This window comes from Synechocystis sp. PCC 6714 (assembly GCF_000478825.2).
GTDB lineage: Bacteria > Cyanobacteriota > Cyanobacteriia > Cyanobacteriales > Microcystaceae > Synechocystis.
Map to the genome: position 1 here is coordinate 3339273 of NZ_CP007542.1, position 56935 is coordinate 3396207.

Here is a 56935-nt window from a genome sequence, read left to right on the forward strand (position 1 = left end):
TTGGGACGCAACGAAGCGGCCCTGGTGGAAGCAGAAAAAAGTTTGGCCATTGAGGCGGGCATTGTCAACAGTATGACCCCTCTGCTGGAAGAAGGTGCTTTAGCTAGGTTGCAGGTGGAAAAACAGCAACAGTCCCTCAATGACAGAACTCAGCAATTAATCGAACAAAAAGTTAACACGGTGGTGGAAGTTGATCGCCAGAAACAGCAAATTGAGTCCCGCCAAGCGGAAATTCAGCGACTGGAAACGGAACAAACTCGACTCCAATCTCTGATCTCCCAGGCCCAAGCCCGTCTGGCCAATACCAGCGCTGTCACCGACAAAGACATCTACGATCGCCTGGCGGATAACAACAAAAGGTTAGCGGAAATCGATAGCCAGATCACCAAAATCATTGTTGATAACGACAAACGTTTGAATGAATTGAACGGACAAATCGAAAGGGCCAAGGTCAATCTGGGTTATCAAGAAATTACATCGCCGGTGGATGGAGTCGTATTTGATCTCAAAGCTACCCCTGGTTACGTGACCCCCCCCAACCAAACCGAACCGTTAATGAAAATCATCCCCACGGATAACTTAATTGCTGAGGTGGATGTTACCAACAAAGATATTGGCTTTGTCCGCACTGGTATGCCCGTCGATGTACGCATCGACTCTTTCCCCTACAGCGAATTTGGCGGAGTGAATGGGGAAGTGGAATACGTTGGCTCCGATGCCCTACCCCCCGATCAGACCTATCAGTTTTATCGTTTCCCTGTCCGGGTCAAGCTCGATAGCCAGGAATTGGTCAGTCAAGGGCGGGAAATTCCCCTCCAGTCGGGTATGTCCGTCACTGCCAACATCAGAGTGCGGGAAAAACGCACCGTGATGAGTATTTTTACCGAGTTATTCACTAAGAAAATTGAGAGCTTGGAAACCGTTCGTTAGTTTTCCAGTTTTTGCCCCCGTGATATCGGACAGTCCTCCGATGCCACAATAGCGATAATTTGGCTACACTAGGGCTAGTTTTTATCCCTATCCACCATGGTCAAACGACGCAAGTTAATTTCCTACGCCGCTTTTAGCACGGCGATCGCCGTCATCACTGGTTGTTTTGGCGGTAATAGTAGTAATGGCCAGGGGCAAACGGTCAACGTTGGTACTATGGCGGATCTCAAAGCCAAGGGACAACTCAAGGGCAATACCCCCAAAGGTCCCGTGATGGTGGTGCCCAACGGTAATAGCGGTCAGATTAGTGCGGTTAATCCCACCTGTACCCATAATGGCTGTCAGGTGGACTGGAAAAAGGCCAACGGTAAATTTGTCTGTCCCTGCCACGGAGCGGAATTTGCGGCCACGGGTAAGGTGCTGAAAGGCCCGGCCACCAAGGACTTACCCACCTATGCTACCCAGGTTAGCGGCAACAACATTCTGGTCAAAGCCTAGTTTTTTACTTACCCAAATCCATGGCGCGGGAACACCCCCGGATTTATCCGTGGGGAGTGTCAACCAAATATCTAACCTAGCTATCTGTCCCTTCCCCCTCTAATTCCACTAGGTAACTACCCCATTTTTCCTGGTTGGTGCGGGGGTCAATGTCTTTTTTTAACAACCGCCAACTTTTGCCTTCACTCTGCCGTTGCAGGTAAAGCTCAAAGGGGTTTTGCTTTTGGATAACCGTTTGACGGGGCAAAATTAGTTTTAAGTCATATCCCCCAGCGAGGTGATAGGCCGGTAAATTATCCACGGCGATCGCCTCGATTTTTTTTACGTTGATTTTGCTAATTTCAAAATCCGGGGTCGGGGCGTTTAAATGTTGGCTTAGGGCAGTTTGGGTACGATTAAGTTGGAAATTAATTGCCTGCTGTACCACCGCACCGTCAGGGGCAAATTCCAAAGGGGGCGGGGCATTTTGACAGGCATTTAGACAGAAGCAAATTAGGCCAAGGCTCAGTAAACCAAGCAATTGACGTTGACAGGAATTGATTAAGTTAACGCTAAAGTCTTGCCAGGCTGGAAGGATTTGCTTGCCCAAAAGTAATTTTTGCATAAACAATTAATCAGTAATTAATCAGCACCCTTTAATTGTTGTAGTTTCCCCAATACCTTTTCTACATGGCCCTTAACCCGGACATTAGGCCAAATGTGGGCAATATGCCCTTCGGGATTGATTAAAAAAGTGGAGCGAATAATGCCTTCATACTCTTTGCCCATAAACTTTTTTGGTCCCCAAGCGCCATAGGCTAGAGCTAATTGATGGTCCGGGTCACTGAGTAACTGAATAGTTAATTTATGCTTGTCGATGAATTTGCAATGGCTGGCGGACGAATCGGGACTAACCCCCACAATTACAGCATCCATGGCCGCAAATTCTGGTAACTTTTCGCTGAAATCCACTGCTTCGGTGGTGCAACCGGGGGTATTGTCCTTGGGGTAAAAATAAAGCACTAGCCACTGTCCCAAAAAATCAGCAGAGGAAACTATTTTACCCTCGGCATTGGGGGCGGAGAAAGCTGGGGCCGGTTGATTAATTTCTAAGGCAGTGGCCATGTCTAAAAATATTTCAATGGAAATGGTTTTGCGAATTTTTACGAGGCTGATGATTATTGCTTAAAATTTGACCTTAATGGTCTTAATTTACTTGATATGTAAAGGAATCAAAATCAGGGGCAAAATGGCGATCGCCAGGAGAAGGAAAGAGCCAACCCAGCTGGCCAAGCGATGGGAATCTGGGGTAATGGAAAAACCGAGTAGCTGGTCAATGCGGGCCAGTAAGCGGTCTTGCTGACCGGAGAAGGGCACTGCCAAAGGAATAGGATTAGCAAGCATAGAATTTTGGGCCACTAGGGCCAGGGCTTCCGCCAGCACTAGGGGATCACAGTTTTTTGCTCCATGGCGATCGGCTCGACATTCCCTTTGCCAAAGTAATTCCTGCCATAAGGATTCCGTTTCCGGTAACCAAAAAGTTAGGCGACGTAAACAGCCCAACCAGAAAAATGTCCAGGTATCCCGGTAAAAACGATGGGCATTTTCATGGGCTAAGACCGCATTTACCTGTTCCGGAGACAGTAATTTCAGCAACCCCTGACTTACCACCAGCTCCGGTGACCATAGTCCCACCTGAGCGCTGTAGGGAAAAGGAGTATCCAAAAGACGGATTTTTTGTCCTTGCCAATCGGCCAAGGGATGAATTTTTACCGCCGCTAAAGTTTGCCAAGTTTGCCAGGCAAGGTGGGCAACACACACTGCCGTCCAGAACAAAAATAGCCAAGCCAGAAAGTGACTGCCCATGCTAGCGGGTAAGCCAAACATCCAACCACAGCCCATCCAGGCGATCGCCATGCTAGTGCTAATCAACAGTAGGGGAGGAAGGGCAAAAAAGGCTAACGCTATGGACCAAGATAATCCGCCCGGCCAACAACGGATGGCCCAACGCAAGCCAAAGGCAATTAAAACTGCAATGGCAAATAAAATACTGTGCATTATTTCTCCTCCTGTCGCTGTTGCCGGGCCGCTCGCAAACGATCGGCGATCGCCGTTAACTGGTCAATGCTGGCGGTATCTAAACTATCAGCGAAAGCGGCCACCACATCCGGGTTACTAATGGCCAAAAATTGCTGCAACTGCTCATAGGACTGTACTGCCTTAGCCTGCTCCGCACTCACCCTTGCTGTCCAAATGAAAGCCTTGCCTTGGCGATGGCACACTAACCAACCCTTTTTGGTGAGTCGATTTAGCACTGTTGTCACCGATGAATAGGCTAATTCTCGGTCAGGGTCACTCAAAATGCGATCATGGATATCTTTCACCGTGGCCTGTCCCAATTGCCAAAGGATTTGCAAAATTTCCTGCTCCAGGGGGCCCAGGGACAACTGTTGGGGACGGTAGGGGGGAATCCAGCTCATGGGGAGGGGGAAATACTAATTCTTTTTGGAGGGAGTAACTCCCACCACTAATCCTAACTTCCCTCCGCAAGAAAATAAGCTAATGAAAGCAGAAATATCTCTGGACTTAACTGGTTGTTACGATAGGGGGCGGACTGGACGGAATAAATGGCTATGGTCGGGATGATAAAGCCGCGATCGCCGGGGTAAATCAGTCTTTAAAGCTGGGCTAATCAGGTACAGGGTGGTGCGGATTAAATTTTCCCGCAAACTTAAGGCCGCCATTTCTGCCAGGGGCACTAACCAAATCTTTTCATCGGGCCAACCCACTCGAAAGCAAACGGCTACGGGAGTATCGGCGGGATAATGCTCTAACAATTGGTTCTGAGCTTTTTCCACATGGCGAGCAGCTAGGTATAGCCCCAAACTGGCCTGATGGTAGGCCAAACTCGCTAATTCTTCCCTTTCTGGCACCGCCGAAGCAGCCCCACTAATGCGGGTCAACACAATGGTTTGCACTACATCAGGCACCGTAAGTTCACAGTTTAAAATCGCCGCCGCCGCCTGAAATGCACTAATACCCGGCACACAAACAAAGGGAATATCCGCTTCCCCCAGGGCTTGCATTTGCTCGTGGATGGCGCTGTAGAGGGTCAGATCACCGGAATGGAGCCGCACCACAATTTTTCCTTGGCGCACCGCTGTGATCATCAAGGGCAGAATGGTTTCCAATGTCTTACTCCCGGTAGCAATACATTCCGCCTGGGGTCTGACATCCGCTAACATTTGCTTGGGCACCAGGGAATCGGCATAGAGGACTAAGTCCGCCGCCTGGAGGAGCTTTTGTCCCTTGATGGTCAATAAATCCGGATCACCGGGGCCCGCCCCAACAAAATAAACCGCTGGAGAAAAAGAAGAGTTTTGTGAATCCATGAAGACGTTCTTATAAAAATTATCTGGGAGGTATAAGAAAAACAAATTGTATTTATCGATAACTATAAATTGCGTAAAATTTTCACAATTAAGACCATTTTAAATATTTAGTTTAAATACCTAAATTGTCATTTTCGCTTTTATTATCATAGAAAATTTTATTATTGGTCTTTGTTGAATTCCTAATGAACATTTTTTGCCCATTTAAACTTTTGTTATTTCGCTCTGATTTAATATGAGTAAAATGCCGGAAGCGTATTATTTTTTTTGCCACTTTTTGAATCTGGGATTCTGTAACTTCTACCGTGTCATTCGGAATTAATCCCTCAATGCTGTAACCATCTTCTTGACCATTTAAACCCGAATAATGCTCAACCACAACACCAGTTTGATACCGGGTCAAACCATACTCAGGAATATCTTCCGTTAACATTACTTTTGAAAAGAGTGGGTAAATCATATTGCTATACGAAGTTATGCGGGTAAGAGAGTGACAAGGCGAGTATCGGTCTCTGTAACAATCCAAATAGTCTTCACATTGAGACACTTACCGTTAGGACCTTTGAGAAAACCAATAATTTCATATTTTTGACCAAATTGGGTTTTCCCAGTGGGGATGGCGTCCAAGGTTAGAATTTGTTGGCGTAGATCCTGCTCCAATTGACGCCAGTTACTTCGAGTATAACCAGCTCTGGCTAAATATTGAGACTTATCGTCCTTTGGCAGTCGCTTCAGCAAATAATCAGTTAACTTTTCCTGGGTGATAATCGAATCTTGAGCCAGTTTCACTCAAACAATTCCTTTGGCATTTCCATGAATAAATTCCACATTTAGATCAAACCCATTTCCTGCAGGTTTTTCCTAAGCCTTTCTGCTTCCGGGGACTGTCGTTGTTCGTAAAGAGCGATCGCCTGTTGAAAAGCATCGACACTTTCTTGGATTAGGCCAGCTTTAAAACTAGTGACAGCTAAGTTTTGATAGGCTTCTGCATAATCTGGTTGCAGACCAATGGCCTGTTGATAACCCTTGATCGCTTCAATTAAGTTTCCTTGGGCTTTGTAAATCATGGCCAAGTTGAAAAAGGCGATCGCCTGGGACGGATCGATGTGAATTACTGTTTGATAAATTTTCACTGCTTCTGCTAACTCGCCCAAGTCTTGTAAAAAAGCGCCATAGTTAATTAAAGCGCCCAATTTTAAAGGTAATAAAATTTCCTCATCGAGGGCCTTTTCGTAATGCTTGCGGGCCAGTTCCCACTTTTGTTGACGGCGGTAAGCGTTGGCCAAATGGTAATGCAATTCAAACCTAACGGGGGCAGAAGCGGTATTGCGTTTTAATCCCTGTTTGAGTAGTTTCACTCCCTCTTTTTCGTCCCCAAGACTGCAATATAAAGCTCCTAGCTTACTAGAGAGGTAAGGATCCTGGGGATTGTCCTCCATGGCCTTTTCCAGCAAGTTTTTAGCCCGCTGGGTTTTACTCCGTTGTTTAAGCAAAGTGGGGCTATAACCCTGGTGCAAAATGGCCACCCCGGGTAGATCGATCACTTGCCAATCCGGTTCCTGGGCTAATAACGCCAACACACTGTCATCAATGGTTTCATGGTAAGCACGGTTAAATCGCACCGCCGGATGGCGACGAAATAGTCGGGATACCAAGGAATAGGGAGATTGATTACTGCCTAGTTCATGGCGCATTAGGTTCACCACTAGGGCATTGTCCATGGCGATCGCCTTTTCGATCCCATCTTTTATCAGAGTGTTTAATCGTTCGTCAGCGTCGAGTACTAATACCCAATCGCCGCTGGTGGCCGCTAGGACTTGATTGCGGGCTAGGGCAAAATCATCTTCCCAGGGAACTGTGATCACTTTGGCCCCCGCCTGGGTGGCGATCGCCACTGTGTTATCCGTTGAGCCCGTATCTGCTATGACTATTTCGTCCACTAAATCCGCCACACTGGCCAGGCAATCCCCCAGGAAAGCGGCTTCGTTTTGAACAATCATGCAGAGGCTAAGGCGAGGCATAGGCACTTGGGCGCAATGGGCAAAAGGTCAGTCAATCATCGTAACCGAATTGTCCGGTAAGATGGGTGTGATTTCCAATCAAAATAGTCCTTTAGAGTTGGACTGGGACTAAACGGGGAACTTTTGGCCCCGGCGCTGGACTGATCAAATTAAATCCAAACAACAAAGACTAAACTTACTAGCAATTAACTGAGGAGGTTGAGGGTGGTGGACTGGAAAGTTCGGGCTATTAGGGGTGCAACAACGGTTTCGGAAAATACCTCTGAGGCAATCCGAGATGCGGTCTGTGAGCTACTGGATGCCATTGAAGCGAATAATGCCTGTCCCCCCGAAGACATTGTCAGCGTGACTTTTTCCGTTACCCCTGACCTCGATGCTATTTTTCCGGCGGCGATCGCCAGGCAGAGGCCCCGCTGGGAAAATGTGCCCCTGTTAGATGTGCAGCAAATGTACGTAAAAGGCAGCTTAGAGCGTTGCATTCGGGTTCTGATCCACGTCAATAGTCAAAGCCCCCAGTCCGAGATGTACCATGCCTATCTACGGCAAGCCCGGAGTTTACGCCCCGACTGGCATCTGGCCCGATTTTAAGGCCTTAATTTTGAGCACTGGATTTGATCAGATTATATTAAATAATGGTACAAAATTAACTGGGGTTAATTGTCCCATGGACTCCAATGTTAACTGACTGGGTTGGGGGAATCTGCTTCGGCGATCATTTCCTGTTTAATCACCTTGTAGTTCCAGAAACCAAAGATTAGCCAAAAAGCTAATAAACCAGAGGTAGAAATTAACATCGGAACTAAGCCAAATTGTCGGATCAAAGTGGGGGCCGCCGCTGTAAATAATCCTCCCCCCACAATGGGTTCAAAAAATAATTGCTTATAGGCAAAACTTTCAAAAGCGCCGGTACGGTTATGGGGATCCACCATTTTGATCAGTAAAATCCCTGTGGCAGTAACTCCCATGGATTGCCCCATGTCACCAATGCCCCTTTCAAACCAGTAGCTGGGCAAAATTCTTGGTGCCAGGTAAACAAATGCCAAAATATTCCAAACAATTCCCACTAAGGATAAACTCAGAAAAACTGGTAAATTGTTGCCTAAAACTTGCAGTTTAATAGAAGCCAAAGCAGTTATCACCACTAAATCTAATGCAACTCCGGCAATTCTTTCCTGTAAATTACGAATAATTAGGGTATCCAAGTCTAGTTTTTTCATGACTAATTGGACAATAATTCCTCCAATTAATGCCATAGGGAATAAAGGAATGGCTCCGGCCAACTCAAAACCCGTTTTTCCCCAGGTGAAAAATTCCAACAATCTGAGTAATTCTAAAATTATCCAGCCAATTAACACGGCTAAAGCCGTAAAACCAAAGTTCAAAGATAGGGGATCAACTAAAAGATTCTGCATTAGCCGGGCCCTTCTGGTTAAAACCCGATCACTCTCCAGATGAGCTGTAGGTTGAAATTGGGCATCCCCTGTGGTCACTTCCATCGGTATTTCTTGGATGTAATTATTTCTTCTGCCCCAATCGGCCAGCACCGTTCCAGCAATTACCCCTGTGACAATGCCCACCGTTGCTAACCCCAGGGCTAAATCTCCCCCATCGGGAAAGTCCAATCGATTAAAGGTTTCGGCCATCCCCGCCGCTGTTCCGTGGCCCCCCTCAAAACTGATTTCCACTAGAGCAGCAATAATGGGATCAACATCAAATAGGGGAATTAAAACCAATAAAGTTAACAGTATGGGCAGAACATATTGGCCCCAGGCAAGGGTCTGGCCAAAGGCTACCTGGGGAGCGGTTTTACGCCAAATTTCCTTCGGTTTGGGAATGGTTTCTCCGAGAAACAAAGCAGCAAAGACTATATTGATAAATACTCCGGGGGACTGGGCCCAGACTGTACGGGTAGTTTCGGGAAATACTCCCCCCGCCCAATAACTATCCGCGGGCACCCCCAAGGCCACGGCAATGGAACCGACAATGCCTGGCCCCAACACTAGGGCGATCGCCCCGGCAATAATCGATTCGGGTAAATACAGTTTTTGAAATAGTCTAATTTTTTGCTTGAGAAGCCTACCTACTAGGATTAAAATCGCTACGGTTATAAAGGCAAATAAAACATTAATTAAATTGAGCATTATCTAGTTTTAATGATGATCTTGAATGATTTTGCTTATTTTGTTTTTGTTGCAATGGCAAGCTCCATGAAAAAAGCATATCTCAAACAGAACTTTGATTTGAGCTGGATTATTGCCACCCCAGACATGGGGATATTAGTCAAACTGGTCTCCAGAATAACTCCCATGCTATCTTTTGCTGATTCGGTTTTTCCGCAAGTTTTCTGCAAGATTAGGTATAAACTTCTCCCTGCTATGACGGCAATTTGGTTTGTTCGGACTTAGTTTGGCGCCTAATTAACAAATCTTGATTTCCGGTTCGTTAGAGGACGTCAGAGAAACGCTCTGGTTCCCCTAATTATGGGGAGAATCCGAGCATAAAGTACCCCAGCATTGTTGGAGCTTTAGTAGGGAGATTTAGGCGGGAGATATGGAATTTTCAGATATTCCCTTGACTCTATCTTCTTTTTGCCCAGGGGATTTTGGACAAATTACTAGGGCAGTCTCCTCCGCAACCCATAGGCAAAAATAGATGACCAGTTCTTATCGTCAATTAACAAATTCAAGACGATGGTGGCACCGGCTCTAATGTTGAAAATAGTTACGGACAATTTCGATGATTTTTTGGCTAGCGCTACCGTCTCCAAAGGGATTGATGGCGTTGGCCATCTGTGCGTAGGCCTGGGGTTCACTCAGCAATTGCCCTGCAGCTTTGGTAACAGTGGCCGGATCAGTTCCCACTAATTTGGCAGTTCCAGCGGCGATCGCCTCTGGCCGTTCCGTTGTTTCCCGCAACACCAACACAGGTTTTCCCAAACTAGGAGCCTCTTCCTGAAGACCACCGGAATCCGTCAACAGTAAGTAACAATGCTGAATTGCCCCCACCAATTGGGCGTAATCCAATGGTTCTGTCAGAAAAACCCGGGGATGATTACCCAAAGCTTTTTGAATCGGTTCCCGGACAGTGGGATTACGGTGCATGGGTAGTAGCAAAGCAGTGTCGGGATACTGAGCCAGAATTTGCGTAAAACTGGTCAAAATATCCTGTAGCGGTTCACCCCAATTTTCCCGGCGATGTACAGTGGCGAGTAAAACCCGATGCTTTTGCCAGTCCAAGCCCGGAATAGGACAGGCCGGCTTTTGCCCTGCCACCGTCAATAAAGCATCAATGACCGTATTACCAGTTAAATGTATTTCTCCGGTCACGTCCGATCGCCGTAAATTCTCCACCGCCAAGGTAGTGGGAGCAAAATGTAACTGGGCTAGCTGGGAAATTAAACGACGGTTGGCTTCCTCTGGGTAGGGGTTAAACAAATTATCGGTGCGTAGGCCGGCTTCCACATGGCCGATGGGAATTTGTTGGTAAAAGGCCGCCAGGGCAGCGGCAAAGGCAGTGGTGGTATCCCCTTGTACAATTACCAATTGGGGCGGTCTTTCTCGCCAAAGTTGTCCCAATCCTCCCAAACAGCCCTGGGTGATGTCCGTCAGGGTTTGCCCTGGTTGCATAATTTCTAGGTCCGTGTCCGCTGATAATGCGAACAAATCCATTACCTGTTGCACCATTTCCCGATGTTGCCCCGTTAGCAACACTTGGGTTTTCATATCGGGCTGGGCTAGAAAAGCACGAATAACCGGAGCCAATTTAATTGCTTCGGGACGGGTACCCAAGGTAATACAAACCGATAGGGGAGATACAGACATAGGCCACCAACACAGATAATCCCAGGTTAACTGAGAGGGGCCCCAGGGAAATCTGCTTTGGGCAAAATTAAGCAAATTTTCTAGCTCACCATAACTTGGTGCTCTCCCAAATTCTGGGTCAAAATGGGAAGAAATTACAATGATTGCCTAGTCCATACCCCTAAACCCATGAAGCCGATGCGGGAATTCTCCCCCCAAATCTGTCCTGTGCCCCTGGAGCAACAGCCCGTCAATGAATACGAAGCGCTCAGATCCGCCTGGCTCTATTCCTGGGGTCAAATGGATCTACTCAGCTACAGCAAAAACCTAACCCGTTTGGCCCTGCTGATTAGTTTCATTGTCAGTCCGATCGCCTCCGCCAGTTTTTCAGTGGAAAAGCAACCCATTCAGTGTGGTTTCCTGATTGTGCTAGGTATTTGCCTGTTATTGTCCCTCTTTGTGTTGAGGTTGATGTTGGGCTGGCGTTACGTTGGCGATCGCCTAGGAGCGGAAACCGTCACCTACGAAGAATCCGGTTGGTACGATGGCCAGGTGTGGCGCAAACCATTGGAAGTACAAACTAGGGACCAACTTATTTTGCGCTATCAAGTTAATCCCGTACTGCAGCGTTGGCAAAACACGCTGAAGCTATTGGGGGCCACCATGGCGATCGATCTTTTACTGTGGACTATTTTCCGATTAATCTACTGAGCAGTCTGGAAGAGCCATCATCCTATGCAAAGTCCCCTAAATGCCTAGAATTGAGGATAGGTTACTTAGTAGAACCTCGCGAAACTTTACCATCATCAGAAATTCCCAACAGCATGAGCAGAGGAAAACGTCCCCACACTACCCCCATCGAAGCCCATTTGCTGAGGGAAGGTATCATTGAGTCCCAACATTGGGCCGAAGCCACCGTGTACGACGACAGGGGCCGGGTTTTAATGCTGGCCGGCGACAGCACCAGTAATGCCTTTATTCGTTCTTCCCTGAAACCCTTTCAAGCCTTGGCTGTCACCGGTACCGGCACCATGGAACGCTATGGTCTTACTGACAAAGACTTAGCCATTATGTGTGGTTCCCACCAGGGCACCATTGAACAAGCTCGCCAGGTATTCAACATCCTTTGGCGGGCAGACATTGAACCACAAGCTCTGCAATGTCCCACTCCCCCAGCAAAAGAAAGCCCCCTACACCACGGTTGCTCCGGTAAACACGCCGGTATGCTAGCCGTTTGCCAGCAACAGGATTGGCCTCTCCACAGTTATTTGCAACAAAGTAGTCCCATCCAAAAACTAATTTTGTCCAAAGTGGCTGACCTTTTGGGGATGCCCGGCGCCGAATTAATCGCCGCCCACGATGATTGTGGTGCCCCCACCTACGCCATGGAGTTGGGGCAAATGGCACACTTGTATGCAATGCTCGCCTCAGGGCAACAATTGGGTCTGGAACGGGTGGCCCGGGCAATGACATATTATCCCTACTTTGTCGCTGGGGAAGGCTGTTTTGATACGGAGCTAATGCAACAGATGGAAGGGGAACTGGTGAGCAAATCCGGCGCCGAAGGGGTGCAATGTGTGGGCAGAGTGGGAGAAGGGCTGGGCCTAGCTATCAAAGTAAAAGACGGTTCCAAACGGGCTAAATACGCCGTAGCCATTCACCTGCTTCAACAAATGGGTTGGATTCCTCCCCAGGTGGCGGAAACCCTGTCGGAAAAATTTGTGCGGCTGGGCAAATATAAACGCCTAGAAGTAATCGGTGAATTGGCTATGCTCTGAAAGTTGGGGGTGAATCAGCCCATTGGAAAGAAAAAAGAAGAAAATGCCAATGTTGGGCCCAGGGCAGTTTGGGGCATAGCTAACAGGGGTTTATAGTCAATCAAAGTAAGATTGAGACGACTAAAGTTTTTCCCAAAGACGCTTTTAGCCCTGGTCAGTGTCTTACTTTCAATTAGATCAACTATAAAAAATCACAAAAAAGATCGTGTCCCCAAAGGAGCACGATCCGGAGGGAAACCGTCACAAAGCAGGGAAGCCAGCGCTTAAAGATATTTTTCTAGGGTGCTGGCGAGGGTGGTTTTGGGCACAGCTCCCACCACCATGTCTACTCTCTGGCCCCCTTTGAAAATCATTAGGGTGGGGATACTGCGGATGCCATACTGACTAGCTGTATTGGGGTTCTCGTCGGTGTTTAATTTAACGACTTTGACCTTGCCTTCGTACTGTTGTGAGATTTCATCAACGACGGGGGCCACCATGCGACAAGGGCCACACCAGGGAGCCCAAAAGTCTACGAGCACGGGCAACTCGCTGTCTAATACGTCCTCTTTGAAACTTGCGTCGGAAACTTGAGGGGTAGCACTCATACTGGAAATCCTTCTAAACCTCGTGATGGGCTGATTAGAATACTACCATAACCAATTGTTGGCCTCTGTATGGAAAAATATCGTGAAACTTAGAATTTATTCATCTTTTGTCACAGTTTGCGCCACAGTTATTTGTCACTGAACCGACAAACACATAAGAAGAAACCGCCCGAACATCATCCAGGCGGAGTGTGGTGTGAGGAGTGAACGGAAACTTTACGTCTCCGCCCTCTTCATTGTACAGGCTGGGGCGGGGGCATTAGGAGTTTCGCCGGTAGGGAGTTCCGCATACATCAAATTCGCCAAATATTAAGGTTAACCAAAATATGCAACGAACTGTAATTGTGGTGGGGGGCGGGGCGGCTGGTTTTTTTGGAGCCATTAATTGTGCTCGACAAATGCCAGATGGACAAGTGATTTTATTGGAAGCGGGGGCCAAATTTTTAGCCAAAGTGCGTATTTCCGGGGGCGGTCGCTGTAATGTTACCCACCATTGTTTTGATCCGGCACAGTTAGTGCAAAACTATCCCCGGGGGGGCAAAGCTCTACGGGGAGCGTTTAGTCGTTTTCAACCTCAACAAACGATCGCCTGGTTTGGGGCGGAAGGGGTGCAACTGAAAACGGAAGCGGACGGGCGGATGTTTCCTGTTACGGATGACTCAGCTACCATTGTGGATTGTTTACTATCAACGGCCCGGCGATCGGGGGTGGAGCTAAAAAATAGATCGCCAGTGCAGGGATTGGATAAAGTAGAGAATCAATTCCGGGTAACGCTTAAATCGGGGGAAATAATTAATGGAGATCGTCTCTTACTGGCCACGGGCAGTAATCCTTTAGGCTATCGCTGGGCAGTACAATTGGGACACACAATTCAATCCCCTGTACCCTCATTATTTACCTTTAATATCGAAGATGCTCGTCTAACCGATTTAGCTGGGGTGAGTGTGGAAAATGCCCTAGTGAGTTTAGACGCAAAATTTAAGGGGACCTATTGTCAGCAAGGCCCCGTGTTGATTACCCATTGGGGATTGAGTGGCCCAGCGGTGTTAAAACTTTCTGCCTGGGGAGCAAGGGTTTTACAGGAATCAGATTACGAATACCCTCTTTGGCTCAATTGGTTGCCCGGAATTAGTGCCCAGGAATCCATGGCCCAATGGCAAGCAACTAAACAAAACCATCCCCGCAAACAAATTGCTAACTTTACCCCCACTGCCCTACCAAAAAGACTTTGGCAGAGGTTGACGGAACAGGCAGCCATTAAACCGGGGCAATGCTGGGCGGATTTTTCCAGAGTTCAGGAACGACAGTTGGCGGAAAATATCCATCGTTATCAATGTCGGATTAAAGGCAAAGGGGTATTCAAAGAAGAATTTGTCACCTGTGGGGGCATTACCCTCAAGGAAGTCGATTTTAAGACCATGGCCAGCCGTTGTTGCCCAGGATTGCATTTTGCTGGGGAAATTCTTGATGTGGATGGCATTACCGGCGGTTTTAACTTCCAAAATGCCTGGACTACGGGGTGGTTGGCGGCCCAAGCCATGGCCAGTCCTTAACATTTTCCTAATTTACCCTCCGGCGAGTTGCAGTAGAATTCCAGTGCCAGCCCAGATTAGCCTCCCGTAAAGTTTATGAGACCCCTAAGCCATCGCACCAAAATTGTGGCCACCATTGGCCCGGCTAGCAGCTCGGTGGAAGTGATACGCCGGATGGTGGATGCAGGTATGAATGTGGCCCGGCTGAACTTTTCCCACGGCAGTTATGAAGACCATGCCACTATGGTCCGCCTACTGCGGTCGGTGGAGCAGGAAATGGACACCCCCATTACCCTTTTGCAGGATTTACAGGGGCCCAAAATTCGGATTGGTCAGTTGCCGGGGGGTGAAAAACAACTGCGAGAAGGGGAAGAGATATGTTTGGTGCCAGTGGAAATTGGCGATCGCCATGCTGGGGCAGTGGGTATTGACTATCCCCATTTGGCGACAGAAGCAAAGGTGGGGGAGAGGATCCTATTGGACGATGGTTTGCTGGAGATGAAAGTGATAGCTATCAAAGATCCCCAAGTGATTTGTGAAGTGGTGACGGGGGGCATACTTAAAAGCCGCAAAGGGGTTAACCTGCCGGGATTAGTGCTCGCCCTACCCTCCATGACTGCCAAGGACAAGCAAGACCTCGAATTTGGACTGAGCCAAGGCATTGACTGGGTTTCCCTTAGTTTTGTTCGCAAAGGGGAAGACATCCATGCCCTCAAGCAATTTCTCGCTGAACGGGGCCATCCCGATCTGCCCGTCATTGCCAAAATTGAAAAGCCCCAGGCGATCGACAATCTAGAAGAAATTATTGCCGCTTCCAACGGCATCATGGTAGCCCGGGGGGATTTAGGGGTAGAGGTGAATCCAGAAAAAGTGCCGCGCCTACAAAAAGAAATTATCCGTCGTTGCAACATACGGGCGATTCCAGTAATCACCGCCACCCAAATGCTAGACAGCATGATTTACAATTCTCGCCCCACCAGGGCTGAAGCCAGCGACGTGGCCAATGCCATTTTAGATGGCACCGATGCGGTGATGTTATCGGGGGAGTCGGCGGTGGGACAATATCCAGTCAAATCAGTGCAAATGCTGCGAAAAATTGCCGAGGAAACGGAATTAGGTTTGCATTTTATTAACCATGCCCCCACTGCTAACACGGAAACCCATGCCCTCAGCGAAGCTCTGCTGGTCATTGATGATATTTTAGCCTTGAAATACATTGTGACTTTCACTACCTCAGGCTTCACTTCCCTATTAGCTTCCAACCAACGCCCATCAGTACCGGTGATTGCCTTTACCCCTTCAGAACATGTTTACCATCGACTCAATCTAGTCTGGGGCATTATTCCATTTTTAATTAACGAGGAATTCGACACCTTCGAGGATTTGATTCAACAAGCAGAGATGCTACTTAAGGATCGGAAAATGGCGAAAAAGGGTGATCAGCTCTTAATTATGGCCGGAATTCCGACAAAAATACCCAGGGGCACCAATTTTTTGAAAATCCATCGTATTTCGTAAACTTTTGGTCATCTGGATTGATTAGTGATGGTAGTCAGTCCTTGTTTTTGAAGGCTACCCATTGCCCTACCCCTGAATACGCCGAATCGCCACTATAGTGGATTCATGGCCGTCAATGGCTTTGTTGTCATAAATTTTGCCAGAAAAATTTCTCCCCCGTCATGATTCCCTTTGCCTCCCAAACCTCTTCCCTGGTCAGTCATCCTGAATTTTCTACTTTGGAACTGGCCCAAGCCCTAGCAGAAAGATTGGCGATCGCCCCCCAAGATTGGCACCGTTTAAAGGGTAACCGTCAAGCCCAGGCGGGACAGGAATTGGCGGCGGCGTTGGTGTATCTGCTCAAAGACAATGCCCCGGAAGCGTTAATCCATCTCCAACAGGCAGAAGGTTGGTTGGATCGGAGTTTGACTGCGCCCCCCTGTCCAACCCATGGCAGTCAGGCCAAAAAAGCTTAGGTTTTTTCGAGCATAGTTTTCAAAAAGTTGGCAGGGCATCCAACTGAAAGCGCAACTGGGTCACTTTGGCTAAATCTTTATCCGCTGGGGCCCGTTCCACACCACTGGAAAGGTCAATGCCGTCTGGCCGCATTAGCTTTAGCGCTTCTCCCACATTGGCGGGAGTTAATCCCCCCGCTAACCACCAAGTCAAGGGCGGCTGGAACCGTTGTAAATTTTGCCAGGGTAGAGTTTGCCCAGTGCCTCCCAATTGTTCAGGGTGGTAAGCATCAAGTAATAAAACATCCACTGCGCCGTAATAGTCTTCTGCCCGTTGCAAATCATCCGATCGCCGGAGTCGGAGGGCTTTGATTAATCTATGTTGGGGAAATTCCCGTTTGACCTGAAGACAAAAGTCAGGGGGTTCATCGCCGTGGAGTTGAATACCGTTGAGGTTAGTTTGGGCGCAAAACTGGCCTATTACTGCCAGAGAGACATTAGCAAATACCCCGATCGCCAACAGGCCTTGATAGGCAGTTAAACTGTGCAGCACTGATTGGATTTCCTTTGGGCTGACGTAACGGGGGGACGTTTCCACGCAAATAAATCCCAGGGTGGTGAATCCCAAAGCGGCGATCGCCTGGGCTTGGGCAGGATGACGTAAACCGCAAATTTTTACCTCCATGGCCATAAGTCAGCGTTCCTGTTAGATTTTGATTGATTTTAGAGGGGATACAGAGATAATCTGTGATTTGTGACAGTATTTCTGACAAGATAAGACTTATAGTCGTTTCTAGTAAGACTGAGGCAGTCAAATTCACCGAAAAGTTTGTCAATAAAGACTTAAGCAGTCTCGAAATTATTTGAAATGGCTATAAATTGCCCTGGCTTAATCATTAACCGCCGGTTTGCGAACCAAGCCCCAAATATCCCGCAGTTGTACCTTTAATTGTTCCCGTTGGTTGATTAAATAAATGCTCACCAAGGTAAAAGCGACCCCTAACCACTGTAGGGAACTCAGCTTTTCTCCCAAAATCAAATTACCAAAGCTCAGCGCAAAAATGGGTGTTAAAAAAGTGAGGGAACTCAAGCTGGTCAAATTACCCCTAGATGCAAGGTAGAAAAAAATACCGTAGGCAATGGCACTGCCAAACACCGTTGCGTAGGCTAAATTTCCCCAACCCCACAGGTCAATATTGCGCCAAGGTTGACTGTCCTCCACCAAGGCGATCGCCAACAGAGGCAAACCGCCAATGATCATATGCCACCCCGTAGCCACCACCGGATCCACCCGACGGCTGACAAAGGGAATCAGCACTGTCCCCACCGCCATGGAGAGGGACGCCAACAACATCCACAGTTCCCCACTATTACCCAGGGCAGATCCACTCCAATTAATGCTTAAACCCTGGAGATGCCAAAGCTGATAAAACCATTCATCGGGCAGCCCAATCAAGCTGATCCCCCCTACCCCCAGCAGTAGTCCCAGCCAGCCAATACCACCAATTACCTCTTTAAATAACCAACTGGAGAGTAATGCAACGGCGATCGGCTGGGAATCAATAATTACCGAGCCTAAGCCCGCCCCCGTACGCTCCAATCCTTGGGCCAAGAATCCCTGAAACAGAGTCCCATCAACCACTGCAAACAAAATAATCCAGCCCCAGCCTTGCCAATCCTTGGGTTGGGAACGCTTCTGTGCCATGGCCCAGAGTAAAACCAGTATGCCCGCTGGTATGAGGCGCACCGTGGCCACGAAAAAGGGCGTAGTGTCAGCCAAAACCCCCTTCATGGCTACCATGGCCGTTCCCCAGAGGAAAAACGGCGCAATCAGGGTTAACCCGGAACGGAGATTAAAATTAGTAAAATCTGTTTTCGATTCAATCTGCATCGGCGGGGCGGTAATGGATCAAACATAGCCATTCCCCCATTGTATGTATAGTTTTGTTACAAAGCCATGTTGATAGATACTTCTGGGCAAAATTTCCCGATCGCCAGCCACAAGACCATCAGCGGGAATTCATCGCCAGCAGACTGGACTATGCCAGGGAGAATTGCGTCCCCAAGCCACTGTTCACGGGAAAAAAGACAAGTATGCTAGGGGGCAATGGCATAGCCCAGAATTATTGATTTTTAACTATTACTGCACAATGTCCAGTGCAACGTTGCCCACTCCACTGCTGTGGATGCCGATCGCCCTGGCAGCCCCGGCGGAAAGGTCAATTACCCGGCCTCCGGTGAAGGGTCCCCGGTCATTAATACGCACTATCACAGACTGGCCGTTGCGGAGATTGGTTACTTTCACCCTGGTACCAAAGGGCAAAGTCCGGTGGGCCGCTGTCAAGGCATTTTGGTTGAAACGTTCACCGTTGGCAGTGCGTCGGCCATGGAATCCAGGGCCATACCAGGAAGCAATTCCCCCTCTGATGCGTTGGATCGTGGCGGCGGCGTCAAAGGTGTTCACCCGGGCCACCTGCATTGCAGCGGGCAAAGAAACGATGGGGTCCACTCCCCCCAATAGACGGCGCAAGCGGTTAGCGGTTTGTAGGGCAGTTTCCGGAGCAGAAAGGGATTTTTCTGGCAAAACAGTATTTTTGTTGATAGTCAGCAGAATTTTATCTTCAGCTTTAACCACCAACTGTTTTGTGCCGGCATCTAAACCCACTTTAATCTTGCCGGCATCGAAAGATTCGGCCCCGCTCAGTTCATCAATACGACGGGCAACGGTTTGGGCCCGCTCCATGGTGTCGGTATCTTGGTCATTGCTGAGGGCGATTAATTCAGCTTTGGTGCCCAAAAAGGTAACCACTGGGATTTGGTTGATCCGCAGGGTGACAGCCAGACGACTTCCCGGGCCCTGGTGGGGAACTAAAGAAATTAGTTCAGTGTCTTGGAAAGTGCTTGCCGCAGTGGAAGAGGCGGCGGTAAGGGAAGATTCTAAGGGAGCTAGAGAAGAATTATTCTCTGAAACGGTGGTTGGAGCATCAGCTGGGGCATCGACATTCAAAGCCATCAATCCAGAAGGGCAGTTACCCCAAACCAGGGTTGTCAAACTCGCTGTGCCAATAACACCGGCGATCGAGCGACAAACGTTAATTCCTTTCATAGACTTAGAGGTAAAGGTCAAGGACCCCAAAACCCTTGATTGAATCGAAGGGTTGATGGTGAAAACCGGAGCAAAAAATTCGCTTAGTCTTCGGCAGTCCCACTTATCCGCAAATAGTACAAAAAGGCGGACAAGATTTTTATTACGAGCTTCCACAAGCTACCACGTAAATTGGGGAATAGACCCCAGAAAATCTTATTGGAGAGATAAACAGAGTTTATTACGGTGTGTAAAAGCTTGCATTACAAGGTGTAAAGAATTTGTCCCGTTTCCAAAAAGCGGTGGGACAATCTGAATAGTGGTGGGTGATCGATTGCAAGTTAAACCTTTTTTTGAACAGACCAACTCAATGTTTTGGGAGGAAACCGACCATGTTCTGGAAACTAAGACAAGGATTTCGCTTCTGGTTTTGCTATTTGAACCAACCCCTCTTCAGTCGAGAGTCCAAGGCAACCTGGCGACTGACCCATTTTTGGTCGATGTATCAAATTTCGTTGTTGGAATCCTGTTGGCAAAAAAGTCCCATCAAGGAAACTTCCCTCTAGTGATGGGATTGAACTGTGGACCCAGGCGATCGGGCAATTGTGCTATGATCCTTGGCCATATGGCCCCGGTAAGGGGTTGTCTCGGTGATGAGTTTGTCAGAAATTCCCAACATCTATGACCCCGTCAGATTATCAAGACCAGGAAGTTAAAACCCCCAAAGTGGAGGTGGTGGATTCCTTTGATGCTGGAGCCGATGGCATCACTGATACGGGCCGCAAGTATTGGTTGCAGTTTCAGCAATGGTTTGATAATTTACCCTTGCCTGCTAAGGGCGCCGTGGCGATCGCCGTTTTGTTTATTTCTTTTTCCGTTCTGACCCAAGTACTAAAATTTGTCGCTTCCCTAGTCACTTTGGCGATTTTGCTTGTAATTCTCTACGGAGTATATCGGGTTTTTCTGCGTCAGGATAAAAATATTTAAACGTTGGGGTTAATCGGACTGGATTTTCCTTTGCCCTGTTTTTGGTAAGCTGGGGGGTGGAGTTTCACCGGCAATTGCCCATGACTGTCGCCCCTCACCGTCACCTCAGTGCCACTGGTTCTTATCAGCGTTTTCTCAGTTTTCTTTTTTTAGCCCTAATCCTGTTGGGGTTTCAGTCCCTCCCCGCTTGGGCCACAGGAGTTTACGATCTGCCGATTTTAACGTCTGGTTCTAAGACTTTTCTAGTCGATCAGGCAGAAGCAATTAGTCTTGCCAACGAAAATAGACTCAATGGCGATCTGAAAAAGCTAGCCCAGTCCAGTGGCCAGGAAGTCCGGTTTGTGGTCATTCGCCGTCTAGACTTTGATGCCACCATTGATGGTTTTGTTAATGAATTGTTTGAGCGTTGGTATCCCGACGAAGCTAGTCAAAGTAATCAAACTCTATTAGTACTGGACACTCTGACCAACAGCACTGCTTTGCGTCGGGGAAAGGGAGCCAAGACTTTGCTGACCGATGAGATGGTGGATAGTTTGTTGCGGGAAACCCTAGCGGTACCCCTCAAGGATGGAGCCAAGTATAACCAGGCTCTAATTGAAGCGGATAAACGTTTAAGCGCCATTTTGGCTGGCCAGCCCGATCCGGGCCCCCCAGTCCTTGCAGAAATTAGCTTGGAAGGAACCTTTACCACAGCAGAGGAAACCGATGATACCAGTGCAACCATTTGGGTGGTGGTGCTATTAGCGTTGGCCACTTTAATCCCCATGGTGACCTACTTTTGGTATGTGGGCTTGCCAGGACGGTAATTGGCTTCGCATATGTAGATATTGAGCACTTAAATTTCAGCAGTCGGATTGAACCGTGCCCCTAGTCAGTCAACAGGATTTGGTCACAGCGGCAATCGCCGCCCAGGTGGTGAGTTTTCCCACGGATACGGTGCCGGCCCTGGCCGTGCGTCCGCAAAACTCGGCCTTAATTTACGAGCTTAAGCAGCGGGAGGCTACTAAACCGTTAATTTTAATGGCAGCCACCCTGGAACAAATTTGGCCTTACTTAGAGGGCAATGAACGGGAGAGAAAGATCTGGCAGGGGACAATGGACATATATTGGCCTGGGGCGTTGACCCTCGTGCTCCCCGGTAGTCAGGATCTGCCGAGGGAAATCAATCCCCGTCAAGACCGCACCATCGGTGTCCGCATTCCCCATGAGGCGATCGCCTTGGAAATTTTGCATCAAACCGGGCCTTTGGCCACCACCAGTGCCAATCTATCCGGCCAGCCAGCCTTGGAGAAGTTAGCAGAAATTGCCGCAACTTTTCCGTCTGTGTACTGTTTAGATTGTCTCGATTTAGAAGCAGAGGAACCAATCGGTGGGGGACGACCTTCCACTGTGGCCCAATGGGATACTGCGACGGAAAGATGGCAAATTTTACGCCAGGGAGAGGTCTGGCTTGGGGAGCAGTTAATCTCCGGGGAAGAACAGGACTAAACTGGGTTTTGTTTGCATAGCATTGCCACAGCGTTTATCAGACCCATGGATGAGCTAGAACAGTTACGCCGGGAAAATGAAGCCTTAAAGTTAGCTCACCAGGCCCAGCAAGAGATTAACCAATATAAACAATTCTTTCTGGCCCGCATTGCCCATGAATTGCGATCGCCGTTGAGCAGTGTTATTAGCCTACAGGAATTGATTTTGCAGGGATTTTGTGAAAGTCCAGTGGAAGAGAAAGAATTTTTAGAAGATGCTCAAACCGCTGCCCATCGTTTACTGGAGATGATTGATGACTTAGTCACGATAGCGAAAATTGACTACGGTAAGGAATCCCTAGTTTTCGCCCCCATTGAATTGACCTCGCTATGGGAGGAGTTGCACAGCCAGATCCGTTTACCTGTTGCTAACAAAAATCTCAGGTTGCAAATTCAGTCCCAGGAGGAGGAGATCTGGATTAATGGCGATCGCCAAAAATTGCTCTGGGTTTTGCGTAATTTGATAGACACATATTTGCAACACACTAAGGCTAAAACTGGAGAGATTGTACTGGAAAGTCAAGCTTCGTTAAGCTCCCACCGGGTCATCTTGGCACTGCATTTTCCCTGGGCCGGAGAAATTTGGTCCCAAGCCAGCACCATGGACATTGGATCGGAATTTCTCCGTAGTGCCACTAATGGCAATATCCGGCCCATCAATTTCTCTGCCTCTACCCGCTGGCAACTCTGTTCTACTCTTCTTGGCAAAATGGCAGGCACAGTCACCTTCAAATCTTTAAACCCTGACCGCAGTACGGTGGAATTAACCCTAGCAAAAGTTATGGGTGAACCATGACTGATGCCTGTGATCACAATCACCATTTCCCAGTGACCCATCGGCTTGTTGCCCCTGAACCGGGATCGGATAATAGGACCAGGATTCAAAAAGCGGGTGCACAATGTAGCACAGGGCTAGTTTCTGAACCTCTTTGATGGTTGGAGAAACTGGCCGCTTTTTTTAACTTTTTGCTCAATATGGTCAATCAAAGTAAGATTGAGACGGCTAAGCTCTTTACCAAAGACGGTTTTGGCTCTGGTCAGTGTCTTACTCTCAATTAAATCAACTATACTTGAACGCTGGGGCAGAGATGGGCCAACTGACACTTGCCACAGAGGGGTTTACGGGCACCGCACACTGCCCGGCCATGGTAAATGATGTGGATGGAATAGTTTTCCCAATCCGGTTGGGGAATAAGCTTCATCAAATCCCGCTCAATGCGGATGGGATCAGTGGCTTTGGTTAAACCTAATCTTTGGCTGAGACGTTTAACATGGGTGTCAACGGTTACCCCTGCCAAAATTCCGAAGGCGTGGGCTAGCACTACATTGGCGGTTTTGCGGGCTACCCCCGGCAGGGTGAGCAATTCTTCCATCCGTTGGGGCACTTCCCCGTCAAATTCTTCGACAATTTTACGGCAGGCTCCCTGGATATTTTTAGCTTTATTGCGGAAAAAACCGGTGGAATGGATTAACTCCTCTATTTCCTGGCGATCGCCGTAGGCTAATCCATGGGCATCGGGATAACGTTGAAATAGGGCCGGGGTGACCTTATTGACCCGTTCATCGGTGCATTGGGCGGAAAGGATGGTGGCCACTAGTAATTGCACTGGAGTTTGATAGTCCAGGCTACAGGTGGCACCGGGGTAAAGTTTTTTCAGGATGAGCAGAATTTCCGTCGCCCGTTGTTTTTTGCTGGCCATTTTCCGCAACAAACTACTCATAACCAGTGAAAGAGGGCAAAAACTCCTGCACGAAGGTCAAATTGAGGGTATCCCGCACAATGAGAAATACCCCTAGGCTTAGTAGTAACACCAACCCCGTTTGCATTACCCCCATCTGGAATTTTTCCGGAAGGGGTTTGCCCAATAATCCTTCAATTATCAGGAAGACCAATTGTCCTCCATCCAGAGCAGGTAGGGGCAGAATGTTAATCACAGCCAAGTTAATACTAATCAGCGCCCCAAACTGGAAAAGGTTACTGGCATCGGCCCGGGCAATGTTGGCCCCATACTCAACAATTTTCACGGGCCCCGCCACTTGGGAAGCGTTGTCGGCAAAATTACTGATTAATTGCCAAAATCCTTGGGCGGTCAGCTTAACAATGCGTTCAAAGGCTTCAGCACTGTAGGTTAAAGCTTCCAGGGGATTACTAGCCCGTTTGGTTTCCACATTGGGTAGGAGGGCCACGCCGATTTTGCCGTTACCCTGGGGGTCTGGGATCGGAGTAATGGTTAGGGTTTTTGTTGCCTCGCCCCGTTGAACTTCAATGGTGATGGGAAGAGATGGCGATCGCCGGATAGTGTCGATAAATTCATCTGTGGCATCGGGAAAACTGGGTAAGGTTTCACCCTGGAGGGAAAGGACTATATCCCCTGGTTCCACCCCAGCCACCTGGGCCGCCGAAGCGGAGTCCACTTGAGGAATTACCAAACCGGGCTGAATATTCTGGAAACCAATGGTGCTCACCTGGCCAATGAGGAGAAAATAGGCAAACACCAAATTAGCAATGACTCCGGCACTAATGACAATGGCCCGGTCTAAAATGGGTCGGTTTTTGAGCAAATCGGGATCATCGGCGGGAATGTCACTATCGGGATCATCGTCGGGAAAAGCCACGTAGCCCCCCAAGGGAATAGCCCGAATGGAATATTCTGTCTCTGGCCCCTGATATTTCAACAATGGTGGCCCAAACCCCAGGGCAAAGCGGGTTACATGAATACCCTGCAAACGAGCCGCCGCAAAGTGTCCCAGCTCATGGACCGCAATTAATACCGCTAAAACTCCGATCGCCGCCAAAGCCGCTAAAACTGACATAATTTGCTCAAATTTGAAAAAACTTTGAATTGATTCCACTAGACGGGCAAGTCCCCCGATTTTAACCTAACTGCCGCCAGACAGTGTTCCTTAGCCCATACAAACCATTAAGTTTCTGTTAATCTAGGAGGACAGCAATAGTTGACTAAACCCTGGGCTAGCTTGCCCTTGAAATTAACTAAATCGGCCCATGGGCGACTAAATAAAACGGCGACTAAATAAAACAATGAAAATAATGGCGATCGCCTAGACCTTGTGGAGTTATATGGCTGGTGATAGTCCGGAAATTGACCTGTTAATAGCGGAGTTGGAAGCTTTGAGGGCAGAATTAACTGCCCTGAAATCCCGGCGGGCATTGAAAACTTTTTTTAGCCTTAACGCCACCGCAATGGATAACAGTGATGGCGAAGGGACAACCTCCGGCTGGTCTTTGGAAGCCATTCTCCAAGAAAGCGAAGAAAGATTTCTTTGTTTGGCCGACAGCGCTCCGGTTTTGATCTGGATTGCCGGCTTAGATAAAGGCTGTTTCTATTTCAATCGACCCTGGCTCGAATTCACTGGCCGCACCTTAGAGCAGGAACAAGGCTATGGCTGGGCCAACGGGGTACATCCCGATGATTTTGACCATTGTTTACGAACCTACGTTGAAGCCTTTGAGGCCCGACAACCCTTTACGATCGAATATCGCCTGCGAAACCGAGAGGGGCAATATCGTTGGCTGTTGGACAATGGGGTACCCCGCTTTGCCCCCGATGGAAAATTCCTCGGCTACATCGGTTCCTGCATAGATATTGATGATCGCCAAGAAACCCGCCACCAATTGGAAGCAAGCGAAGAAAAGTATCGCACCTTGGTGGAATCCATCAATGCCATTATTGTGCGCTGGTTGCCGACGGGGGAAATTACCTTTGTTAATGAATACTGTCAAAAGTTTTTTGGCTTTAGCAAAGAAGAAATGGTGGGGCGGTCAGTACTGGATAGCCTTGTGCCCAAAACCAGCAGTGCCGGCAAAGACCTAGAGGCAATGATGGCGGATATTTGCCTTAACCCCCAGGTCTATCACTATAACGAAAATGAAAATGTCAAAAAAAATGGCGATCGGGTTTGGGTTGCCTGGACCAACCAACCTATTTTTGACCGTGAAGGAAATCTGATCGAGCTACTGGCTTCAGGAATAGACATCACCGCCCGGAAACTCGCGGAAGATAAACTGCGCCAACGGGAAGCGGAGCTGATGGAGACTCAGAAATTGGCAAAATTGGGCAGTTGGAAATTTCTTCTGGCCTCCGGTGAAATCCAGTGGTCGGAGGAAATTTTGCGGATGTTTGCCCGAGACAGTGTCCCCAATTGTGAGGAATTCACAGAATCTATTCACCCCGGCGATCGCCAACGCTATGGAGAGGTGATGCAATATGTTTTGCAAAGCCAACAGCCCCAGGATTTGATTTATCGCTTTTTTCGCCAGGATGGCAGTCAAGGATGGCTCTGGACAAAAGTAGAAGCTTTGGTCAATGCCAGTGAAGAAGTAATTGGTCTCCAGGGTGTTGCTATGGACATCACTGAGCAAAAAAAAGTCGAAATTGCCCTTCAAGATAGTGAATCTCGCTTTCGTAAAGTTTTTGAGTCTGCCGTTGTCGGTATGATGTTTGCTAGCGTCCAGGGCCAAATCACTGAAGCCAATGATTGCCTATTGAGAATGCTTGGCTACACTAGGCAGGAGCTAGAGGCTGGTTTGATTCGTTGGGATGCTTTGACTCCCCCCGAACATAGACCCGCAGACCAAGAAGCAATAGATAACCTGCACAAATACGGTTTTACTAAGCCTTGGGAGAAAGAGTACTACCACAAAGACGGTCGTCGTATTCCCATTTTGCTTGGGGTAGCCCCCTTTGAAGGGGAACCGGATTTAACCATTTGCGTGGTGGTGCCCATGGAGGAACAAAAAAAAGCCTTCCATCAACGGGAGCGAGTGGAAGCAGAGTTGGAAAAACTCAATGCAGAGTTGGAAAAACGGGTCTTGGAGCGGACCCAAGCTTTGGCTAAAAGTGAAGAAAAACTGCAACAGGCCAATGAACAATTACAGGAGCGGTTAGAGCAACTTAAACGCCGCAATGACGAGATGGAATTACTCTCCACCCTCAATGAATATTTGCAATCCTGTGTAGTGGTGGCCGATGCCTGTGCCAGCGTGGCGGCTTTGATTCCACCCTTGTTTCCCCACATTGCCGGGACAATTGCAATTTTTGACTCCAGCGCCAACTATTTTGAAATGGTCAGATCGTGGGGACACTTAACCTGTTCCCAACCAGTGTTTAATAGCTCGGATTGCTGGGCTTTGCGACGGGGACAAGTCCATTGGGTGGGCCCCCAGCAGCATGATTTGTTGTGCGGGCACCTGAACCCGGAATGTTTACCGAATGAAAGTCTTTGTATTCCCTTGATTGCCCAGGGAGAAACCATTGGCTTATTTAATCTTTGCAGTGATCAGGTGGGAAGTATTAATCAAGAACAACAACAGTTGGCTAAAGCGGTGGCTGAGCAGGTCAGTTTAGCCATTTCCAATATTAAATTGCGGGAAAAACTAGAAAATCAGAGCATCCGAGATCCCCTCACCGGGCTATTCAATCGTCGTTATCTAGAACAGTTTTTTCTACAAGAGATTGGCCGGGCCCACCGCTATGGCCATTCCATTGGGGTGATCATGGGCGACATTGACCATTTCAAACAATTTAATGACCAATTGGGCCATGATGCGGGGGATCATGTCCTCAAAACCATTGGCCGCATTCTCCAAAGCAATATCCGGGGTTCTGACATTGCCTGTCGCTATGGTGGTGAGGAGATGATAGTCATTCTGCCCCAAACTCCCCTTGAAGATACGTTTGTTAAGGCCGAATCCCTCCGTCAGGCGATCGCCGTTATGGAGGTGGAATACAAGGGCCAAGACTTGGGCTCATTGACCGTTTCTCTGGGGGTAGCCTGCTATCCCCATCAGGGGGAAACCATGGCTAGTATTATCCAAGCGGCAGATAGAGCCCTTTATCAAGCTAAGGCCGCCGGCCGTAATCGAGTTGCCATGGCTGATTAGTTTCTTGCTATCAATTAATCTGGGAAAAAAGAGTATAGGCACTGTATTGCTCCACTTGGTTGAGCTTGGAGGCAATTTCCGGCGGGAAGCTTTTAATATCATCCGTTCTAATGACAAAATAGTTGTGGTTATTATTTGCCAATAGCAGAGGAATTTCGTGCATTTCCACCTGTTTTGCTTTGCCCGAAGAGTAAAATTCCGCCGAGTAGGGTCGATTAAAAACATAAAACAATTGACAGCTTGATTCTTGCCCCAGTTCTGCACAGGATTGTTGATATTGGCTAACAATATATTTTTGAGAATTTTGCCCTGCCACCTTAACCACCATCGGCAAGGCAACAAGAAAAAGCATAGGAATAAACAAGCCTAGGGCAACGATATATTTATTAATTGGTTGATCCTGCCAAAATATTAATAATAATTCTGTCAATAACAAAGCAAATGCCGGTAGTTCTGGCAACACATAGGTCCATAAAATATTAGCCGAGGGGGTGAAGAAAATCATTGGTGCCACAGCCCATAACAACAGATAACTGAGCCATTGCCAATCCAAGTTTGACCCATTAAGAGAAGAATGTTTAGTTTTAACCTGCCAGATTAATTTCCCTAACAGTCCCAGTGTTAGTAATGACCAAGGAAAAGCAGATAATAGCCAATATACCCAGATCATGCCGTAGGGATGGGCGTGGCCACTGCCGTATAAATCCCCTTCCCAGCCTTTTTCCACAAAACGCTTCCAATGTTCGCCAACAATGAAGTAATCTAAAAATCCAGGGGTTTTAGCTTCAGCTAATAGATACCAAGGCACCGCTATTAATGCTGTTAATAAAATTCCCTGAATCCAAGGTAAATTAGTCCAGACTTTAACTATATTTCTCTGCCAAATTGTCCAAATGGTAAGGGGGAGAAAAACCAACACTACCCCGATGGGCCCCTTGGCCAATAACCCGATCGCCAGCCCGACAAAAAATAAATATCCCCAAAGGCGATTATTATTAGAGTTGTGTTGATAAGCTTGCCAAAAAGCCACCATCGAGAGGGTAGTTCCCAATACTAAAGCCGGGTCTGTCATTACGGCCCCACTGCTGACAAAAAAGCCCAAGGTAGTAACCAAAATCATGGTGCTGACTAAAGCGTAGTTAATTCCTTTATTTTTTGCCAGTAGATAAACCAAGTAACTAGCCAATAGAATGGGAATAAAGGAAGATAATCTAGCGGAAAATTCATTAACACTAAAAACTTTAAACGATGCCGCTGTTAACCAGGTGGAGAGGGGGGGCTTACCCCAGAAAGGCACACCATAGTCGATTTGAGGCGTAATCCAGTCCCCGGTTTCCGCCATTTTGCGACCAATTTCCGCATAGCGAGCTTCAGTTCTGTCCGCTACCCCATAGAGACCTAGGGTAAAAACCCGAATAAAAATCGTTAGAAAAATAATGACCGAGACAAACCGACGCTGGGAATTCAACCAAGTTAATTTCATCAATGTCTTTGGGTTTTTAAAGGATATTCGCAAAGATCCCTGGGTTAGCTTTGGGAGGAATTGAGTCGAAGTCGCCCAGCGTTGCCGGAGTTTGGGGGATTCAGATTGGGAGAAAGGAGCAGACCTGAACAAACATTTATCTGGGGGCCAGCCAGGATCACAGTGCCTTAATTTACCTAACTTGATCGAAGAAAAATCAGCTTATTTTAGCCCGCTCCCTGCCCCATTCCTCATCACTCCTAGGCTAGAATGGCTCTTTTAGTTTAAAAAAACTAATCCCGACTATTTTTATCGGGATTAATTGACGCCCATTTTTGACCGTGTTAGCATTCCGAAAGATTAATGAAATTAGGACCTTGCCCCATGACCACCGCCACCTCGGCCCCAGAGTTTATTTCCGCTTGTACCAAACTGGTTTCCAAAGAAGGCAACACCGAATACCCGCTCAAAGCGCTACATATCTGTGAAGAAACCTTTGCCCCGTTGGAAGTGGCCTATGACTATGATTTAATTCGTCGCCACGTTACCCGGGAAACCATTGAAGCTGGGCCCAATTCCATCTGGCGTTACCGCGCTTTTCTGCCTGTCACGGGCAAAGACGTGATTGACGTGGGTACCGGCATGACACCCCTAGTTAAGTCCCATCGTTTAGCCCGCCGTCTGGGGCTGAAAAATCTCTACATTAAAAACGATGCGGTCAATATGCCCACCCTCAGTTTTAAGGACCGGGTGGTTTCCGTCGCCCTTACCAGAGCTCGAGAATTGGGCTTCACCACCGTTTCCTGTGCTAGCACTGGCAATCTTGCCAACTCCACTGCGGCGATCGCCGCCCATGCTGGTTTAGACTGCTGTGTGTTCATTCCAGCGGATTTGGAAGCGGGCAAAGTGTTGGGCACGTTGATTTACAACCCCACTTTGATGGCCGTCAAAGGCAACTACGACCAAGTTAACCGCCTCTGCTGTGAAGTGGGCAACAGCTACGGTTGGGGCTTTGTCAACATCAACTTGCGCCCCTACTACTCCGAAGGCTCTAAAACCCTGGGCTTTGAAGTGGCGGAACAGTTGGGCTGGAAATTACCGGATCACATCGTTGCTCCCCTGGCCTCCGGTTCCCTGTTCACCAAAATTTATAAAGGCTTCCAAGAATTCGTCAAAGTTGGTTTGGTGGATGACAAAGCGGTTCGCTTCAGCGGTGCCCAAGCAGAGGGTTGCTCCCCCATTGCCACTGCCTTCCGGGAAGAGCGGGATTTTGTTACCCCCGTTAAACCCAACACCATTGCCAAATCCATCGCCATTGGCAACCCCGCCGACGGAGTCTATGCCCTGGACATTGCCCGTAAAACCAACGGCAACATTGAAAGCGTTAACGATGCGGAAATTGTCGAAGGCATTAAACTATTAGCGGAAACCGAAGGCATTTTCACCGAAACCGCTGGGGGCACCACCGTTGCTGTGCTGAAAAAATTGGTGGAAGCAGGCAAAATTGATCCTGAGGAAACCACTGTGGTCTACATCACTGGCAATGGTTTGAAAACCCAAGAAGCAGTACAAAGCCATGTGGGGGAACCCCTCACCATCGATGCCAACCTGGATAGCTTTGAGCGGGCCCTGGAACGCTCTCGCACTTTGGAACGCCTGGAATGGCAACAGGTTTTGGTCTAAATTGCAGCAGAAAATCCAAGTTAATGGCTGGTTTGACTTGATTTGATTGACTTAAATTGGTTAATCCCCCCATTTTTCCGCTTAACTTTCATTAATCGTTCCTTTTAGGAAATTGTCCGTTCTGGTTGCACCGGGGCGGATTTTTTCTGCAATGCTAACGGCGATCGCCTTGAAATTAGGGAAAGCTGACAAAGATGGCGATCGAATCAACTTTGTATCACTAATTACATTGCCGTCAAAATTTAACGATATTTTGGACAGATAGATATTAAAAAAAACTAAAGTTTTGCCATTTCTGGAAAATTAATGACACAATCTACCCACGGGGACTGGTACCTGGTTCTGGAACACCACTACCGCAGTGCAAGTGGCTGAAAGTGGGGAGCGCAACCGAGGGAAAATGATTCCTGCCCAGATGATGCTCTGGCTAATTGCCAATTAAATAACCTCCGTTTGTTGTGTGTTTTCCCTGGTGGCTTGCTTTTTGCCATCTTTTTCTCGTTTATTGTTTCCGTTTAGTTTCTTCAACCCATGAGCGATATGTCTTCCCTCTCCATCTCAGACACCAACACCGTCCAAGAAGTTGAAGCATTGGAAAGTCCCGTCGATGCCCAGGCGATCACCGCGATCGCCAATGATGACTCTCCGGCGATCGAAGTGGCCATGGGGGAGGGAAACCAGGGAAATTTCAACAAAGCAGTCAGTGAAGACACCATCGGCGCTTTTTTCAAAGAAATGGCCCGCTATCCCCTGCTGAGCGCCGCCGAAGAAGTCGACCTAGCTAGACAGATCCGACTACTGGTTAATGCGGAAGACACTAGACAACAACTCCAGCAAAAATTGGAGCGAACGCCCTCACTACAGGAATGGAGTCAAGCTTTGGACTTTGCCCAAGTAAGGCAATTTGAAATTTGGCTTTATCAACTACGGGCTGCCAAACGACGCATGATCCGCTCCAACCTACGCCTAGTGGTCTCCATTGCCAAACGTTATCTCAACCGGGGCGTTCCCTTCCTCGACCTAATCCAAGAAGGGGCGATCGGACTCAACCGAGCCGCGGAAAAATTTGACCCCGACAAAGGTTATAAATTTTCCACCTATGCCTACTGGTGGATTCGCCAAGCCATCACCCGCACCATTGCCAATGATGCCCGCACCATTCGCTTGCCCATCCATGTGGTGGAAAAACTCAACAAAATTAAGAAAGCCCAACGTAATCTCAAGCAGGAACTGAAACGTAACCCCAACGAAGGGGAACTGGCCGCCGCCTTAGAAATTACTCCGACCCAACTGCGCCAACTGCTCCAATTACGCCGTCAATCCCTATCCTTAAACCATCGGGTCGGTAAAGGGGAAGACACGGAGTTGGTGGATTTATTAGAAGATCAACAGCTCCAACTGCCAGAGGATTTAATGAATGAATCCATGTTGCGGCGGGAAATTGTCGAAGTGCTAGCGGAAGTGCTAACGGAACGGGAAATGGAAGTGATCTGTTTGCGCTACGGCATTGCCAGCCACCAAAGCTACACCCTCGAAGAGGTCGGCAATATGTTTAACCTTTCCCGGGAAAGGGTCAGACAAATCCAAAGCAAGGCCATGCGTAAACTCCGCCGTCCCCAGGTGGCCCGCCGCCTCAAAGGTTGGCTCTAGGGTCAAAATGATGCCACTTTTGCCCCTTAGTGATGTACTTGACCATCGGGCATAGTTGCTCCTTGAAAATTTGCCCCTATCATGTTGGCACTCATCAGATCCGCTCGGACTAAGTTGGCATTGATGAAGTTAGCCTCGGTCAAATTGGCCCTAGCCAAAAAGGCTTCAATCAATTCTGTTTCCTGTAAGTTGGCCCTAGTTAAATTGGCTCGGCTAAGGTCGGCACTGTTCATACGGGTCAGACTCAAATTGGCCCCCGTCAAATTTGTTCGATTGAGGTTGATATGGGTCATAATTGCCCCTTGGCAATTAGCTTCCACCATTTCCGCTTCCGGAATTTTCGCCCGCATCAAATTAGCATTTTGCAAATCCGCCCCATTTAATTTTGCGCCGGATAAATTGGCATCGGTCAATAAAGCTCCTTTTAAGTTGGTATAACTCAAGTCTGCTTTACGCAAATCCGCATCCCGTAGATTAGCTTCTTTCAAATTGGCATAGCTCAAATCGGCCCGACTCAAATCTACCCCTTTCATATTGGCGCCTTGCAGATCGGCCCGACTGAGAATGGCGGCTTGGAGATTGGTGTAGTAACTCTTTTTTTCCTGGCGCATATTTGCTCCCCGCAGGCATGCTCCAGTGAGGGTTGCTCCGCTCAAATCCGCTCCCCGTAAATCCGCCCCGATTAGGTTACTATCCTGGAGAGTTGCCAGGGTAATGTCGCTGTCCCGTAGTATGGCCCCCTGGAGTAGGGCCCCGTGGAAATTGGCACTGCGTAAATCCGCCCCAGTCAGATCGGCTTGGCTTAGGCTTGCTCCACTCAGGTTGGCCCCCACTAAATTGGCTTGGGCCAAATTTGCCCGGTTAAGGTAGCAAAAGAGTAGGTTTGCTCCCCTCAAATCGGCTTCGTTGAGCACAATGCCAATCAAGTCTGCCGCCTCTAGATTAATCCCTGGCAACTTTAACCCCGTAAATAAAGTTTCGCCACTGCGATAGCGTTGGACTAATTCCTTGGCTTCCATAAATTTGGGGGGAAAGAAAAGTGAAATTAAAACAAATGATGATTGGCTGTTTAATTATTTTAAGTGACTGGGGTCTGGCCTCTGCGAACTAGAGGAGCGAGTAACCCTAGCCGGTACTGCATACCATGGAAAATTTACAGAAAATTTACCGCTCAAAAATGGTCGGGCATCCCAGAAGCAATCGAAGAATCATGAAAAAAAGAGGCCATTGCTGACCTCAAAAAAATTGATTCATAAAATTGCCATTCAGAATTGCCAAACTAGCCACAACCAGTCCTAAGCTTAGGCAAGACCAGCATTGGTGCCGGGACGGCCAGTGGCTAATTCGACTTTCACAATTTTGCCGCCCATCTTCATGATGCGCTGTTGTTCACGAAACCAATTGTCGTAGGGTACTAACTTCGTAAAATAAGTATTTTGTAATTCCCGTTGTGTCCGGATCCGGGTTTGGCTAGGAACACAAGCCGTAATTCTAAACATCCGCATGGGGTGTGGCTCTCCTAAAACGTTTTCTCTTAAAAAGTTGGCATAAGCGGCGGAACGGGAGTCAGAAGTCAATACTAGTCAGCTAAAACCTTGGCTAACCCAGCGGTGGCTTTAACGGCCTCAGCACTCACTTTAGACTTCCCGTTCCAACAGAGATGTTGCTGTCAAGGTTGCAGATTAACTAGGGCAGACTTTACCTACGGGAATCCAGGACTAGCTCAAGCCAGAGCAGATGTAGTCGAGGTAAACGCCCATTTCTTTACCGGCATCGGCACCCACCAGGCTAGCGGTAACTTCTTTGATGGCTTGGATAGCTTGAACGGTGGAAGAGATGGGTACCCCCAAGGAGTTGTAGGTTTCTTTCAAACCGTTGAGCACCCGCTCATCAAGGATGGAAGCATCACCGGCCAACATGGCGTAGGTGGCATAGCGGAGGTAGTAGTCCAAGTCACGGATACAGGCCGCATAGCGACGGGTGGTGTACATGTTGCCACCGGGACGGGTTACGTCGGAGTACAACAGGGATTTGGCCACAGCTTCTTTAACAATGGTGGCAGCGTTGGCGCTGATTACACTGGCGGCCCGCACCCGCAGTTCACCGCTGGCGAAGTAGTTTTTCAGTTTGTCCATGGCGGCACCATCGAGGTACTTGCCTTGAACGTCAGCAGAGTTGATTACAGCCGTAATTGCGTCTTGCATAGTTTTGGTTTCCTTAAATCTTACTCAATGGGAAAAATTGCTAAAAGGGTTGAATAATTAGGCTCAACACTTCAATAAGCTTAGGTGCAAAGACCTAGCTCATGGCACCGATAACGAAGTCAAAGTAGGCAGAGGCTTCGGCGGCATCATCGGAGGACATCAAACCGGAGGCAACTTCTTTCATTTCCCGGACACTTTGAGCAACGGCTTCGATGGGGGTACCGAGGGAACGATACATTTCCCGTACACCAACTAAACCGATTTCTTCGATGGGGGTAACGTCACCGGAAACCACACCGTAGGTGACGAGGCGGAGGTAGTAGTCCATGTCCCGCAGGCAGGTGGCGGTCATTTCTTCACCGTAGGCATTACCACCGGGGGAAACGATGTCAGGACGTTTTTGGAAAAGGCGATCGCCAGCTTGCTTAACGATGGTTTCCCGAGAACCGGTTAGGGTTTCAGCAATGCGAAGACGGGCGGCACCGCCGGTAACAAAAGCTTTAATACGATCCAGTTCACCCGGGCTGAGGTAGCGAGCTTCTGCATCAGCATTCACGATTGATTTCGTGACGATACTCATGGATGGATTCCTCCGTAAAGATTTAAAACGTTAAAAAAGGCTTTAAGCTGATTTTATCAACCGAGACATGGCTACGAACTGGACAAAGCCGTTAAATGGCGGATTCCAGCGAGCAACCTGCCCAAACTATTCTCAGGCATTGCGCCGCTGATTACACTCTCCCTGTAACAGTTTGTAATATTTCTTGACGATCGCCGGCGGAATTTACCTGGATTCCTTGGCATTTTAGGGAGAGGCTGTAAGATTAGAGGGGAAAGTAATGGTCTAATCCAGATTTCCCTCATATTTCTGTACTCCACTCCTCCGCCTCCCTTCGTAATTTTCGGCTGTAACCAGCGATTCTAAATAATGAAGAAGCGACCCGTATTCTCCCTTTTAACTGGCTCTCTGCTGATGTTCAGCGGTGGATGTGGATTTCTCCCCGGCGGTGGCGGTGGTGAAGAGACTGATGTCGCCGTTGAAAATCAGGAAACGGCCCCCCCTGATATACCCCTTACTGCTGTCCGCCCTTTGCCTCCGGTTGACATGGCGGCCTTGGGGTTAATCCCCCCCATTTTACCGGATCAGCGCCTCAGACAAATTCAGCCCGGTAGGACAAATCCTTTTGAACTAATTCCTGTGGAGGCCAGGATTCGGGAGTCCGTTTGCCAAATTGATTCGCCGAAGTCAGGGGATGCCAATGGAGCAAAACAAGACAAGTTCCAAGGAAATATTCCCACTACCACCACAGTTACTTCTCCGTCCCCATCCACTTCTAGCACCTTCACTGTGCCCCCCAGCTCGGTTCCTCCGACGGCCCCACCACCCCTCTTTCCCAACGATGCAAGGGCTGTGGTTGTTTCCGGAATCATCGAAATCGGCAATCGTCCCTTTGCCATTGTCCAAGCCCCTGGGGAGCCAGTAGCTCGTAATGTGACTGTAGGCGATCGCCTGTCCGGTGGCAGAGTTCGAGTTAAAGCAATCAATCCCTTTGCCGCGACTCCCAACGTGGTGCTAGAACAGCACGGAGACTCCGTAACTAGGGATGTCGGTTCTCCCGCTTTACCCCCCCTTACCCCCCCAGCACCCCCAACTGCGGCCAGTTCTGGTTTGGATACTGATGCAGCCATAGAAGCTTTCGGCCAGGGTTTTGCTCAGATTTTGGGAGCTATGGCCCAGGAAATGAGCGGAGCCGTTACTAATGCTAACCAAGCAGCAAATACGACCCGCACAGTTTCCCTCAGGGGCCCAGAAGGGGACGGGATTGGCTATGGCGAGATTCGTAACCTAGCAGTACTCAGGTTGGCGGTTAACGAAAGAGGGGGAAATTTGGTTAATTCCGTCGGCTTACTCTGTAATGCAGGGCAAGAAACTCTGGAGGTACGCCGTCTGACTTTCCAAGTGGAGGATGCCACCGACAACACCATCTTGGACAGCATTCAAATTGCCTTAGCCCGTCCCTATTTTCTGCAAAAGGGACAAAAGCTAGAATTTGATGGTAACGCCCCCCGCTTCCGTGGCCGTTCTCCCCAAGACGTAATTGTTAAATTGGTGGATTGGAGTTCCGAACAAACCCAAACAGCTCAAAATAACAACTAAGCTACTGGATATTCGTCTGCTATCAGTTCCAATCAATTTTTCCCCTATAAATCCCGATGACAGATTAAACAGATTAAATAGAATTTAGGTGGTTAGTTACGAAGTAGCCGTGGCTATTGTGGACCAAAATGAGCAGGTTATTTTTGCTGAATTGCAACGTTCAGGCCTTGAAGTAATTGTCATCACCAACTCAAAAGCTGGTTGTGCTAGCATCTAGGGAAAAATTCAGCGATGGCAGACCATGGCTAAGGTTTTAGTCCTCAACGCTTCCTATGAACCCCTAAACATTACCCATTGGCAACGGGCAGTGGTGTTACTGCTGAAAGATAAAGCCGAAGCTTTAGAGGTTAATGGGAAAATGATTTATGCTAATTTTCCTTTGCCTTCGGTAATTCGCCTGCGTCACTACATTAAAGTTCCCTACAAGGAAATTCCCCTTACCCGCCGCAATGTTCTGGAGCGGGATCGCCATACCTGTCAATATTGCAACTATAAGGGGGAACAACTCACATTAGACCACGTGATCCCCCGATCCCGGGGTGGAGGGGACAGTTGGGAAAATTTGGTCACTGCCTGTGTGCGCTGTAACATCAAAAAGGGCAACCGTACCCCCAGAGAAGCACAAATGTCCCTAAACTATACTCCCCGCCGACCCTACAGCAGTCTACTGTTTGAAATCATTAAACATACCCGCAATGACCGTAACCACGAATGGCGCAAATACGTCATTGGCATCTAGTGCCTAGGGAGAAAACCAAGGTGGGACTTAATAAGTATAATTACTTAGCTAATCCAGGGGAGATGGTCAGCAGAGCCCCAAGAATATACAATCTATTGTAATTAGCGCTGGTTAGACCTGCCAAAATCAGCGCAGTCGCCATAATTTTCTTAGATAGTAACAATTCATTGCCTTGGTTATAGGAGACAATTCATGAAATTTATTTCCCGCTTGCTGGTTGTTTGTAGCTTACTGATGGGACTAATGGGTTTTCTGGGGGCAGATTTGGCCCAGGCCCTCACCCCCAATCCTGTGTTGGCTGAACTGAATGCTGTAGATGCTAAGTTGACCACGGATTTTGGGCAAAAAATTGACTTAAATAATAGCGATATTCGGGATTTTCGTGGTCTGCGGGGCTTCTATCCCAATTTGGCCAGTGAAATCATTAAAAATGCTCCCTACGAAAATGTAGAGGAAGTTTTGGACATTCCCGGCCTGAGCGAAACTCAAAAAAGTCGCCTGCAAGCGAATTTGGATAGTTTTACCGTCACTGAGCCTAGCATTGAGCTAATTTCCGGCGATGACCGTATCAACCCCGGAGTTTACTAAAGTTAGGGCGGATTGCTGAGCTGAAACTATCCCGTTTGGGATAACTGTTTATTTCCCAGAAACCGGATAAGTACGCCTAGACCACCCTGACAGTTTGGGGTGGTTTTTGTTGCGATTAATCTTTCCATCTGTTGTGTCAGCTCGGCTGACTTTTCAGTGCGATCCCATGGGCGGGTTTGGCTTCATTGGCGGTAAATCTGGCGATCGCCGAGTGGAGAGTTTCTAAGCGTTGGTAAATTTGTTGACATTCTTCCACCACAAGGTTGAAATCATTGAGATAACGGCGGACGGGGGTGTTGACCTGCTGCCGACCAATTTCCGCCATTCTTTGGGCTTGGTAGTGTTGGTGATAGTCCCGGATTTGTTTCAATGTTTCCGCCATGGGAGGTAGAGCCTCCGGCGATGTTTGACATTCCAGGGCAAGGTGTAGATTTTTCAAACTTTCCTCCACCTGGTCTGTGAACAACTTAATTTGCGGCGGAGGATTACTGCCAGAGCTATTTTCCAAATGACTGATCAGAACCCGAAAGCCCCTGCTCAACCGAGCCAGATAGTTGGTCATGGTCAAGGCCGGTTCCTGCCTATCCAAGGGCGTACTGGGATCATTAATTAAACGATCCAGGGCAATTTGCATCGCAGTGGCGGCTGAACGGGTTTGATTGCGGACTCTTTCCGCTTCCCTGATGTTAATGGAGCCTTGCCCCAATAGGGCTGGGGTCAATTGTTGAAAATAAATTTCCAGATTGCTGAGCATTTTAATGCTGGCCTGGATAAAGCGAAAATCCTCCGACTGTCGCAAAAAACTAAATCCCAACACTAGGGCAATGGCACTGCCAATGAGGGTACATACCAAACGAGATACTAGGGCATATTCCGTGGGTACGTCGGGGGAAATGGCTTTGAGAATCAACGCAAAAGCTGTAATGAAAAACACCGCGAAGCTGTAATGGAATCTCAAAAGGGAAACTCCCATGGCGATCGCCACAATGCCCATGAAACTGAGCACATGGGGATCTTGGATTAGTTTGAGGGCAATGGACATGACAAACACTCCCAACAGGGTTCCCAGCAAACGATTGGAGAAACGTTGGAAAGTTAAACTGAAATCCGGTTTGAGCACAAAAATTAAGGTTAAAACAATCCAAAAACCATAGGGGATAGGAATAATCTTGGCAATCAACACTCCCACTATGCCGCCTAAACTTAACCTTAAACCATGGCGAAACAGAGGAGAATTGGGCTGGAAATTACTCCTCAGGGGTTCCCACCAAGGAGCAACGGATTGGCTCTGTTCCCTTCGGTCCTGGGGGTCATCACCAGCGGGAAAAAGTCGGGTATTTTGTAACATTTGGGCCATTTGAATGGTCTTTGGTAATTGACCCGTAAGATTTTCCAAATGGGTAATTAGTTGAGTGACCGTGGCTAGGCTGTTATAGTCAGCAAAATCTTCCTTAAGGGCTTGCCGTTGTAATGTTTGTTGTTGTTGCAGAGCTTGTAACAATAGTTGCAAACGATTTGTGTTGGGAACAGACCGTTTCCCCATCACCATCTGGGCTAAATCCAGGGAGATATCCCCCAGGGTATTAAGCACATCCTCCATCAAAATTTCCACCGTTTGCAGTTGGGGTAGATTATGGAAATTCATAATCTCATTCAGTAACATTAGGGGCTTATTCAAACGCTCCGTATGTTCAATCAGTACTAGCAACAATTCCCGTAATTTGCTCTGGCCCCACAGACCCCGTTGGCTCTCCACCAAAACTTGCCTTGATTTCAACAGATTTTGCCGCAATTGCACCACCAGTGGCTGGGTTTTGGGGTCATCCTGGTCGAAGCCGGATGCAGCCATGGCTTTGAGATAATTACCGAGAATGATGTAGTTCTTGGCCACTATTTGCCGCAGGGGTTGATTGGGGCGAAAAGGCCAAATGACAATGGCTAAGACCAAACCCCATAGTCCACCGATCGCCAGGGAAACTAATTCAAAAGAATCGGCACTGGCATTTTGGGAACCCAACAGAAAAGCAAAACTGGTGACAATCCCCACCATGGCTCCCTGTTCCCCGTACACCGCCAGATAACCCGAAGCAAACAAAACTATGCCTGTCATGCCCAAGGCCAAAGCCCAACCATCGGCCACCAGAGTTCCCCCGGCCATGGCGATCGCCGCCCCGATCCAGGCCCCAAGAATGGTTTTTAAACGAACGGAATAAAGCCCTCCCACGTCCGCGAGCAGAATTAATTGGGAAGCTAAGCCAATGCCCAAACCAAGCTGGGGATCTCCCAAAGCCATACCCGTTAGGTAGGGCACCGCCATGCCGAAAAAAGTCCGAATTCCCCTACCTCCATCGATGGTGCCATTGGTATGGAGCAGAAAAGCCAGGCGTTGACGGAGCTTAACCAACATGGTTTTGTTTTAACTATGTTTCCTCTGTGGACTCGGCCATATCCAGACAATATCTCCCAGCAAAATGGCCAACCCCAGGCTAACACCAATGGCCAAGTTTCCTTTGATCCGGCGATCGGCAGTTGCCATAAAACTTTGGCTGTCCTTCCCTAATAATTACCGGGGCCATCTCGACGCATAGACAACTGAAAGTGATTATTGCAGAGACATTATTAACTCAACCGGAAATTTTCTTAATTTTCTGGCATAGGATATTTTTCGAGTCCATCAAAAGCAGACTGGTATTGGATTAATTAATATGAGTGGGAATTCTACCTCCTCGACTGATGGGACAGTAGGGGGGTGAAAGCAAGTTAAACTTCTGCTAGAGTCAAAAGAATGTTGGCCGCTCCTCCCTAAGCAAAAACCAAGCTAAACCGCCAGTGTTGCAAGAAAAGTTTTTTGACCTTCGGAACAAGGGTTTGCCGCCTATCGCCAGAATATAAGACTTGCTATTTTTCGGAATAGAAAGTGGTTCTTTGGGTAGGAAGCTCCTTCCTCGCTTTAGCAGGGACGACCAGTTCACTCTATCCCAGTCCACTGTAACTGACTAATTCTTCTTAATTTATCCATGCCCATTTCCCCCACTCCCCTAGCCAATGATGATTACTGTGTACTTGGTTTAGCCACTTGCTTTTTACGAGAAGATGGTGATTTCCATGCGGTGGAAATCATTGAACCCATTCCTTCTGCGGCCCTGGAAGCCATTCTCAAACAAGTGCCCACTTCCTACCAATGGGCGATCGCCGTGCGGACGGAGGACGTTTTCCAGGGAGAAGAGATTAAAAAACCAGCTATTTTTGACCAGAGTGCCCAATTTTGTGATGATTTTGCAGAACGGTTTACAGCGGCGGCCCGTACTTACCAAGTTCGGCCCCAGGCAAAGGAACATTTAGCTGTGGGGGAAAAGTGGGACAAGTTTAACTTTTCCTTGGACAAAAAACGCGTTCTCAATGACAGCAAAGTGGTTAAAGCTGAAGATAACGTTAAGCAGCATTCCCATACCCATCAACGGCTGTAGCTAGAAATTTCCAACGGGGTAGTACCAATCTTCAGGAAAGAATGGATTGTTGTTTTTTCCTGGCCCGGTGTTGGGCAAACCAATTCTGTAACTGTTCACGGCATTGTTCCTGACAAACTCCCCCTAAATGTTGCAAGCGATGGTTAGAAGCGGCACTGCCGGCCAGATCAAACACGCTATCAATGGTGCCGGTTTTCGGGTCGGGGGTGCCATAAACCAATAAACCTAAACGGGCTTGGATAATGGCCCCGGTACACATGGGACAGGGCTCCAAAGTGACGTAAAGGGTACATTCATTCAGTCGCCAATGGCCTAGCCGACGGCAAGCAGCTTGGATCGCTAACATTTCCGCATGGGCGATGGGATTTTGATCCCGTTGTTTACGATTTTGGGCGGTGGCTAAAATTTCCCCCAGTGGGTTAATTACCACTGCTCCCACGGGAATCTCCCCCACATTACCCGCCTCCTCCGCTAAGGCGATCGCCATTTGCATCCAATCTTCGTGGGTGGCGAAGGATTTATCCATCAGCTCTGTTTAAACTTTTTTGCAAAAATGTTAGTATAGTCGTTTCTAGTAAGACTGAGGCAGTCAAATTTGTCGAAAAGCTTGTCAATAAAGACTTAAGCAGTCTCGAAATTATTTGAAATGACAATAAAATCAGGCAAAGCTAATTAATTTTATTGCTTGGCTGATAATAACATTACGATCTACTTTTTCTGCCAAATAAGTTGCATTGTAAATTCCGCCAAAGGCTTCTAGGGAAGCATTATCCAAAGCTCGATCATAGGCTTCAGCTAAAATTTCTTGTAAATCCATTTGACTAACATAATAACCCCCTGCTTTCCTGCGTTTATTAATACGTTCAATGGCATTAATGGCATTACGAATAGAAACTTCCCAAGAATTAGTGCTCCTTGCTTCTGCCTGTTGTTTGATTAAATGAACCAGTAAAACAATGCAATAACTATAAATTTTATTGATTTTATCCTCTTTGCTCATTGTTTCTAGTTCGTCAATTAAAGCCAATGCGGCAGCGGTTTCTCCAAACTGTACTAATCGTTTTAATTCTAATAATTCTTCCATGGCATCAACCTAACAAATATCACCAGCCTGTTCAATTTTACGACGAGCTTCCAGCGATTGGTGAAAATCAACACAGGGACGGGGATAATCTACTCCCAACCTTACTCCCCATTGTTTTTGTTCCGTGGCGGATAATAACCAAGGTTGGTGAATTTTTTCACCGGGCAAACTTTTTAATTCGGGTAACCACCGGCGTAAATAGGCTCCCTGGGGGTCGTATTGTTGGCTTTGTTTGGGAATATTAAAATAGCGAAAATCCCTCGCATCATTACCTATGCCAGCGGTGTAATTCCAGTTGCCCCAATTACTACAAACATCGTAATCAATTAGGCAGGATTCGAACCATTCTGCGCCCCAACGCCAATCAATGCCCAGGTTTTTGCAGAGAAAACTAGCGACGTTTTGTCGTCCCCGATTGGACATAAAACCCGTTAAATTTAATTCCCGCATATTGGCATCTACTAAAGGATAGCCGGTCTGTCCCGATCGCCAGAGTTCAAACCGGACTTGATCCCGTTGCCAGGGAAAACGTTTACCCAACAATCCCCCTCGATTAAATAACCTGTCGCCATATTTTTGGGCGACAAAACGGAAAAAGTCCCGCCAGAGTAACTCGAAAATTAACCAATAGGTGGAATCATTGCTAATCCGTTCCTGCTCATAACGTTTCACTTCCTGGTAAATGAACCGGGGGGAGAGGCAACCCAACGCTAACCAAGGGGAGAATTTGCTGGAATAGTCCGCCCCCACCATGCCATTGCGGGTTTCTTTGTAAATTTTCAGGCGATCGCCATCCCAAAAGTATTCTTTTAGTCTAGCTAAACCCGCTGTTTCCCCCCCTTGAAAGGCTAAAACAGAGCGGGCATCTGTGGTAGCGACGGCGAAAAATTCCGATGGCGGTGGGGTTAATTTGAATTGAATATCAGGAATGGGAGACAGTTGAGACGGGATAGGAAAACACGGACGAACGGGAATTTTTTTCTTTTCAACACTTTTGCGAAAATTGGTAAATAAATCCGGTAAATCCTGGATAGAAAAAGGTAAATCTTCGGGGTGATAGAGGGTGCTTCCCCAATGGCCTTCCGCTTGTATACCCAAGGTTGCTAATTGTTTAACTAAACTGCGTTCTACGTCCAGCTCTTCTTGGGTAACTTCTTGATGGTAGTAAACGGTTTTAGCATTAATTTTACTGGCTATTTCAGGAATTATCTGCTCCGGCAATCCTGTTGTTACTAATAATTGAGAACCTAAACTTTGCAAACTTGCCGCCAAATTCTGCACCGATTGCTGAAGAAAATGCCCCCGCCAGGCCCCCGTTTTAGCAAAACCCTGGCTAGTCTGGTCAAATTGTCTGGGGTCGTAACAGTACACAGCGGCGATCGCCAAGCCGGATTGCCAAGCCCGATGGAGGGGTTCATGGTCGTGCAAACGCAGATCATTGCGGAACCAAACCAAAACGGTGGGGGCGATTATGGACATTGACGCTTTAAAAGGATAGAAACGAAGATTTGGTGAGCAAAGGGGTCCCAAACCCTATTCTTGGGGCAAAAACCCCTGTAACTCCTCTAATCTTTCCCGGGCCTCGGGCAGAGCTGGTTCTAGGGCCAGGGCCTTTTCGTAGCTGGGAATGGCCTCTTCTGTGCGTTCCATCGCTTCAAGTAGTAAGCCCCGACTTAGCCAAACCTGGGCATCGTCAGGATTTTGCGCTAGAGCTTGATCAAAATTAACCAGGGCATCTGACAATTGACCCAAAACCCCCAGGGCACTGCCCCGATTTTGCCAGGCGGAAGTCAACTGAGGATCTAAATTAATAGCTTCCCCCCAACTGGCGATCGCCGTTTCTAGTTCTCCCCTTTGGGCTTGTTTGATGCCAAGGTTTAACCAATCTTCAGCAGTATAGGCTTCTTGGTTTTCTTCAAATTGGAGGCCATTAACGGTGACTGAATCAACGATAGGCAACAACTCGTCCTGTACTAAGGCAGAAGCATGTCCCTGATCATCCACTAAACTATCCACCGGACCCAGGTCAGATTCACCGCCATGGTTCAAAGCTTCAGTTAACATTTCCGCTGGAATAGCAAATTTTTCCATCAACGCCTCCAGGATAACCTGGGGATCATTACTGTCAATGCCCAAAAAGCCGGCAAAATGGGCCACTAAACCAGCATCCTTGGGTAACCGTTGCACCAATTCATCAAAGGTATAGGTTTCCATTTGTCCCTGGGTCTGTCCCTGCTCCGCTGAAACTAAATCGGGGCCGTCATATTCCCAGACTGTGTCCATCTGGGGAGGAGCTTGACGGGCATATAACTGCCTACCAATATGCTGGGATTTATCGCCAATGGGAGCTATTTGGGGAAAGGACTGGGCCAATTCCCCCAAGCGCATCATCCGGGCGGCTAGAACCAAATTGGGAGATGGAGACTCCAGCACCGTAGCTTGGAAGCGGTCTAACCAATCCAGCCATTGCCTGGGGCGACACCGCTGGTCTAACTGTTGGAAAAATTTGAGAATGCGCCCTTCATGCCAACCGTGGGCAATGCCTTCTAGCAGTTGGTTGAACAAAAACTCGTAATCAGTGTCGCTCAGGGGGGGAAGATCCTCAGGGGATTGATGCCTGGGCCCTGGACCGCCCACCAGGGGGGCAAAAAGCTGTTGAATCCACTGCCAAATACGCTGGAAAAATTTCTGCATCCTAAAATGGGGTGACGGTCACTGTTGACGGTTTACGGGGCGACTCTTGCTGACAATTATTTTAAGCCATGGTTTGCCCCTCCCTAGGGATTAAGGGCACCGACGGACTCTAGACCAGTATTTTTGGCGATCGCCGGTTGCATTTTCGGATCTGCCACTACCATGGGGGGTAAAGTATCAGCGCCATTGCCCAGTTCGATTCCATTGGAGCCACCGCATGAGTACCATCCAAGCCCCGCCCCTCGTTTCTCTCCAAGCTCCCAAGGACGTTTCCTTAGAGGTGATCGAATCCGAGTTAGCCCAAATTTGGCAGACCAGTGCCCAACAGGAGGAGGGTTTAATCGCCACTAGGGCCACCACCTTTAGCTTTTTAGTCTATGAACCGGATGGGGTACAATCCCTGCTGGCCGCTTTGGGTTACTACACAGGCCCCATTGATGGCATCACTGGCCCCCGTATGACCGCCGCCATTAAGTCCGCCCAAAAAGACCTCGGCATTGTGATAACGGGTTCCTCTAGCCCAGAATTTAAACAGGCCTTGCAAACTGCCTTTGAAACGGCCCATCGGGAAGGAAATTTACTTAGCACCGCCGAGCGCATTGCTAAACCCTATTCCCCCGATCTAGAAGGCAGTGGCATTGCCGACACCATTGCCGCCTCTAACCCCTGCCGCATTATCACTCTTTGTCCCACAGCGGAGGATGACCAGGGAGTGCAAGCCCAGGTTTCCGCCTATTGCCCCATCCAAAAGACCCAGCAAAACACCCTCATCTGCTGTGAATACATCACCCTGCGGGGTACTTCCTATGCGTTGGAAAGAATCAGTGGTTTGATTACGGAGTTGATGCTGCCCACCCTGCCCAAATACGTTTGGTGGAAGGCTAGCCCCGAAACTGAATACGGCTTATTTCAACGGCTGTTGTCCCATGCGGACATGATCATTGTGGACTCCAGCATTTTTAACAATCCTGAACAGGATTTGCTCCAGTTAGCCCAATTAGTCAATAAACCAGAGGCGATCGCCGATTTAAATTGGAGCCGCTTGGCCCCATGGCAGGAATTGACAGCGGAAGCCTTTGATCCGCCGGAGCGCCGTTCTTCGGTGGGGGAAATTGACCAAATTTCCATTGATTACGAAAAGGGTAACCATGCCCAGGCGTTGATGTATTTAGGCTGGGTGGCCAGTCGTTTGCAATGGACCCCCGTTAACTACCGCCATGAACCAGGGGTTTACGACATTCACAAAATCCAATTCTGTGCCCCTAACCAACGGGCGATCGAGGCGGAACTGGCCGGTTTACCCCTCGCGGATACGGGACAGGTGCTGGGGGATTTAATTAGCCTTAAACTAGGATCGACCAATGCCCAAGCCCAGTGTGGCACGGTGCTCTGTTCCGGCACTGTCGGCTGTATGCGGATGGAAGCGGGGGGCGGGGCCCAAAATTACCGAGTGCAACAGGTAACGGCCCTGGACGACCAAAACACAGAACAGTTATTGGGCCGGCAATTGCAGCGCTGGGGCCGGGATGCTCTCTACGATGAGTCCATGGCGATCGTGTTGGCAATTTTACAGTTATACCAGGCAGGATAATGGCAGAATGGAGCAGCAACTCCCCTTTGCTTAATCTGTTCTTAACTTTGTCAGCCCATGACTTCCCCCACTGCGCCCCTGATTTCCTTTGACCAGTTGCAGAAAAACTTTGGCCCGCTCCAAGTTCTGCGGGGGGTAACGGGGGAAATTTATCCCAAAGATGTGATTTCCATCATTGGTCCTTCCGGTTGCGGCAAAAGTACTTTTCTGCGCTGCCTTAATCGCCTAGAACCCATCAGTGGTGGTCGGCTGGAAGTGGCAGGGGTGGATTTGTCCGGAGCCAAAATTGACCAAAAGCATCTGCGCCAGCTACGGGTGCGGGTGGGCATGGTCTTTCAACATTTCAATCTGTTTCCCCATCTGACAGTGTTGCAAAATCTTTTGCTGGCCCCCCGCAAGGTTCTGCAAATTCCTATGGCGGAAGCTAAGGATCGAGCCTTGACTTACCTCGATAAAGTGGGTTTGGGTAGTAAGGCGAATAATTATCCCGACCAACTCTCCGGCGGCCAAAAACAAAGGGTGGCGATCGCCAGGGGTTTGTGCATGAAACCGGAAATTTTGTTGTTTGACGAACCCACCAGCGCTCTGGATCCGGAATTGGTGGGGGAAGTGCTGAACGTAATGAAACAGTTAGCTGAAGAGGGCATGACCATGGCGGTGGTAACCCATGAAATGCAGTTTGCCCGGGAAGTGTCCAATCGGGTCTTTTTCTTTAATCAAGGGGTAATTGAGGAAGAGGGGGACCCCAACGAAGTTTTCCGCAGCCCCAAAAGCGATCGCCTGCGGGCATTCCTGAGTCGCATTCAGTCCAGCTAACCAATCGGGGTGGTCAAAATTTTTCTCAACTCTACGTATTTCCACGGTTGTTTTTTTGTAATTTAGTTTAGCGAAAAATCCATTCGTATCCCCCAGTCCCCGGAGCCTTAAAAACAAAATACCTGGCGTCCCAGTCTTTTTTGCGGCTGTTTCAGGGCGAAAAATAGGCCAGCGAAGGGCGATCGCCAGCCTAAGGATAGAAGTAAAAACCGTGAAAATATGGAAGTTTTACCAGTTCAAATGTGAGCTTATTTCTGGTAATGGGGGGCTAAATAGCCTGGAAATTGCGCCAAACCCCCATCAAAATTCCCTGGATTTCAACGTCGCTGGCTTTTAGTTCCTGACCGGGGCCTTTGTTGTTGGAGGCCTTGAGTACAACTTTTGTCCCATCTTGGTAATAGCGTTTGATAGCAATTTTGCCACCTTTAACACTAGCGGCCACCAATTCCCCATCTTCGATTTCCTCTTCCCCGGTCACAGAACGGAGAATTAGCATATCGCCTTCAACAATGAAATCGTCCACCAGGTCATTGCTCATTACCCTGAGGGCAAAAACCGATGATTTCTTCATTAGGGGGGCAAAATCAATCTTTTCCACCTCCTCTGCGTCCGCCTCCACCAGTTCACCGCCTTTGAGTTCACCGATGACGGAAACTCCTTTGGGTTTTTGGTGAAGGATTCTCAGGGTGCGGGCTTTACCGTCAGTCCAATCGACGTAACCCTTATTGCGTAGTCGTTCCAACCGACTTTGGATAGGGGCCGGAGAGCGTAAATTCATGGCCCGCATCATTTGGCGGATCGAAGGGGCGTGTTGGGTTTCGTCAATGTAACTGACCAACCAGTCAAAAAGTTCTTTTTGGGCTCGGGTGAGAGGTTCCATGTAATATCTCCTATAGGAATGTATTTAGGACTCTCGGACTATTTTAAACCCAGTCATAACATTCAGGGCAACCATACTAAAAAAGACACAAAATTTTACATTTCTCCCGCTCTGCCCTCATTTTTGCTCAGCAGACGACGATCGCCCCTGGGACTGACGGCGGAAAAGCAGAATCAATGATTACCCCGAAAAATATTACTGTTGCACTAATGAGTTCAGCGGTTACCGAGTTTTTCCGCTTCCTGAACCTGTTCAATTAAGCCCCGCACCTCCTTCGTGCCGGCCGAAGGTCCAAAGGACAGGGGAAATTTTCCACTACCAATCATCCGCAAACCCAGGGGTAAAATACTAACAAGGCCCTTGAGATCCCGGAAAAAGTTCCCCACCACGTAGATGCCAAATTTGCGTTCATCAACCCAGCCACCAGCTTTGACCAAATCTACCATCACTTTGCGGTGCCTTATGGGTCGGCTGTCCCGGGCCGTTTGTCGGGCTAAAAGGGCAGACTTAATTTTGCCAATTTGATCCATGGGCGCCACTTCCATGGGACAAACTTCATTACAGAGATAACAGCGGGTACAACCCCAGACCCCAGCGGTGGCACTGTTATAATTCTCCAGGCGAGTGGCGGTTGCCCCATCACGGCAGTCCCCCAGTAGACGTTGAGCCTTGGCCAAGGCATGGGGGCCGACAAAATCGGGGTTAACGGACTTAGCATTGCACTCGGAATAGCAGGCCCCACAGAGGATACAGTTACCCATCTGGTCGAGTTTTTCCCGTTCCGCTGGGGTTTGGAGAAATTCCCTTTCCGGCACTTTGCGACCTTGGCTGCTGACGTAGGGCTCTACCCGTTCCAGGTCATCCCAGAAAGGTTGCATATCGACAATTAGATCCTTAATGACCGGTAAATTTCCCAAGGGGGCCACTGTGATAACCGGAACTCCTGCATCGTCAACCCGAGGGAACAGTTGGATTTCACCGCCCACATTTTCTTTGCAAGCCAAAGCCGATCGCCCATTGACCCGCATACTGCAACTGCCACAGATGGTGTTGCGACAATTTTTGCGAAAGTTTAGACTCCCGTCCTGCTCCCATTTAATCCGATTTAAACACTCTAAAATAGTGGTGCCGGGTTCCACCTCAAGGCTGAATTTTTCCAAATAGGGGGACTCTTGTGGTTTCTGCCGTAAAATTTGGAATTGGACTTGCATAGAAAACCCCCTGGGAAAAGCAATATTAGCCGAGACTCCACTTCAAAGTTTAGCTCCTGCGAGCGAGAAGCCCCACGGCATAATCTTTGGTTCGGCGGTGGGACGATGGCAAGGGTAACTTATTGTCAGTGGCCATGGAGATAGTTCAAAATTGCTATTAATTGGGTGCAGCACAAAAGCATGAACTGGTAGCAAATTAGCAACACCACTAAATTTCATCCTGATTTCATTTTGCTTTGCCAGACTGGAATCAGAGAAGAAATAGGAGGTAAGCATCCCCATGGGCAATCAATTCTGGATATACGGGTTGGCAGGACTACTCCTCAGTGGTTCAGCGGCTGGGGTGACGGCGGTTTATCGCAATCAATCTCCACCACAGATGGCCCAACACGGAATGCATATGCAATGGACGGACCAAAGTTTCATCGAAATGATGATTCCCCACCATCAAGATGCCATTGATATGGCGGAGATGGCCCTACAAAAAGCGGAACATCCTGAATTGAAAGAGTTAGCCCAGAATATTATCCGAGACCAGGAAAGGGAAATTAAGGAAATGAACACCTGGTATCAGCAATGGTTTAAACGACCTGTGCCGGCTTTGTCGAGCCAGGGAATGATGGGAATGCACCAAGGTCATGGCATGATGGCGATGGATTTAGATGCTTTGGCCACAGCCAAAAATTTCGACCAGGAATTTATTCGTCAGATGATTCCCCACCACCAAATGGCAGTGATGATGGCTAGTAATTTAAAAACCAATACAGAACGCCCGGAGATGGATAAATTGATGGATGATATTATCCGTTCCCAAAGTTCGGAAATTAGGCAAATGAAGCAATGGTATCAAAACTGGTATGGCCGGTGAGGAAGCATGAGATTGTTGTTGGTGGAGGATGAGCCTGACCTAGGAATGGCCTTGGAGAAAGCTCTTCGTCGAGAAAATTACGTAGTTGACTGGGTACAGGATGGCAACCTAGCTTGGAATTATTTGAATCAAGGTTGGGTCAACTATACCTTAGCTATTTTCGATTGGATGGTGCCGGGTTTATCGGGATTAGAATTGTGTCAAAAACTCCGGGAGCAAAGGAATTCTTTGCCGATTCTAATGTTGACAGCGAAGGATCAAATTGCGGACCGGGTTGAGGGTTTAGATGCGGGGGCCGATGACTATTTAATCAAGCCATTTGGCATGGTTGAGCTATTAGCTCGTTTACGTTCCTTGCAACGGCGATCGCCAGAATTGCAACCCCAGCAGTTACGGGTAGGGCAATGGAAATTAGATTATGGAACGTTTGTAGTGGTAACTCCAGAGAAGGTAGGAATTGCCCTCACAGCCAAGGAATTCCAGCTTTTAGAATACTTCATGAAACATCCCCAGCAAATTCTTAGTAGTGAACAAATTAAAAATCAACTGTGGGCGCTGTCAGCGGAATCCACCAGCAATGTGGTGGCGGCCCAGGTGCGTTTGCTACGGCGAAAATTGGGGGAGTATGGCCATGGCAATCTAGTTGAAACCGTGTACGGCTTAGGGTATCGTTTCCACCCCCATCCAACCGATGCAGAACAATAGATTATTCAATCTATCCCGTTGGCGTTTGGCCAGTTATTATGCCGGGGTCATGGGGCTAATTTTGGGGTTTTGTGGCTTAGTCGTCTATGAAACCACTTCTCAGGACCATTGGCGATCGCTGGATCAAGAGCTTACTTCCCTAGCGGGGACTCTCCATGATGGATTGGAACCACTTTTGCAGGAACCAGGACAGTTGGAGCCTTCCGTTCAACAAATTTTGCCTAATCTTTGCTTGGGTAACATAGCTTGCCCTAGGCTCCCCCAACGAAGCCATATTCTCAATGCTACCCAACAACCGGGTTATTATGTCCGGTTTTTGGACTTAAACGGCCAATTATTAGCAACGGCAGGGGAAAATCCCCCAGGCTTAGCCTTTGAGCGGGAAACCACCCGTCAAAAACCATTAACGGATCAAAAAGGGAACCGCTATCACCAAGTTTCGTTACAGTTAAAAACCGCCACTGGTCAACCTTGGGGCTATTTAAAAGTGGGGCGTTCCTTGGTGGAATATGACCATCATTTACACACGATCCAAGGCTTTTTAGTTTGGGGTTTACCCATTGTGATGATTGTGGTTGGTGGCGCTAGTTGGTGGTTAGCGGGCTTAGCAATGGAGCCGGTTTATCTTTCCTACCAACAAATCCAGCAGTTCACCGCCGATATTGCCCATGAATTACGCACACCAATTACGGCGATTCAGGCAACGTTGGAAACGACATTAAGTGTAGAACCTAATTCTGAGGAAACCTATAGCACCCTGCAAACCATAAAACGACAAAATTATCGTCTCAATCATTTAATCCATGATTTATTACTCCTCTCCCGCATGGATTTAACAACGGTGAATCCGACTCAGTTTACCCCTTGTTGTCTCAATGATTTAGTGAGTGATTTGGTGGAAGAGTTTGCGGGGTTAGGTATTACCGCTGGCGTAAAACTATCGGCCAAGTTTCGCGCTGAGCAAAGTGTTTGGGTCAGGGGAGAAGAAGAAGAACTTTATCGTTTGGTGGGTAATTTAATCAGTAATGCCATTCACTACACCCCAACGGGAGGCGAAGTAAACGTCCTTCTTGAGACTGATAAACAGCAAGCCATGATCAAAGTCCAAGATACGGGCATTGGCATTGCTGTCGCCCAACAAACTCGGATTTTTGACCGTTTTTATCGGGTGGATACGACCCGGTCTCGACAATGGGGAGGAGCAGGATTAGGCCTTGCCATTGCCCAGGCGATCGCCGTTAAGCATAGGGGTTCTTTAACGGTGGAGAGTGAATTGGGTCAGGGGAGTTCATTCATTGTTAAGTTGCCCCAGTTCTCCGGCCCCATTTCTGGGGCATAATCTCTGGACCTTAAACAAAAAACTTTGCAAACAGACTCTAATCAAGGGACAATCTAGCGAAATTCAGCTTTTCTTTACACCATTGCCAGTGTTTCTAAATCCTACCGCCGTTTTTAAATCCCGTTCCTGCCAAAAATTGATGGGAGGACTGTTGCCCCTAATGCTATTTGCCTGTGGTAGCCCCAATGTCAGTGACGGAGGAACTGGGCAGAATCGTTCAGAAACATTGAAAATACTGTCCTGGCAGGCTCCCACCATTTTAAATCCCCATTTGGCCACTGGTTTTAAAGATGCAGAAGCCAGTCGCATCGCCCTAGAACCTTTGGCTAGTTTTGACCAAGAAGGCAATTTAGTGCCCTTTTTAGCAGCGGAAATTCCCAGCGAGGAAAATGGGGGCGTGGCGGCCGATGGTCTCTCCGTTACCTGGAAGCTAAAACCCAATGTGCTTTGGTCTGACGGGCAACCTTTCTCGGCAGACGATGTGGTTTTTACCTACAAATTTTTAAGTGATCCCAAAACTGGAGCCACCAGCACTGGCACCTACGAGGCGATCGCCAAAGTAGAGGCGGTGGATAAAAATACAGTCAAAATAACCTTTAAGGAACCCAATCCCGCTTGGTTTCTACCCTTTGTGGGCAGTGAAGGGATGATTCTTCCCCAGCATGTTTATAAGGACTTTGTGGGCGAGAAAGCTCGCCAGGCGCCGGCCAATCTTTTGCCCATTGGCACAGGGCCCTATCGGGTCACTAGTTTTAAACCGGGGGACGTGGTGCTATATGAAGTCAATCCCCATTATCGAGATCAAGAAAATGTCGGCTTCCAACAGGTAGAAGTGAAAGGGGGAGGGGACGCCACCTCAGCGGCCCGCGCTGTATTGCAAACCGGGGATGCGGATTTTGCGCTCAATTTACAGGTGGAAGATAGCATTCTCCAATCCCTGGCCCAGGGTGGTAAGGGGCAAGTGGTGACGGATTTGGGTAGTTTAAGTGAGCGGGTAATTTTCAATCTTAGTGACCCCGATCCGGTTCGCACCAATGGGGACCGCTCCTCGGTGAAGTTTCCCCATCCCTTTTTGCAAGATCCACTGGTGAGAAAAGCTATTACCTTGGGTATTGACAGGGATTTGATTGCTAAACAACTTTATGGTGTGACGGGCCAACCCACAGCCAACGTGTTACTTTTACCCCAACAGTACGCTTCCCAAAATACCAGTTTTCAATTCAATCCCACCGAAGCCCAGCAATTGCTCGACCAAGCGGGCTGGAAAGACAGCAACGGGGATGGTATTCGGGATAAGAATGGCATAGAACTACAAATGGTTTTTCAAACCAGCGTCAATCCCCTGCGACAAAAGACCCAACAGGTCGTTAAACAAAATCTCCAGGCGATCGGGGTAGGGGTGGAGCTAAAGAGCATTGATCCCAGCGTCTTCTTTTCCGGTGATCCGGCCAATCCCGATACTTTGGAACGGTTCCAGGGGGATTTGTCCATGTTCACTACGGGCAATACTAACCCTGACCCCAGCAAATATATGCAAACTTTTACCTGTGAGGCTATTCCTTCCGCTGAAAACCAATGGAGTGGGGACAATTATGGCCGCTACTGCAGCACCGAATACGACCAACTTTGGCAAACGGCCGTGGCGGAATTGAACCCGGAAAAACGGCAGCAGTTATTTATCCAGATGAATGACTTGTTAGTGGATGATTATATTCTCGTTCCCTTGGTCCATCGAGCTAGTGTGGTAGCGGTGGGCGATCGCCTGGATGGGGTACAGTTAACCCCTTGGGACCGTCCCACTTGGAACATCAAAGACTGGCAACCCAAGTAGTGTCGATCAGCCGTTGGATATTAGTTTTTAACGGGTCTGACGGGGCTCGAACCCGCAACTTCCGCCGTGACAGGGCGGTGCTCTAACCAATTGAACTACAGACCCAGTTTTTTCAGACTTTTATCATTACATCAGTTGTGCCGGCGATTGTCAACCCCCACGAAAAAATTATTGTCTTTTTTGTTAAGGTAATTCCCTTGGGGCAGATTCCTTGATCTTGAACAAAACCACAATTCTTTGCCCAATGCCCGTTATCGGCTCGGCTCTAGTGCGGCGATCGCCTGGCGGATGGCTTCCCTCTGCTCCTGGTCATAGTTCCAGCGTTGTAAAAAAGCTGTGTAGGGTCCTGCCTCCTCTAGACTTTGCTCTAATTCGGTCAGTTTTTCTGGCACCCCCGGCAGTTGCAACTTGTTAATTAAAGTTTGGGTCCGTTGGGCCACCTGGCGGGAACCCTGGGCCGCCTCCCCATCTTCCAACCGTTGATGGAGAATTTCTGTGGCGCTGGCCATGGCCAAATTTTTTACCAACAATTCCCCCACGATCGCCGGAGCAGAGGCCAAAGCCGTCAATAAAGCTGGACTTGGTTGATCGGCAAGGGGAAAGTTCTGGGTGGTGAGAAAAGTAACAAAAAAGCCTCGGGCACCGTTTTCTGTGGCTACTAAATTGGCGATCGCCGTGGTTATTTCCTGGTCACTAAGGTTATCCTCTGCAATTTGTCCCAGTAAATCCTGGCTGTGGGCAATGGCCTGTTCAAAGCTGAGGTCAGTGTAATTGATGGAAGCAACCATAGGTTCAGGGTTAGAGGACGGAAGAGAAGCAGTTAGTGTGAGGGAAAGAAGGGCGGGTAGAATCAACGGCAACATCGAAAATACCTAGGGAAAATGGGAGGATTTTCTCGACCATTGTAATCAGCGGTCTAAAGATTAGCATCCCAAATACGTCTTGTTCCCATTGCTCCCAGGGATGAGCAAACTAACCTCGCCCAGGATAGGTGCCGTGATCCGATACAACCAGTTACATTAAGAAATGTAAAGCAAAATTCATCAATGCCCCTTTCCCCATGCCCTGCAAAAATGCTGAATCTAAATCCGTAGTTGTGGTTGGAGCAGGCATTGGCGGTCTGACAACGGCCGCTCTCTTGGCCCAGCAAGGTTATCAGGTCAAAGTTTATGAACAGGCGGCCATGGCCGGGGGCTGTGCTTCCACCTTCCGACGACGGGGTTTTATTTTTGATGTGGGGGCAACCCAGGTAGCGGGTTTGGAACCGGGAGGCATTCACCACCGCATTCTCCGGCAATTGCAGGTGAATTTACCCGAAGCAACATTATGTGATCCAGCCTGTGCCGTCTTTTTACCGGGGGAAAAACAACCCATTAATGTTTGGCATGATCCTGAGCGATGGCAAAGGGAAAGGGAGCGGCAATTTCCCGGCAGCGAGGCATTTTGGCAATTACTGCAAACGTTGTTCCAAATCAGTTGGCGTTTTCAGGGACGAGATCCCGTTTTACCGCCCCGCAGTATTTGGGACCTGGGCCAGTTGCTGGGGGCAGTGCGGCCCGATACCCTACTCACTGCTCCCTTTGTCCCTCTAACAGTGGGAGATACGTTACAGCTGTTGGGTTTAGGGTCAGACCAAAGGTTAAAAACTTTCCTTGATTTACAGTTAAAACTCTATTCCCAGGTGGGGGCCGATGAGACGGCTTTGTTATACGCCGCTACCGCCTTGGGCGTTTCCCAAGCTCCCCAGGGTCTATGGCATCTCCAGGGTAGTATGCAAACCCTAGGCGATCGCCTCTTGGAAGGATTAAAAAACCATGGGGGGAAATTATTTTACCGGCAACGGGTGGAACAAATTCATGCTGTCCAGGGCCAAGTGGAGGGAATAACAGTCAGGGATTTAAAAACTGGAGCTATCCGCCGAGAATCGGCCCAGCACGTGGTAGCTAATTTAACGGTGCAGGATTTACTGAAAACGGTGGATCAGCCATTGCCCGGT

Annotated in this window: 56 protein-coding genes and 1 tRNA gene (2 of these 57 only partly in view); 27 read left to right on the forward strand and 30 right to left on the reverse strand. The window is 48.3% G+C overall.

Translation table 11 applies throughout. The features are described from left to right. On the forward strand, positions 1–930 hold the 3' portion of the coding sequence (locus D082_RS15185; protein WP_028948276.1) for an HlyD family efflux transporter periplasmic adaptor subunit. The gene continues 816 nt to the left of window position 1, outside the view; 930 of the gene's 1746 nt are visible here — the last part of the coding sequence; its start codon lies off the left edge, out of view; its stop codon occupies positions 928–930. A gap of 96 nt (positions 931–1026) precedes the next feature. Next, positions 1027–1428: a ubiquinol-cytochrome c reductase iron-sulfur subunit gene (locus D082_RS15190; protein ID WP_028948275.1), complete on the forward strand. Its 402-nt coding sequence runs from the start codon at positions 1027–1029 to the stop codon at positions 1426–1428. A 76-nt stretch (positions 1429–1504) separates the two neighbouring features. On the opposite strand, the gene D082_RS15195 is transcribed toward D082_RS15190, so the two are convergent. From D082_RS15195 to D082_RS15230, 8 genes are all read right to left on the reverse strand, one after another. Further along, on the reverse strand, positions 1505–2032 hold the full coding sequence (locus D082_RS15195) for a hypothetical protein (protein ID WP_028948274.1): 528 nt from the start codon (positions 2030–2032) through the stop codon (positions 1505–1507). A gap of 17 nt (positions 2033–2049) precedes the next feature. Then, positions 2050–2532 carry a thioredoxin-dependent thiol peroxidase gene (bcp, locus tag D082_RS15200; RefSeq protein WP_028948273.1) on the reverse strand — a complete coding sequence of 161 codons (483 nt, stop codon included), beginning with the start codon at positions 2530–2532 and terminating at the stop codon, positions 2050–2052. A gap of 87 nt (positions 2533–2619) precedes the next feature. Continuing rightward, positions 2620–3465, reverse strand: a complete 846-nt coding sequence (locus D082_RS15205) for a M56 family metallopeptidase (RefSeq protein ID WP_028948272.1) — start codon at positions 3463–3465, stop codon at positions 2620–2622. Then, positions 3465–3887, reverse strand: coding sequence for a BlaI/MecI/CopY family transcriptional regulator (locus D082_RS15210; RefSeq protein ID WP_028948271.1), 423 nt, complete (start codon positions 3885–3887; stop codon positions 3465–3467). Before D082_RS15210 ends, D082_RS15205 begins: the two co-directional genes overlap by 1 nt. A gap of 117 nt (positions 3888–4004) precedes the next feature. Beyond that, on the reverse strand, positions 4005–4799 hold the full coding sequence (cobM, locus tag D082_RS15215) for a precorrin-4 C(11)-methyltransferase (RefSeq protein WP_028948270.1): 795 nt from the start codon (positions 4797–4799) through the stop codon (positions 4005–4007). Between the two features lie 112 nt (positions 4800–4911). Further along, positions 4912–5232: a hypothetical protein gene (locus tag D082_RS18830; RefSeq protein WP_071880843.1), complete on the reverse strand. Its 321-nt coding sequence runs from the start codon at positions 5230–5232 to the stop codon at positions 4912–4914. A 41-nt stretch (positions 5233–5273) separates the two neighbouring features. Next, on the reverse strand, positions 5274–5588 hold the full coding sequence (locus D082_RS15225; protein ID WP_028948269.1) for a DUF6883 domain-containing protein: 315 nt from the start codon (positions 5586–5588) through the stop codon (positions 5274–5276). 41 nt (positions 5589–5629) lie between these two features. Then, positions 5630–6799: a glycosyltransferase family 2 protein gene (locus tag D082_RS15230; RefSeq protein WP_038531736.1), complete on the reverse strand. Its 1170-nt coding sequence runs from the start codon at positions 6797–6799 to the stop codon at positions 5630–5632. Between the two features lie 225 nt (positions 6800–7024). Between D082_RS15230 and aroH the strand changes: the two genes are divergently transcribed. Then, a complete protein-coding gene (gene aroH / locus D082_RS15235) occupies positions 7025–7408 on the forward strand; it encodes a chorismate mutase (protein WP_028948267.1) in 384 nt (127 codons plus the stop codon). Between the two features lie 89 nt (positions 7409–7497). On the opposite strand, the gene D082_RS15240 is transcribed toward aroH, so the two are convergent. Together D082_RS15240 and wecB are read right to left on the reverse strand one after the other, a co-directional pair. Then, positions 7498–8961 carry a sodium/glutamate symporter gene (locus D082_RS15240; RefSeq protein ID WP_028948266.1) on the reverse strand — a complete coding sequence of 488 codons (1464 nt, stop codon included), beginning with the start codon at positions 8959–8961 and terminating at the stop codon, positions 7498–7500. Between the two features lie 564 nt (positions 8962–9525). Beyond that, complete coding sequence (wecB, locus tag D082_RS15250) at positions 9526–10641, reverse strand: non-hydrolyzing UDP-N-acetylglucosamine 2-epimerase (protein ID WP_028948264.1); 1116 nt, start codon at positions 10639–10641, stop codon at positions 9526–9528. Between the two features lie 123 nt (positions 10642–10764). Between wecB and D082_RS15255 the strand changes: the two genes are divergently transcribed. Together D082_RS15255 and D082_RS15260 are read left to right on the forward strand one after the other, a co-directional pair. Then, positions 10765–11331, forward strand: coding sequence for a CGLD27 family protein (locus tag D082_RS15255; protein ID WP_238546754.1), 567 nt, complete (start codon positions 10765–10767; stop codon positions 11329–11331). A gap of 113 nt (positions 11332–11444) precedes the next feature. Further along, positions 11445–12398, forward strand: a complete 954-nt coding sequence (locus tag D082_RS15260; RefSeq protein ID WP_028948262.1) for an asparaginase — start codon at positions 11445–11447, stop codon at positions 12396–12398. Positions 12399–12661: 263 nt separating this feature from the next. Here the strand turns inward: D082_RS15260 and trxA are convergent, their stop codons facing one another. After that, a complete protein-coding gene (gene trxA / locus D082_RS15265; protein WP_010873851.1) occupies positions 12662–12985 on the reverse strand; it encodes a thioredoxin in 324 nt (107 codons plus the stop codon). 326 nt (positions 12986–13311) lie between these two features. On the opposite strand from trxA, the gene D082_RS15270 reads away from it, so the two are divergent. The 3 genes from D082_RS15270 (at position 13312) to D082_RS15280 (ending at position 16490) form a co-directional block, all read left to right on the forward strand. Continuing rightward, positions 13312–14538, forward strand: coding sequence for an NAD(P)/FAD-dependent oxidoreductase (locus D082_RS15270; protein ID WP_028948261.1), 1227 nt, complete (start codon positions 13312–13314; stop codon positions 14536–14538). 75 nt (positions 14539–14613) lie between these two features. Continuing rightward, positions 14614–16035, forward strand: a complete 1422-nt coding sequence (pyk, locus tag D082_RS15275) for a pyruvate kinase (protein ID WP_028948260.1) — start codon at positions 14614–14616, stop codon at positions 16033–16035. A 161-nt stretch (positions 16036–16196) separates the two neighbouring features. Beyond that, a complete protein-coding gene (locus D082_RS15280) occupies positions 16197–16490 on the forward strand; it encodes a DUF6439 family protein (RefSeq protein WP_028948259.1) in 294 nt (97 codons plus the stop codon). Between the two features lie 19 nt (positions 16491–16509). Here the strand turns inward: D082_RS15280 and D082_RS15285 are convergent, their stop codons facing one another. The 3 genes from D082_RS15285 to D082_RS15295 form a co-directional block, all read right to left on the reverse strand. Next, positions 16510–17160 carry a phosphoribosylanthranilate isomerase gene (locus tag D082_RS15285; RefSeq protein ID WP_081857678.1) on the reverse strand — a complete coding sequence of 217 codons (651 nt, stop codon included), beginning with the start codon at positions 17158–17160 and terminating at the stop codon, positions 16510–16512. A gap of 198 nt (positions 17161–17358) precedes the next feature. Further along, positions 17359–18360, reverse strand: coding sequence for a DMT family transporter (locus tag D082_RS15290; protein ID WP_028948257.1), 1002 nt, complete (start codon positions 18358–18360; stop codon positions 17359–17361). A 249-nt stretch (positions 18361–18609) separates the two neighbouring features. Next, positions 18610–19575, reverse strand: coding sequence for a septal ring lytic transglycosylase RlpA family protein (locus D082_RS15295; protein WP_028948256.1), 966 nt, complete (start codon positions 19573–19575; stop codon positions 18610–18612). A 660-nt stretch (positions 19576–20235) separates the two neighbouring features. Between D082_RS15295 and D082_RS15305 the strand changes: the two genes are divergently transcribed. The 4 genes from D082_RS15305 to D082_RS15320 all read left to right on the forward strand — a co-directional run bounded on the left by D082_RS15305 (position 20236) and on the right by D082_RS15320 (position 22863). Then, positions 20236–20541 (forward strand): hypothetical protein, encoded by a 306-nt coding sequence (locus tag D082_RS15305; protein ID WP_028948254.1) that lies wholly within the window; start codon positions 20236–20238, stop codon positions 20539–20541. Between the two features lie 80 nt (positions 20542–20621). Next, a complete protein-coding gene (psb32, locus tag D082_RS15310) occupies positions 20622–21347 on the forward strand; it encodes a photosystem II repair protein Psb32 (RefSeq protein WP_193386668.1) in 726 nt (241 codons plus the stop codon). A 55-nt stretch (positions 21348–21402) separates the two neighbouring features. Continuing rightward, the gene (locus tag D082_RS15315; RefSeq protein WP_028948252.1) at positions 21403–22029 is read left to right on the forward strand and encodes an L-threonylcarbamoyladenylate synthase; all 627 of its coding nucleotides are present in this window, start codon (positions 21403–21405) and stop codon (positions 22027–22029) included. Between the two features lie 12 nt (positions 22030–22041). Continuing rightward, positions 22042–22863, forward strand: a complete 822-nt coding sequence (locus tag D082_RS15320) for a sensor histidine kinase KdpD (protein ID WP_144428753.1) — start codon at positions 22042–22044, stop codon at positions 22861–22863. Positions 22864–23131: 268 nt separating this feature from the next. Here D082_RS15320 and nth read toward each other — a convergent pair whose 3' ends face one another. Then, positions 23132–23788, reverse strand: a complete 657-nt coding sequence (gene nth / locus D082_RS15325) for an endonuclease III (protein ID WP_028948250.1) — start codon at positions 23786–23788, stop codon at positions 23132–23134. Next, positions 23781–24881, reverse strand: a complete 1101-nt coding sequence (gene rseP / locus D082_RS15330) for an RIP metalloprotease RseP (RefSeq protein WP_028948249.1) — start codon at positions 24879–24881, stop codon at positions 23781–23783. Before rseP ends, nth begins: the two co-directional genes overlap by 8 nt. A 265-nt stretch (positions 24882–25146) precedes the next feature. Here rseP and D082_RS15335 point away from each other — a divergent pair, with 265 nt between their 5' ends. Next, entirely contained in the window at positions 25147–27969 is a 2823-nt protein-coding gene (locus tag D082_RS15335; RefSeq protein WP_081857679.1) for a diguanylate cyclase, read from the forward strand. A gap of 10 nt (positions 27970–27979) precedes the next feature. Here D082_RS15335 and D082_RS15340 read toward each other — a convergent pair whose 3' ends face one another. Further along, positions 27980–29452, reverse strand: coding sequence for a glycosyltransferase family 39 protein (locus tag D082_RS15340; RefSeq protein WP_028948247.1), 1473 nt, complete (start codon positions 29450–29452; stop codon positions 27980–27982). A 363-nt stretch (positions 29453–29815) separates the two neighbouring features. Between D082_RS15340 and thrC the strand changes: the two genes are divergently transcribed. Together thrC and D082_RS15350 are read left to right on the forward strand one after the other, a co-directional pair. Beyond that, a complete protein-coding gene (gene thrC, locus D082_RS15345; protein ID WP_028948246.1) occupies positions 29816–31114 on the forward strand; it encodes a threonine synthase in 1299 nt (432 codons plus the stop codon). Between the two features lie 531 nt (positions 31115–31645). Then, the gene (locus D082_RS15350) at positions 31646–32764 is read left to right on the forward strand and encodes an RNA polymerase sigma factor, RpoD/SigA family (protein WP_028948245.1); all 1119 of its coding nucleotides are present in this window, start codon (positions 31646–31648) and stop codon (positions 32762–32764) included. A gap of 26 nt (positions 32765–32790) precedes the next feature. On the opposite strand, the gene D082_RS15355 is transcribed toward D082_RS15350, so the two are convergent. The 4 genes from D082_RS15355 to D082_RS15370 all read right to left on the reverse strand — a co-directional run bounded on the left by D082_RS15355 (position 32791) and on the right by D082_RS15370 (position 35548). Continuing rightward, a complete protein-coding gene (locus tag D082_RS15355) occupies positions 32791–33783 on the reverse strand; it encodes a pentapeptide repeat-containing protein (protein ID WP_028948244.1) in 993 nt (330 codons plus the stop codon). Positions 33784–34065: 282 nt separating this feature from the next. Next, positions 34066–34269: a phycobilisome linker polypeptide gene (locus D082_RS15360; RefSeq protein WP_010872505.1), complete on the reverse strand. Its 204-nt coding sequence runs from the start codon at positions 34267–34269 to the stop codon at positions 34066–34068. A 213-nt stretch (positions 34270–34482) separates the two neighbouring features. After that, positions 34483–34968 carry an allophycocyanin subunit beta gene (gene apcB, locus D082_RS15365; protein WP_028948243.1) on the reverse strand — a complete coding sequence of 162 codons (486 nt, stop codon included), beginning with the start codon at positions 34966–34968 and terminating at the stop codon, positions 34483–34485. A gap of 94 nt (positions 34969–35062) precedes the next feature. Then, the gene (locus D082_RS15370) at positions 35063–35548 is read right to left on the reverse strand and encodes an allophycocyanin alpha chain (RefSeq protein ID WP_028948242.1); all 486 of its coding nucleotides are present in this window, start codon (positions 35546–35548) and stop codon (positions 35063–35065) included. 348 nt (positions 35549–35896) lie between these two features. On the opposite strand from D082_RS15370, the gene D082_RS19155 reads away from it, so the two are divergent. The 3 genes from D082_RS19155 (at position 35897) to psbU (ending at position 38453) form a co-directional block, all read left to right on the forward strand. Then, positions 35897–37126 carry a hypothetical protein gene (locus D082_RS19155; RefSeq protein ID WP_238546755.1) on the forward strand — a complete coding sequence of 410 codons (1230 nt, stop codon included), beginning with the start codon at positions 35897–35899 and terminating at the stop codon, positions 37124–37126. Positions 37127–37367: 241 nt separating this feature from the next. Beyond that, on the forward strand, positions 37368–37865 hold the full coding sequence (locus D082_RS15380) for an HNH endonuclease (protein WP_028948241.1): 498 nt from the start codon (positions 37368–37370) through the stop codon (positions 37863–37865). A gap of 192 nt (positions 37866–38057) precedes the next feature. After that, on the forward strand, positions 38058–38453 hold the full coding sequence (gene psbU, locus D082_RS15385) for a photosystem II complex extrinsic protein PsbU (protein ID WP_028948240.1): 396 nt from the start codon (positions 38058–38060) through the stop codon (positions 38451–38453). A gap of 136 nt (positions 38454–38589) precedes the next feature. Here psbU and D082_RS15390 read toward each other — a convergent pair whose 3' ends face one another. Beyond that, positions 38590–40860 carry an FUSC family protein gene (locus tag D082_RS15390; protein ID WP_028948239.1) on the reverse strand — a complete coding sequence of 757 codons (2271 nt, stop codon included), beginning with the start codon at positions 40858–40860 and terminating at the stop codon, positions 38590–38592. 15 nt (positions 40861–40875) lie between these two features. Here D082_RS15390 and D082_RS18650 point away from each other — a divergent pair, with 15 nt between their 5' ends. Both D082_RS18650 and D082_RS15395 read left to right on the forward strand, forming a co-directional pair. After that, complete coding sequence (locus tag D082_RS18650; RefSeq protein WP_158506525.1) at positions 40876–41013, forward strand: hypothetical protein; 138 nt, start codon at positions 40876–40878, stop codon at positions 41011–41013. A gap of 457 nt (positions 41014–41470) precedes the next feature. Continuing rightward, entirely contained in the window at positions 41471–41920 is a 450-nt protein-coding gene (locus D082_RS15395; RefSeq protein ID WP_028948238.1) for a hypothetical protein, read from the forward strand. 31 nt (positions 41921–41951) lie between these two features. Here the strand turns inward: D082_RS15395 and D082_RS15400 are convergent, their stop codons facing one another. From D082_RS15400 to D082_RS15415, 4 genes are all read right to left on the reverse strand, one after another. Beyond that, positions 41952–42446, reverse strand: a complete 495-nt coding sequence (locus tag D082_RS15400) for a nucleoside deaminase (RefSeq protein WP_028948237.1) — start codon at positions 42444–42446, stop codon at positions 41952–41954. A gap of 132 nt (positions 42447–42578) precedes the next feature. Then, a complete protein-coding gene (locus D082_RS15405) occupies positions 42579–43004 on the reverse strand; it encodes a DUF29 family protein (RefSeq protein WP_028948236.1) in 426 nt (141 codons plus the stop codon). A gap of 9 nt (positions 43005–43013) precedes the next feature. Next, positions 43014–44483 (reverse strand): DASH family cryptochrome, encoded by a 1470-nt coding sequence (locus D082_RS15410; protein WP_028948235.1) that lies wholly within the window; start codon positions 44481–44483, stop codon positions 43014–43016. Positions 44484–44537: 54 nt separating this feature from the next. Further along, positions 44538–45698, reverse strand: a complete 1161-nt coding sequence (locus D082_RS15415; RefSeq protein ID WP_028948234.1) for a tetratricopeptide repeat protein — start codon at positions 45696–45698, stop codon at positions 44538–44540. Positions 45699–45915: 217 nt separating this feature from the next. Between D082_RS15415 and opcA the strand changes: the two genes are divergently transcribed. After that, on the forward strand, positions 45916–47289 hold the full coding sequence (gene opcA / locus D082_RS15420; protein ID WP_028948233.1) for a glucose-6-phosphate dehydrogenase assembly protein OpcA: 1374 nt from the start codon (positions 45916–45918) through the stop codon (positions 47287–47289). Positions 47290–47346: 57 nt separating this feature from the next. After that, complete coding sequence (locus D082_RS15425) at positions 47347–48105, forward strand: amino acid ABC transporter ATP-binding protein (protein ID WP_028948232.1); 759 nt, start codon at positions 47347–47349, stop codon at positions 48103–48105. 268 nt (positions 48106–48373) lie between these two features. Here the strand turns inward: D082_RS15425 and lexA are convergent, their stop codons facing one another. Continuing rightward, complete coding sequence (gene lexA / locus D082_RS15430) at positions 48374–48985, reverse strand: transcriptional repressor LexA (RefSeq protein WP_028948231.1); 612 nt, start codon at positions 48983–48985, stop codon at positions 48374–48376. Between the two features lie 215 nt (positions 48986–49200). After that, on the reverse strand, positions 49201–50196 hold the full coding sequence (locus D082_RS15435; protein ID WP_028948230.1) for a succinate dehydrogenase/fumarate reductase iron-sulfur subunit: 996 nt from the start codon (positions 50194–50196) through the stop codon (positions 49201–49203). A gap of 280 nt (positions 50197–50476) precedes the next feature. On the opposite strand from D082_RS15435, the gene D082_RS15445 reads away from it, so the two are divergent. The 4 genes from D082_RS15445 to D082_RS15460 all read left to right on the forward strand — a co-directional run bounded on the left by D082_RS15445 (position 50477) and on the right by D082_RS15460 (position 54939). Then, a complete protein-coding gene (locus tag D082_RS15445; RefSeq protein WP_028948228.1) occupies positions 50477–51064 on the forward strand; it encodes a DUF305 domain-containing protein in 588 nt (195 codons plus the stop codon). A 6-nt stretch (positions 51065–51070) separates the two neighbouring features. Beyond that, positions 51071–51769 carry a two-component system response regulator RppA gene (rppA, locus tag D082_RS15450; protein ID WP_028948227.1) on the forward strand — a complete coding sequence of 233 codons (699 nt, stop codon included), beginning with the start codon at positions 51071–51073 and terminating at the stop codon, positions 51767–51769. After that, the gene (gene rppB / locus D082_RS15455; RefSeq protein ID WP_028948226.1) at positions 51756–53108 is read left to right on the forward strand and encodes a two-component system sensor histidine kinase RppB; all 1353 of its coding nucleotides are present in this window, start codon (positions 51756–51758) and stop codon (positions 53106–53108) included. The genes rppA and rppB overlap by 14 nt, the downstream gene beginning before the upstream one ends. Before the next feature lie 88 nt (positions 53109–53196). Next, the gene (locus D082_RS15460; protein WP_028948225.1) at positions 53197–54939 is read left to right on the forward strand and encodes a peptide ABC transporter substrate-binding protein; all 1743 of its coding nucleotides are present in this window, start codon (positions 53197–53199) and stop codon (positions 54937–54939) included. A 31-nt stretch (positions 54940–54970) separates the two neighbouring features. Here the strand turns inward: D082_RS15460 and D082_RS15465 are convergent. Continuing rightward, positions 54971–55044: transfer RNA gene (locus D082_RS15465), tRNA-Asp, on the reverse strand. 146 nt (positions 55045–55190) lie between these two features. Then, positions 55191–55727 (reverse strand): hypothetical protein, encoded by a 537-nt coding sequence (locus D082_RS15470; RefSeq protein WP_238546756.1) that lies wholly within the window; start codon positions 55725–55727, stop codon positions 55191–55193. A 272-nt stretch (positions 55728–55999) separates the two neighbouring features. On the opposite strand from D082_RS15470, the gene crtD reads away from it, so the two are divergent. Continuing rightward, positions 56000–56935: the 5' portion of a C-3',4' desaturase CrtD gene (gene crtD / locus D082_RS15475; RefSeq protein ID WP_028948223.1), read on the forward strand. It continues 588 nt past the right edge of the window; the window shows 936 of its 1524 coding nt (coding positions 1–936); the start codon lies at positions 56000–56002; the stop codon falls past the right edge of the window.

Excerpts from the sequence above, each read along its gene's own strand:
- psb32 (WP_193386668.1), top strand. The coding sequence starts at position 20,622 with ATGACTGTCGCCCCTCACCGTCACCTCAGTGCCACTGGTTCTTATCAG.
- D082_RS15210 (WP_028948271.1), bottom strand. The coding sequence starts at position 3,887 with ATGAGCTGGATTCCCCCCTACCGTCCCCAACAGTTGTCCCTGGGCCCC.
- psbU (WP_028948240.1), top strand. The coding sequence starts at position 38,058 with ATGAAATTTATTTCCCGCTTGCTGGTTGTTTGTAGCTTACTGATGGGA.
- D082_RS15280 (WP_028948259.1), top strand. The coding sequence starts at position 16,197 with ATGATTCCCTTTGCCTCCCAAACCTCTTCCCTGGTCAGTCATCCTGAA.
- D082_RS15340 (WP_028948247.1), bottom strand. The coding sequence starts at position 29,452 with ATGAAATTAACTTGGTTGAATTCCCAGCGTCGGTTTGTCTCGGTCATT.
- D082_RS15370 (WP_028948242.1), bottom strand. The coding sequence starts at position 35,548 with ATGAGTATCGTCACGAAATCAATCGTGAATGCTGATGCAGAAGCTCGC.
- cobM (WP_028948270.1), bottom strand. The coding sequence starts at position 4,799 with ATGGATTCACAAAACTCTTCTTTTTCTCCAGCGGTTTATTTTGTTGGG.
- D082_RS15395 (WP_028948238.1), top strand. The coding sequence starts at position 41,471 with ATGCCCATTTCCCCCACTCCCCTAGCCAATGATGATTACTGTGTACTT.
- D082_RS15260 (WP_028948262.1), top strand. The coding sequence starts at position 11,445 with ATGAGCAGAGGAAAACGTCCCCACACTACCCCCATCGAAGCCCATTTG.
- D082_RS15290 (WP_028948257.1), bottom strand. The coding sequence starts at position 18,360 with ATGCAGATTGAATCGAAAACAGATTTTACTAATTTTAATCTCCGTTCC.
- D082_RS15360 (WP_010872505.1), bottom strand. The coding sequence starts at position 34,269 with ATGCGGATGTTTAGAATTACGGCTTGTGTTCCTAGCCAAACCCGGATC.
- lexA (WP_028948231.1), bottom strand. The coding sequence starts at position 48,985 with ATGGAACCTCTCACCCGAGCCCAAAAAGAACTTTTTGACTGGTTGGTC.
- D082_RS15435 (WP_028948230.1), bottom strand. The coding sequence starts at position 50,196 with ATGCAAGTCCAATTCCAAATTTTACGGCAGAAACCACAAGAGTCCCCC.
- apcB (WP_028948243.1), bottom strand. The coding sequence starts at position 34,968 with ATGCAAGACGCAATTACGGCTGTAATCAACTCTGCTGACGTTCAAGGC.
- D082_RS15270 (WP_028948261.1), top strand. The coding sequence starts at position 13,312 with ATGCAACGAACTGTAATTGTGGTGGGGGGCGGGGCGGCTGGTTTTTTT.
- rseP (WP_028948249.1), bottom strand. The coding sequence starts at position 24,881 with ATGTCAGTTTTAGCGGCTTTGGCGGCGATCGGAGTTTTAGCGGTATTA.
- rppB (WP_028948226.1), top strand. The coding sequence starts at position 51,756 with ATGCAGAACAATAGATTATTCAATCTATCCCGTTGGCGTTTGGCCAGT.
- D082_RS15335 (WP_081857679.1), top strand. The coding sequence starts at position 25,147 with ATGGCTGGTGATAGTCCGGAAATTGACCTGTTAATAGCGGAGTTGGAA.
- D082_RS15305 (WP_028948254.1), top strand. The coding sequence starts at position 20,236 with ATGACCCCGTCAGATTATCAAGACCAGGAAGTTAAAACCCCCAAAGTG.
- D082_RS15195 (WP_028948274.1), bottom strand. The coding sequence starts at position 2,032 with ATGCAAAAATTACTTTTGGGCAAGCAAATCCTTCCAGCCTGGCAAGAC.
- D082_RS15240 (WP_028948266.1), bottom strand. The coding sequence starts at position 8,961 with ATGCTCAATTTAATTAATGTTTTATTTGCCTTTATAACCGTAGCGATT.
- D082_RS15415 (WP_028948234.1), bottom strand. The coding sequence starts at position 45,698 with ATGCAGAAATTTTTCCAGCGTATTTGGCAGTGGATTCAACAGCTTTTT.
- D082_RS18830 (WP_071880843.1), bottom strand. The coding sequence starts at position 5,232 with ATGTTAACGGAAGATATTCCTGAGTATGGTTTGACCCGGTATCAAACT.
- D082_RS19155 (WP_238546755.1), top strand. The coding sequence starts at position 35,897 with ATGAAGAAGCGACCCGTATTCTCCCTTTTAACTGGCTCTCTGCTGATG.
- nth (WP_028948250.1), bottom strand. The coding sequence starts at position 23,788 with ATGAGTAGTTTGTTGCGGAAAATGGCCAGCAAAAAACAACGGGCGACG.
- D082_RS15295 (WP_028948256.1), bottom strand. The coding sequence starts at position 19,575 with ATGAAAGGAATTAACGTTTGTCGCTCGATCGCCGGTGTTATTGGCACA.
- D082_RS18650 (WP_158506525.1), top strand. The coding sequence starts at position 40,876 with ATGTTTCCTCTGTGGACTCGGCCATATCCAGACAATATCTCCCAGCAA.
- D082_RS15380 (WP_028948241.1), top strand. The coding sequence starts at position 37,368 with ATGGCTAAGGTTTTAGTCCTCAACGCTTCCTATGAACCCCTAAACATT.
- pyk (WP_028948260.1), top strand. The coding sequence starts at position 14,614 with ATGAGACCCCTAAGCCATCGCACCAAAATTGTGGCCACCATTGGCCCG.
- D082_RS15285 (WP_081857678.1), bottom strand. The coding sequence starts at position 17,160 with ATGGCCATGGAGGTAAAAATTTGCGGTTTACGTCATCCTGCCCAAGCC.
- D082_RS15470 (WP_238546756.1), bottom strand. The coding sequence starts at position 55,727 with ATGGTTGCTTCCATCAATTACACTGACCTCAGCTTTGAACAGGCCATT.
- D082_RS15190 (WP_028948275.1), top strand. The coding sequence starts at position 1,027 with ATGGTCAAACGACGCAAGTTAATTTCCTACGCCGCTTTTAGCACGGCG.
- D082_RS15205 (WP_028948272.1), bottom strand. The coding sequence starts at position 3,465 with ATGCACAGTATTTTATTTGCCATTGCAGTTTTAATTGCCTTTGGCTTG.
- wecB (WP_028948264.1), bottom strand. The coding sequence starts at position 10,641 with ATGTCTGTATCTCCCCTATCGGTTTGTATTACCTTGGGTACCCGTCCC.
- D082_RS15390 (WP_028948239.1), bottom strand. The coding sequence starts at position 40,860 with ATGTTGGTTAAGCTCCGTCAACGCCTGGCTTTTCTGCTCCATACCAAT.
- D082_RS15445 (WP_028948228.1), top strand. The coding sequence starts at position 50,477 with ATGGGCAATCAATTCTGGATATACGGGTTGGCAGGACTACTCCTCAGT.
- D082_RS15255 (WP_238546754.1), top strand. The coding sequence starts at position 10,765 with ATGGGAAGAAATTACAATGATTGCCTAGTCCATACCCCTAAACCCATG.
- bcp (WP_028948273.1), bottom strand. The coding sequence starts at position 2,532 with ATGGCCACTGCCTTAGAAATTAATCAACCGGCCCCAGCTTTCTCCGCC.
- D082_RS15405 (WP_028948236.1), bottom strand. The coding sequence starts at position 43,004 with ATGGAAGAATTATTAGAATTAAAACGATTAGTACAGTTTGGAGAAACC.
- rppA (WP_028948227.1), top strand. The coding sequence starts at position 51,071 with ATGAGATTGTTGTTGGTGGAGGATGAGCCTGACCTAGGAATGGCCTTG.
- D082_RS15350 (WP_028948245.1), top strand. The coding sequence starts at position 31,646 with ATGAGCGATATGTCTTCCCTCTCCATCTCAGACACCAACACCGTCCAA.
- D082_RS15400 (WP_028948237.1), bottom strand. The coding sequence starts at position 42,446 with ATGGATAAATCCTTCGCCACCCACGAAGATTGGATGCAAATGGCGATC.
- D082_RS15425 (WP_028948232.1), top strand. The coding sequence starts at position 47,347 with ATGACTTCCCCCACTGCGCCCCTGATTTCCTTTGACCAGTTGCAGAAA.
- D082_RS15355 (WP_028948244.1), bottom strand. The coding sequence starts at position 33,783 with ATGGAAGCCAAGGAATTAGTCCAACGCTATCGCAGTGGCGAAACTTTA.
- trxA (WP_010873851.1), bottom strand. The coding sequence starts at position 12,985 with ATGAGTGCTACCCCTCAAGTTTCCGACGCAAGTTTCAAAGAGGACGTA.
- D082_RS15410 (WP_028948235.1), bottom strand. The coding sequence starts at position 44,483 with ATGTCCATAATCGCCCCCACCGTTTTGGTTTGGTTCCGCAATGATCTG.
- D082_RS15230 (WP_038531736.1), bottom strand. The coding sequence starts at position 6,799 with ATGATTGTTCAAAACGAAGCCGCTTTCCTGGGGGATTGCCTGGCCAGT.
- opcA (WP_028948233.1), top strand. The coding sequence starts at position 45,916 with ATGAGTACCATCCAAGCCCCGCCCCTCGTTTCTCTCCAAGCTCCCAAG.
- thrC (WP_028948246.1), top strand. The coding sequence starts at position 29,816 with ATGACCACCGCCACCTCGGCCCCAGAGTTTATTTCCGCTTGTACCAAA.